The sequence below is a fragment of the Nitrospira sp. genome, from assembly GCA_024998565.1.
Taxonomy (GTDB): domain Bacteria; phylum Nitrospirota; class Nitrospiria; order Nitrospirales; family Nitrospiraceae; genus Nitrospira_A.
In genome coordinates this window covers 1-56,661 of record JACOEM010000016.1, presented here as the reverse complement: position 1 = coordinate 56,661, position 56,661 = coordinate 1, and the positions used below count along the sequence as shown (strand labels likewise).

Genomic DNA, 56,661 nt, shown 5'->3' with positions numbered 1-56,661 from the left:
ATTCGTCGGGCTGACGAGTTTTCTCCCGGTATTGTTGCACGATCAGTATGGGAGCGATCCGATCGTCGGTGGTTCCATCGCCGCGCTCTGCGGGTTCACAGGAAGTTTGATTCGTCCGGTCGGCGGATATGTGGCGGATCGATGGGGCGGGCTGCCGGTGCTGGTCGGGGTGTTTATTGCACTCGCTTCGATGACGGTGCTGGCGGGGTCGCTTCCGGCGTTACCCTGGGCCGTAGGATTGCTGGTGGTGACGATTGCCGTGATGGGGTTCGGGAACGGGGTGATTTTTCAAATCGTCTCCGAGTGGTTTCCAAAGGACATCGGTCTGGCGTCCGGCCTGGTGGGCGCGGCCGGCGGGATCGGCGGGTTCCTGGTGCCCATCGGGTTCGGGTTGCTGCGGGAAAGTACGGGCACGTTCCTGTTCGGGTTCGTGGGATTGGCGGTCGTGAGTGCCGCCGCAGCGATGACGGTGGCTCCGGCCCTGCGGTGGCGTCCGCAGGCCGTCGCGCAGGCCCCGAGCCCCGGTGGTTTTTCCCGTTGACAGGGGTGGTTTGAAAAGAGTTAGCTGGGCCACCGAAGCAGGCTGGCCTGCACCATCGAGGGATTATGGCGACACCGTTTAATTCGATCGAAGACGCGATCAAGGATATCAAGAAGGGGAAGTTCATCATCCTCGTCGATGACGAAGATCGTGAAAACGAGGGCGATCTTGTGATGGCGGCCGGCAAGGTCACGCCGCACGCCGTCAACTTCATGGCCAAACATGCCCGTGGCCTCATCTGTCTGGCGCTGACTCCGGAGCGTGTTGAGGAATTACAATTGACGCCGCAGGCGGCTGAGAACACGGCTACGTTCGGCACCGCGTTCACGGTTTCCATCGACGCTCGCAAAGGGATTACCACCGGGATTTCGGCGGCCGATCGTGCCACGACTATTCATGTGGCGATCGATCCCCGTTCTGCCCCGGCCGACCTTGCCCGTCCCGGTCATATTTTCCCGCTCAAGTCGCAAGTCGGCGGGGTGCTTCGGCGCGCGGGGCAGACGGAAGGGTCGGTGGACCTGGCGCGATTGGCCGGACTGTACCCCGCGGGCGTCATCTGCGAGATCATGAATGAAGACGGCACGATGGCGCGTGTGCCGGAACTGACCAAGTTTGCCAAGCGGCATAAGCTGAAAATGGTCACGATCAAGGCGTTGATCGAGTACCGCATGCATCGTGAGACGTTCGTGCGCCGAGCGGCCAGTGCCTTGCTCCCCACCACCTTCGGCGATTTTGAAGCGATTGCGTTCGAGAACGATATCGACGGCGCGACCCACATTGCGCTGGTGAAAGGCCGGGTGGATGCCGAGACGCCGATGCTGGTCCGAGTCCATTCCGGTTGTCTGACGGCGGATGTGCTGGGGTCGTTGCGGTGCGACTGTCGTGAGCAACTCCATCGGGCGATGGAGATCATTCAGAAGGACGGCCGGGGCGTGTTGCTCTATCTCAATCAAGAGGGGCGCGGGATCGGTCTGCTGAATAAGATCCGTGCCTATGGTCTGCAGGATTCCGGCAGCGATACCGTCGAAGCGAATCTCCAGCTCGGATTTAAGGCCGATCTGCGCGACTATGGCGTCGGCGCCCAGATCCTCGTGCAGCTTGGGTTGCATCGCATCCGCCTGATTACCAACAATCCCCGCAAGATCGTCGGCATCGAAGGCTACGGCCTGAAGGTGGTCGAACGGGTGCCGATTGAGATCGCGCCCCGCGCCGACAACGAAAAATATCTCCGCACCAAAAAAGCCAAGCTCGGCCACCTTTTGAAAAAGGTCTAGTGTCGCTCCAGCCGGTCTCAATCCTGAGTCATCCTCGTGTGGGAAAGATGCGTGCGCCGACGGCCTGAAACGTGTAGCCATTTGAGGGCGTTTCCAGGTATGATCCCCCTCCTTATTCGGCGCACACAGTCCATGAGACGTCTGACTCGTTATCTCATCCCATGAAGCTTCGCAAGGGTTCCCAAGACGCCACGGGGCTGACGTTCGGCATCGTGGCGAGCAAATTTAATAAGTTTGTCACCAGCCGGTTGCTAACGGAGTGCGTGAAGGCACTGACGAAGGCCGGCGTGACGGATGAGGCCATCGAGGTGGTACGGGTGCCGGGCGCGTTTGAAATTCCCCTCGTGGCCCGCCAGCTTGCCCGGTCCGGTCGATTCGATGCGGTGATTTGTCTCGGCGCAGTGATCCGTGGTGATACGCCGCATTTCGAGTACATCAGTGCCGAAGTCAGTCGAGGGATTCTACAAGCCTCGATGGATTCGAATATCCCGGTCATCTTCGGCGTCCTCACCACCGATACCGTGGCTCAGGCCATTGAGCGCGCCGACCCCGATAAGTTGAATCGCGGCGCCGATGCGGCGAAAACGGCGATCGAAATGGTCAATGTGATGCGATTGCTCAAAAAGGAAGGAAGCGGGGAGACGCCGCAGCCGGCTGCCCCGTCACGACGAGCCGGGCGATCGGCAGCGAGGCCGAAACGCTGACCGGCGTTGCACTATGGCCTCTCGACATCAAGCCCGTGAACGGGCGGTACAGATTCTCTTTCAATACGATATTCACGGCCAGGCGGGTCCCTGGCTGGACGATTTCTGGATTCAGTATCCCTTGGCTGAGGAGTTGCGTGTGTTCGCGGAGCGATTGGTATCCGGCGTCCGGGCCAACAAAAAGGAACTGGACGCGCTGATCGGGACCTATGCGACCAACTGGAAGGTCAGCCGGATGCCGATCATCGACCGCAATATTCTCCGCATGGGCTGTTTTGAATTGCTGCATGTGCCGGAGGTGCCGGCCAAGGTCACGCTGAATGAGGCGATCGAGCTGGCCAAGAGTTTCGGCGACGAAGAGGCCTCCAAATTCGTGAACGGCATTCTCGACAAGGTGCTCGGGTCGGATGCACGGTTGGAACGGAAGCGGGCGTTTCCCGAATTGCCGGTGGTGGGCAGCGACAGCAGCGTAAAGCGTGAAACGTGAAACGTTTTTCGAGGGACATCCCCTCTGGATTGCCTAAGCGAACGACGCGTCACGAGCGACGAACAACGAGGAAGAGATGATCGATCGATATACCCGTCCGCAGATGAGTGCCATCTGGGACCTTCAGCATAAATATGAAATCTGGCTGGAAGTGGAGTTACAGGCCTGCGCCGCGTTTGAGCGTGGCGGGCAGATTCCGCGCGGGACCAGCTCGAGAATTCGCAAGAAGGCCAAGATCGATGTGGCGCGCATCGCTGAGATCGAAAAGGTCACGAAACACGATGTGATCGCGTTCCTCGAATCACTGATGGATTCGGTCGGACCTGAGCACCGGTTCCTGCACATGGGGCTCACCTCATCGGACATCGTCGATACGTCGCTGGCCGTGCAGATGACCGAAGCGCTCGATCTGATTCTCGAGGATCTCAATGAGTTGATTGCTGTGCTGAAGAAACGGGCACTCGAGCATCGCCATACGGTGATGGTCGGCCGGTCGCACGGCATTCATGGCGAGCCGGTGTCGTTCGGGTTCAAGTTGGCGATTTGGTATGAGGAGGCCTGCCGGCACCGGACGCGCCTCGAAGCGGCACGCAAGGATATCGCCGTCGGCAAGCTCTCGGGCGCGATGGGCACCTTCGCGCATCAAGGCCCTGAAATTGAAGAGTATGTCTGCGCCAAGATGGGGCTCGCGTCGGATCCGGTGTCCAACCAGATTGTGCAGCGCGACCGGCATGCGGCCTATGCCTCCGCGCTGGCGCTGTTGGCCGCGACCATTGAAAAAATCGCCACCGAAATTCGTCATCTGCAGCGCACGGAGGTGCTGGAGGCGGAAGAATATTTCTCCGCCGGACAGAAGGGGTCATCGGCGATGCCCCACAAGCGCAATCCGATCGCGTCGGAAAATCTGTGCGGTCTGGCGCGCCTGGTACGCGGCAATAGCCTGGCCGCGCTGGAGAACGTGGCCCTGTGGCATGAGCGTGATATCAGCCACTCCTCGGTGGAGCGGGTGATCATGCCGGACAGCACCATTCTGGTTGATTACATGTTGGCCCGCGTGACCGACCTGGTGAAGAATCTGATCGTGTATCCCGAGCGGATGCAACGCAACCTCGATCTGACCGGAGGCCTGGTCTATTCGCAGCGACTGCTGCTGGCCTTGATCGATAAGGGCGCCCAGCGCAAAGAGTCCTACGAAGCCGTCCAGCGCAATGCGATGACGGCTTGGAAAGGCGGGGTCGGGTTTCAAGAACTGGTCGCTCGCGATCCGTTCATCACGACTCACTTGAAGCCGCACGAAATCACGGCCTGTTTCGATCCGGCCTATTACTTGCGGCATCTCGACCAAGTCTTCCGCCGGGTGTTTGGGGCGAGCGGTGCTTCGTCCGCCAGACGACGGAGGAAACGGGCATGAGCCTGCGGTCGACAGCACGAATCGGGCTCTTGGCCGGTCTGTTGGTGCTGGCCGCGGTTTGGCCTGCTCCCGCAGCCGATCGCGAGAAGCTTCTCACAGAGCCTGGGGTATACGGCACATTTGCGACCTTCCAGATGGACCATGATTGGTGGGACCTCCCGGGCGAGTCGCGCGTCATTTCGGTGGCGGAGGTTAAGGGATTAGTCGAGCAGTGGTCCGGCAAGATTTTGGTCGAGTCCTATCTGCTCCGGGGGCTATCCGACCATGCCGATCTCATGTTCCGGATACATGCCCGGACCTTGTCCGACACCCAACAGTTTCTGTCAGCCTTCATGGGGACGCGATTGGGGCGACATCTCACCACAGGCGGATTGCTGCATGGCCTGAGCAAGAAGCCGACCTACGTTGCCGGCTTCCCTGAATCCATGAAGACAGAGTTACAGGTGAACGGCGAATCCGGTTCCAGGCCGTACGCAATTGTGATTCCCATCAAAAAGGACGCGGAATGGTGGGGGTTGGACCAGGAGTCACGGACCGCCCTGATGCAGGAGCATACGCAGGCGGCGCTTCCCTATCTCAAGACGGTGAAACGGAAACTGTATCACTCAACGGGTTTCGACGACGTCGATTTCATCACCTATTTTGAGACCGAAAAGTTGGAGGACTTTCACAATCTGGTGCGGGCGCTGCAGCAGGTGAAGGAATTCCGCCACAATCGACGCTTCGGACATCCGACCCTGTTGGGCACGATGAGTCCGCTGGATGAGATCCTGGAAAAGTTCGCACAGTAGTCGAAGGAGAGAGGGATGACCGTCGAACCAGCAGGCACGATGATTTATGAGGGCAAGGCTAAGAAGATTTTCACGACTGAACGGCCGGATCAGGTATTGCAGTATTTCAAGGACGACGCCACGGCCTTCAATGCGCAGAAGCGCGGGACCATCGTCGATAAAGGGGTGGTCAACAACAAGGTCTCGGAGCGGCTGTTCCAGCTTCTCGAACAGCAGGGGATCTCGACGCATTTCATCGAACGCGTCAGCGACCGTGAGATGCTCACCAAGCGAGTGACGATTGTGCCGGTCGAAGTGGTGGTGCGGAACGTCATCGCGGGGAGCCTTGCGAAGCGGCTGGGTCTCAAAGAAGGCGCGGCCATCGACCCGGCGATCATCGAGTTTTATTACAAAGACGATGCCTTGGGCGATCCGCTCGTGAACGACGATCACTTGCGCCTATTGAATGTGGCGACTCCGGCCGTGCTGCGGGAGATGCGTGAGCTTGGCCACAAAATCAATGCCGTGTTGTTGCCGTTCTTCAGAGAACGCCGGATGATGCTCGTCGATTTCAAGCTGGAGTTCGGTGTGTTTCATAACCGACTCATCCTCGCCGACGAAATTTCTCCCGATACCTGCCGGTTCTGGGACCAGACGACCAAAGAGTCGATGGACAAGGACCGGTTTCGGAAGGATTTGGGGAAAATCGAAGAGGCCTATCAGGAAGTGTTGAAGCGGGTGTGCGAATAAAGGCGGCATGAACCGGTTTCTCCAGTTGTTTTTGAACTATGGTCTGGTGGCGGCGATTCTGGTGTGGGCGGCCACGGTGGCGTTGATGGCCTATCACCTCAAGGAATCGCCCTGGCGCTGGGCGTTTGTCTTGATGTCGCTGGCAGGGCTCGGGACCATCGGCGTGATCTTTTGGATCCGGAGGTACGTGCAGAAGGTCGGCAAAGCACAGCAGGAAGTGGGAAAAGCACAATGAAAGCCAAGATTCATGTGACGCTGAAGCAGGGAATTCTCGACCCGCAGGGGAAGGCGATCGAACATGCGCTGGACTCCCTCGGGTTTAAGAATGCGGGAAACGTGCGAGTCGGCAAGTACATGGAAGTGGACGTGAACGAACCGGACCTCGCCAAGGCGGATGCCCAGGTGAAGCAGATGTGTGAAAAATTGCTGGCGAATACGGTGATCGAGGATTATCAGTACGAGTTGCAGTGAGGCAGCGCGACGGCAGGACCTGCTTTGTGCTCGCGCAACGCGCGCAGTAAAACCAGATCCTACCATCGCACTGCGATAGGTGAGGGTGAGTGAAATGAAAATCGGCGTGGTGGTATTTCCCGGCAGTAATTGCGATCACGACTGCCAGTATATCTTCAAGGATGTGCTCGGCCAGTATGTGGAGATGATCTGGCATAAGGAAACTCTGCTCGCGGGGCTCGATGCGATCGTGCTGCCGGGCGGGTTTTCCTACGGGGATTATTTGCGGACCGGCGCCATCGCGCGGTTTTCTCCGGTGATGGGAGCCGTGAAGGCCTTTGCGAATAAGGGTGGCCTGGTCATCGGCATCTGCAATGGGTTCCAGATTTTGCTGGAGGCTGGTCTCCTGCCAGGTGTGATGTTGCGCAACACCTCGCTCAATTTTATCTGCAAAGACGTCTACGTGAAGGTGGAAAACGCGGCGACACGGTTTACGAATCAATGCGAGTCCGGCCAGGTGCTGAAGATTCCCATCGCGCATGCCGACGGCAACTATTACACTGATCCGGTCACGCTCGGCGGCATTAAAGCCAATGCACAAGTGCTCTTTCGCTACTGCACGGCAGACGGCAAGGTAACGCCCGATGCGAACCCGAACGGGTCGCTGGACAACATCGCCGGGATCATGAATGCGGACGGAAATGTGCTGGGCATGATGCCGCATCCCGAACGCAGTGCGGAATCGATATTGGGCAATGAAGATGGTCGGCTGATCTTTCAGTCGATGTTGAGCTCGTTCGGCAAGCCTGAATTGCAATCCAAGTTGATCGGAGTATGACGGCCGGTTCGCGTGAGCAGCCGTGCCGGAACTGTCGGTAACCCCCTACGATCGAGAATGTGTCATTCATGAACGCACTGGTCATTACCAAAGCCATCCTCGAACAGCATAAGCTGAGCGATGACGAATATAAGAAGATCCTGGAGATCTTGGGGCGAGAACCCAACTGGACCGAACTGGGCATGTTCTCGGCCATGTGGAGCGAACATTGCTCGTACAAGAGCTCCCGCATCCACCTGAAGAAGTTGCCGACGACGGGGCCGCGCGTGGTTCAGGGGCCAGGCGAAAATGCTGGCGCGGTCGATATTGGAGATGGTCTGTGCGCGGTGTTCAAGATGGAGTCTCACAACCATCCCTCTTTCATTGAGCCCTACCAGGGGGCGGCGACGGGGGTGGGCGGAATTCTACGCGATATTTTTACGATGGGCGCCAGGCCGATTGCGTTGTTGAACTCGCTGCGATTCGGTGGATTGGATAATGCGAATACCCGCCTTCTGCTTAAGGGTGTTGTGTCGGGTATTGCCGGTTACGGCAACTGCATGGGGGTGCCCACCGTCGGCGGAGAAGTCGTCTTCAACGACATTTATGCCCTGAATCCTCTGGTGAATGTGTTCTGCCTGGGCATTGCGAAGAAGGACAAGATTTTTCTGGGTAAGGCGGCCGGCGTCGGGAACCCGGTGATCTATTTCGGTTCGAAGACCGGGCGTGACGGGATTCACGGCGCGACGATGGCCTCGGACTCGTTCGATGAACAAGCCGCTCAGAAGCGTCCGACGGTACAGGTCGGTGACCCGTTTACTGAGAAGCTGTTGCTCGAAGCCTGTTTGGAACTGATGGCCGGTGATTGCCTGGTCGGCATTCAAGACATGGGCGCTGCCGGTTTGACGAGTTCGGCCTGCGAAATGGCCTCGCGAGAAGGTACGGGCGTGGAGTTGGAATTGGCAGATGTGCCGCGTCGTGAACCGGGGATGACGCCCTACGAGATCATGCTCTCGGAATCCCAGGAACGGATGTTGATGGTGGCGAAGGCCGGCCGTGAAGACGAGGTGATCGAGATCTGCCGCAAGTGGGATCTGGATGTGGCGGTGATCGGCCGGGTGACGGATACGGGCAAGGTCGTCCTCAAAGAGAATGGCCAAGTGGTTGCAGAGATTCCAGCCAAGGCTTTGGCCGACGAGGGGCCCCGGTATGATCGGCCGAGTTCGCCGCCTGCCTATCAAGAGATGCTGCAGGCGCTGAATCACGATGCCCTGCCCGACGTCAAAGACGCCAATGCTGCATTGCTCGCACTCCTGGATTCGCCGACCATTGCCAGTAAACGGTGGGTCTACGAGCAGTATGACCACATGGTGCGAACAAATACGATGGTGCGTCCGGGGTCGGATGCGGCCGTGTTGCGGGTGAAAGGGACGAATAAGGCGCTGGCGTTGTCCGTTGATTGCAACGGGCGCTATTGTCTCTTGAATCCTTATGAGGGCGCCAAGATTGCCATTGCGGAATGCGCGCGAAACCTGGCCTGCTCGGGAGCTGAGCCGATCGGCGTGACCGATTGCCTGAATTTCGGCAATCCGCAGCGGCCCGAGGTCATGTGGCAGTTCGTACTTGCGATTGAAGGACTGAAGGATGCGTGCGAGGCGTTGAATGTGCCCATCGTGAGCGGCAACGTGAGTCTGTACAATGAGACGAATGACCTGTCGATTTACCCCACCCCGATGATCGGAATGGTCGGGTTGATCGAAGAGGCCGATCGTGCCGTGACGCAGTGGTTCAAGGAAACCGGCGATGCGATCATTCTCCTGGGCCAGACCCGTGAAGATCTTGGTGGAACGGAATATCTGAAGGTCTTGCACCATCGGGAGCAGGGTTCGCCGCCTATGCTGAGTCTGGATACCGAAAGGGCCGTCCAGGCTTGCACCATTCGACTCATCCGCGAGGGGTGGGTGCAGTCGGCCCATGACTGTTCCGATGGCGGATTGGCGGTGGCGCTCACGGAGTGTTGCATCTCGGGTTCAGCTCAACGATTGGGGGCTGTGGTACAATTGCCGCTTGACGGTCTTCGTCGAGACGCGTTGCTTTTTGGGGAAAGCCAATCACGAATTCTGCTCTCCGTGAAAGCGGAACTAGCCGAGCGGGTCTTAAACGCGGCCTGGGATGCCGGTGTTCATGCCGCTCGGATCGGTACAGTCGGAGGTGACCGGTTAGTGATTCAAGTAGACGGTGACCAGCGGACGGCTGGCTGCAAAATCGATCTCGAATTGACGGCACTGTATGACCGTTGGGGATTGGCAATCCCTCGTGCATTAGGTCAGAACTAGGATACGGACGTCATGGCCAACGAACTCCCGCTGATTTCTCCCGATAAGTTCCACGACGAATGTGCCGTGTTCGGTATCTACGGCCATAAAGAAGCCGCGAACCTCGCCTACCTCGGTCTCTATGCGCTGCAACATCGCGGACAGGAAGCGTCCGGCATTGTCTCCAATGACGGCGAACAGTTTTATGTCGAAAAGGGCCAAGGCCTCGTCGCGGACATTTTCTCTCAACAGGCGCTAGCACGTCTGCCCGGCACGATGGCGATCGGGCACAACCGTTATTCCACTGCGGGCGGGGCAGGCCTCAAGAATGTGCAACCTTTGAGCGTCAATTTTGCCTTCGGTAACCTGGCCGTGGCGCACAACGGGAATTTGATCAATGCCACCATGCTTCGTAGTGAACTGGAAGCCTATGGCGCTATTTTTCAATCGACGTCCGACACGGAAGTCATTATCCATCTCATCGCCCATTCACGGGCGGATACGCTGCTGGACCGAGTCATCGATTCGCTTACACAGGTTCGCGGCGCATTTTCAGTGGTTCTGATGACCGATCAGGGTATTGTCGCCGCGCGCGATCCCCATGGATTCCGCCCCCTGTGCCTGGGACGGTTTCGTGACGCCTGGATCGTGGCCTCCGAAAGTTGCGCGTTCGATCTGTTGGATGCCGAATATGTAAGGGAGATCGAACCGGGAGAGTTGGTGGTGCTGGATCATCAGGGCGTCACCAGTTATAAGCCATTCGCTCAAACCAAGCCGGCCATGTGTGTGTTTGAATATGTCTACTTTGCCCGTCCTGACAGCCGCATTTTTGGAGGCAAAGCCGTCTATTCCATCCGGAAAGCATTCGGACGGCAATTGGCGAAAGAATCGCGGGTTGATGCGGACATCGTGATTCCCGTGCCGGATTCAGGGGTGCCGGCGGCGTTGGGGTATTCGGAAGGGTCTGGGTTTCCTTTTGAAACCGGACTGATACGGAATCACTATGTGGGTCGCACTTTCATCGAGCCGGAGCAGTCAATTCGTCACTTCGGGGTGAAGGTGAAGCTCAATGCCGTTCCCGAAGTCCTCGAAGGGAAACGCGTCGTCGTGGTAGACGATTCGTTGGTTCGGGGAACGACGAGCCGAAAAATCGTCAAGATGCTGCGTCATGCCGGAGCGAAAGAAGTGCATATGCGGATTAGTTCTCCGCCGATCGTGTCACCCTGTTTTTATGGCATTGATACCCCGACCAAGAAGGAATTGATCGCGTCCAGTCACACCACCGAAGAGATTCGCAAATACATCACCGCGGATAGCCTCGCCTACTTGAGCCTGGACGGCATGGTGAAGGCGGCTCCCGGCACGCCGGGGCAGTACTGCGATGCCTGCTTTACCGAACAATATCCGATCTCCTTTACCCGGGCGGAAGAACTCCAACTCGGGCTCTTTGAAGCTCCACGCTGACCTCCTCGTCATCGCCGTTTCATAGGATCGTCTGGACTTCCTCGTCTGCCTTGCTAGACTGAGTGGCATGTCCCTGGTCCGGAAATATCGAATAATCGTTGCCACTGGTGTTGTGGTTGTTGGGGTCCGCATCGCGTCCCGCCTGACGAGTCTCAGGCGATTGCTCGGCTGGTTATTGTGCGAGCGTTCAGCCGATCCGGATGAGCAAGTGTTGAAAGATGTGGCCTATTTTGTGGATCGGTGGCTCGCGCTGTTTCCATACAATCCGAGGGGAAATTGTTTTCCGCGAGCGTTAGCACTGTTTTTTTTCGCCCGCCGTGCCGGCCTTCCCGTTCAATTCAAATGTGGGGTGCTGAAGCTTAATCAGCAGCTGGAGGGACACGCCTGGCTGGTGCTGGATGGTCATGTGTTTCTTGAGTCGTCCTCCTACTGGCAATCGTTTACGGTGACGGTTACCTTCCCGCAATCTCCGGTTTCTTCAAGTACTCAATCATCTCGCATCTCCTGAGACCTCCTCTGCACGTTACCGTTCTTTTGGTATCGGCTGAACCTGGCGGGCCTGGGCGAATTTTGAGACCCATCAGCGCCTCCAGCCCTAGGCCTTTTTCATCCGGTTTCGATGAAAACACAATCCATCTCCCCCAAAGGGAGGTGGAGTCCAATCTCACTGGGGATGGCGAAACGAGCGTGATGACGATAGTTTCGCCCTTGTCTTTCAGTGGTGTGACGGTTTGCTTGTGGGGAGACCAAGACTTCGCGGAACAATCGGTTGTGGAGCGGATGATGGTATCGGAGCAGTCACATGTTTCCAGTAATTTGAACCAGGAGTATCCCTATGCCTGCCACTGTGCATCTGTGGAGTGAGCGTCAGCTCGAATTGTCAGAACTGTTTCCCAGGCAGGATGAACAGGTCCACAGCGCGGTTCTTGATGGTGAAAGTGTGCTGTTGAATCTGAGCTCCGGCCGCTACTACACGCTTAATGTTGTCGGATCAACCATCTGGGATTTGTGCAAAGGGGAGCAGTCGCTACGGCAGATTCACTCAACAATCTGTGCCATGTTTGACGTGTCTGAACAGCAGGCTCAGGACGATATGTTGGAGTTGTTCGTGCTTTTGGAGCAGGAAGGATTACTTCACACAGAAAGGAGGTGAGCGAGAATGGAGCGACAGATAAAACCCGAATACGTCAAGCCGGCGCTCGTGAAACATGAGTTGCTGCGCGACGTGACGGCCATTCAGTTGTCCCGCGTGCTGGATCGAACACCCGTATAACATGCCAGACTCTCCAGGGAGAGCCATGGAGCTGGCCGGTTAAGTAGACCGGCCAGCTCGCCCTATACCTGTATGGTCGCGACGACAGGCAGAAGGCTGAAAGGAGAAGCGGTAATGTTCATGGCGTCGTCAATGAAGGAACTTCTACTCTCCGTGCATGGCATAGAGATGACATTCACCACCAATTCGTCCGAGCTGGCACACTCGGTTGAGGCGTTACTCCATCACTTTCACTGCGACACCGTTGCGGCTCACCCGATGCGGATGGAGTTCGACGCGATCGCGCGGCGTGAGGATGTTCCGGTCCGGATTTCCGGTTCAGCGCAATTGTTGCATGGCGGTTCTGGTCTCGTAATCGGTCCCGATCGGCAGACGACATGGTCCTGCGACATATATTCAAACAACGGCCTATTGATTGCCGATTTTCATGAAGACGGGTTGGTCGTCCTCGATGGGGTCTCGCAATCTGCCCATGGGTATCTGGTGAGGCCGGAGGCAATGGCGCCGGATATCCGGGTGAGTTTTGTCCATTTTGCCATGACGGAACTTCTGAAGCGGCGCGGATTGTATACGTTTCATGCCACTGCCCTGGAGCACAAGGGGCAGGGGGTGCTGATTCCTGGTTTCAGTGGGCGGGGCAAAACCACCTCGTTCCTATCCCTGCTGCGAGCAGGGTATCGTTACCTCTCCGACGATCACCCGTTCTTTCGGGTCAACGGCACGCGTGTTGAAATCCTCCCGTATCCGCTCAAGATCAATGTGACCGATCACACCGTCTCGTTCTTTCCTGAACTGCGAGAGGCTCCGCCATCTGTGCTTCATGCAGGTGTTCCCAAGCGCTATTTCCATGCTGAGGATCTATATCCGGGGCCATTAGGCCAGCCTTGCGAGCCAAGCGTGATCCTCTTTCCCGAGGTACTCGATTCTTCGCACAGTTGTCTGGAGCCCTTGTCCAAAAAGGTGGCATTAGAAATGATTCTTCCGCATTCGTTGCTCGTGTATGACGCTGAGGTGGCGCGTCGGGAGTTTCAAGCACTTGTTCGTCTGGTCGAGCAAACGGACTGTTATCGACTCCACTTCGGACGCGACGTCCTGGAGTTGCCATGGCTGGTAACGCCTCTTCTGGAGAAGCGGCAAGCAAGGAGAGAGAACTGACATGGGACAGCGTCCTAGGTCCACCGTCGCACAATGGAACTCTTCTCGTCTGGGAGGTATTTCGCGTAAGGGGATGACGCCGGCGCCAGGTTTGGCCCTCATGCATGCAGAGGGACGACTACTTGCACTCTGTGCGCGAACGACGGTGAATGAGTTTATTCGAGTCGAAGTCGCAGATTTGGCCTGTGATGGAATTGATTGGGAGCTGGTCTGGAAGCTGTCCAGAACCCATGGCGTGGCGCCGCTAGTGCATCGCAATCTTGTCACGATTTGTCCGGCTGCCGTGCCTTCTTCCATTCACGAAGCGTTTCGTCGGCACAATCAAGCGAACGCTCTTTTGAATAGCTTGTTGGCTAAAGAACTCGTGACCTTACTGGATGCGTTGGCGGCTAAGGGGGTGACGGCGATTCCCTTTAAGGGCGTCACGCTTGCACAGACGGCGTATGGCGATCTCGGTTTACGGGAATGTGCGGATATTGATTTGATTGTTGAGCAGGGAGCGATTCCTCAAGCTCGGAAAGTCTTATGGTCTCAGGGGTATCAACTGACCAGCCAGGACATGGGGAGCGGGGAGGAGTCAGGGGAGCCGTACCACTTTTTTCAGAGGCGAAACGGCATTGTTGCGGTCGATCTTCAGTGGGTGATGGCTCGCCGGCATTTCGGATTCCGGCTTGATCGGAGCGTGTTTTGGGGAAGACTGAAACCTGTTCACTTACCAACCAAATCGGTGATGGGCCTCTGCCCTGAGGATCTGTTGATTCTTCTTTGCGTGCATGGGTCAAAACATGCCTGGGAGCAGTTGAAGTGGGTCTGCGATGTGGCGGAGCTCGTGCGTCGGCGGCCAGCGTTAGATTGGAGTCGTGTGCTGTTTCAAGCAGACGAGTGGAGATGTCGACGGTTGGTCCTGCTCGGCCTGGCGATGGCTCACAGCCTCTTCGATACCGCCGTCCCACGGACGATACTTCAGGAGATAGAGGCAGATGCAGACATCCCCATCCTCGTTCGAAAGATGCCTAGGCAACTGCTGAAGAATCCTCGTCATGGGATTGATGAAGATTCTGCAGAGGCTCTCTACATGACCCTCAAAGATTCCTGGTCTGAGCGGTGGAGATTGGGGGCTGCGCTCTGTCGTGCGGAAGCGGAGGTGCTCACCTGTTCGTTGCCATGGTTCCGGTTTCAACGACGACTTCGTATGCTGGCCACTTGTTTGAAACCGTTGCATCGGATTGTCGCTAAATGGCTTCTTTCTGTCCGGATGCGTGAAGCAGTCGTGCGATGGTTGCAGCGCTCCGGCTGATCGTAGGCTTCCCGCCATGAAACGTTTCCCCTTCGTCAATAGATAAATGCCTTGCTCCCTAAGTGGTTGCTCCCGAAAAAAAACGCATGCTAGGATACCTGCATCACCAGCAGTGATTGTTGCCTGCTGCGAACCAGCCAGAGGGAGTATTGGCTTCCATCATTGGCTTGGTTTCAGGAAGGAGGCTCTGATGAAGCGAGTTCTCATAGCGGTTGCGATCGTATTGGTGCATCTGTGGGCTGCTCACCATGTAGTCGCCGCCGGGTTTTTTAAAGTCGGAGAGCCGGCGCCGGCCTTCTCGTTGACGTCCGTAACAGGCGATGCGGTTTCGCTTGAGCAGTTAAAGGGGAAAGTGGTTGTCCTCGGGCTGTTTCATATTTGTGACCCCTGTATGACCCAAGGAACCAATCTGCAAAAGGTCCATGAGGCGATGGCTGGGAAAAATGTGGCCGTCGTCGGGGTCAATTCGTCGGGGGATTCCAAACGAGGCGTAGGCGAATTCTTGAGTGCCTTTCCCGTGAAGGTCACCTACCCCTATTTGCTCGATCCGAATAAGACCACCGACAAACTGTATGGAGGCGGGAAGTTCATTCCCAATGTGTATGTCATCGATCAGCGCGGTGTGATCAGGTGGCAGCGGGTGGGCAATATGGAATTGGCAGGTGCCGAGGTCATCATCCAAGAAGTGGACAAGCTGTTGGCAGCTTCGACTCCAGCCGGCGCAGGAGCCATGTAGCAGGAAAAGAGGATCAGTCATGGACGAATGGGAAGAGGGTAAGCAGAAGTTTCTGGAAGTCGTGCGGGGTATTGATCAGACCGTTCAGGTGGTGATTCCGACGAAGCCCACAAACAGCATGTTCCTTATTTCCCTCACGAAGGGGCCGAATCGGAAGTTCATTACCCTCTCGGAAGACGATATCATCGATCTTCCCAGCGAAGCCGGCATCTGTGCGAAGGTTACGAAGACCCTCCAGGATGCGGTGGCAGCGTTGTAATCCCATCCACGTGAGGCGATATCTGTGAAACAACTCCTTCCCGGCATTTGGCAATGGTGCTGGTTTTCAGAAGACAAGCAGCTCGATTTTAACGGGCTATTTCTCAATGTGGGGGAACATAAGATTCTGGTTGATCCGCCGCCGATGACGGCCGAGGCCCACACATTTGTTCGACGCCAGGGCGCCCTGGATTACATCATTGTCACTAACCGTGATCATGTCCGTGAGGCGGCGTCGTACCAGGCCGATTTTCGTTGCCAGCTACAGGTGCCTGAGGCCGATGTCGCGCAGATGGATGTAAAGCCGTCCAAGACATTCAAGGACGGCGAGTTGTTGCCCGGCGGTATTTGGGTCATTCATCTGAGTGATCAAAAATCTCCGGGTGAGTCGGCATTGTACATTCAGCAGGGGAAGGGCGTGTTGATCGTCGGCGATGCGTTAATTGGCAAACCGGCGGGAAGCTTGAGCCTCCTGGCTCCGGAAAAGTATGGCGATATCACAAAGGCGCGGGACGGGCTTCGGCGTTTGTTGAAATATAACTTCGACTCGATTCTTGTGGGCGATGGCGCTAGCATCGTATTCGGCGCCAAACAGGCTGTTGAACAGGCGCTTCAGACGTAGGAAAGAATGGCCCTTCGAAACGGACTCTCAGAGGAACTCAATCGTCAGGGTAATGAGCATTTTGCGCGCGGGCACTATACGGATGCCTACGCCTGTTATGCAAAGGCCCTGGAATGTGATCGATTGACCGGTGATCATCGCGCCTTGAGCGCGACGTTGGGCAATCTTGGCAATATTTGCGCGGTTAGTGGTCGCCGTGAGTCGGCTCAGAGCTACTATCAGGAAGTGCTGGAGTTGCAGAAGGTTTTGGGTGACGAGAAGGGTATTGGGACGACCCTGGCCAATCTGGGGAATCTTCGTGCCGATGCCGGGGAGTGGGATCGAGCGAGAGCCTATTACCTTGAGGCGCTCGATATCATGACGCGAGTACATGACGAGCTGGGAAAGGCAGTGCTGTTTTCCGATCTCGGCCTGGTGGCGCGTGAAACGGGCCAGTTCGAAGAGGCGCTCCGATACTATGAGCAATCTCTGGTGCTGATGCGCCGTCTCAACAATCAAGGAGGCGTCGCCGATGCCTGGCGGATGATGGGGCGGACCTTTGCCATCCAAAAGCGCTATGATGATGCCATTGCTTGTTGTCATACCAGTCAATCAATCGCGGAGCGCAGTCGAGATGAACTGCGTACAGGCGGTGCCCGTTACGTTCTCGCCCAATGCTACGAAGATTTGGGCCAACTGCAGATGGCTGTTCAGTTACTGGAGCAGGTGGTGCGTATGGACCGTAAGTACGATCTCCCTAAATTAGCTGAGAATGTGACTCGCCTCGAACGGCTTCGCGCTCGTTTAGACGCCGAAGACCCGACGCCCCAGCCTCGGGAGTCACGCGCATGAATACCGTCGCGCTGCCATCATGGGAGAAGGCTCGAGCACGGCTGGTGAGCACGGTTCCACAATTTTATGAGCTGGAGCCCGGTGGAGCCTTGACGCTCGATCTGGGGGATGACGGGTGGCTGTTGGAAGTGCGGTCGGACGGACAACTCTTCTGTCAGCACGGCATCGCCATGGACGATGTGAAGAGTCTGATGTGCGATGGGACAACCGAAGACCTGGGTACCGATGAAGTGGCGAAACAGGCCAAATATTTTCTGGGTCCTGCGGTGTCTAAGAAGCGTCCTGCTCTCCTGAAGGCGGGTTTCGCCGAACAGACCGATATGAATGACGAATATGTCGCCATTGTGTTCCACAAGACAGTCGACTTTGATCGGTTTGATGAGGTTCTGGCTGCCGTGCGCTGGTGCCAGAATCTATTCAAGATTCAGCCATAGCACGAGACAATTCAGCCGAGTTACCTCGTGATACGCCTCCTATCACCAGCAGTCGCGTCATGGCTTCCACCGATTGCCGCGTGCGATTGTCACCGCCTGAGCTGAAGCTCTTTACCGCCATGGGGGCAGGGAACTGACCTATTCCGAAGCTCGCTCAGGCTTTCAATTATGCCAAGCGCTGTTTCGGCGATTATATTCTGCAATATCCCCGGCGGCCGACTGATCATTCAGGATTCATTTCTTCACGACCGAGAAGGCTCCTATCCCGAAGAAGCCAGCCTATTCGCCGAGAGCATGCTGCCGCTCACGTCTGCTCGAAATACCTATTCATTCAGTGGAACAGCCGAGCGGATTCGAGCTGTGGGGTTCGTAAAGACCAGACCGATTAGGATGAAGAGGGGAACTGAAGATTGGGATGGGGGGCAGCTGGAGGCCTTTCGTCCGGCCGGAGTGAAAGTGCGCAACGGCCTCCGAAGATCATGATGAGGAAGTTGAGGAGGCTGCTACCAAGTGTGAGTGCCAGGATGAGCGGGCGAGGGGACGCCTGACTTGCTTCCTGGACGATGGTTGCGAGATCGAGCGCCAAGGCAATAGTACTGTATATGACGGCTGCCATAACGACCCAGTGCTTACGGATTGTGAGAAGCCCGCCGACCAACAGCATCGGAAAACCGAAAAGGAACCCTAATAACACTCCGTCACGGATAGTTGAAAGCGAAGCGGTTGATCCCGCCATATAGAGAATATCTTCCAATGCGATCAGAGCGACGAGAAGGGCGATGACCGGACGAAAGGTTTTCATAGCGGCACTATAGCTGCCGTATTTGCCCACCGCAAGTTCCCCTGGCCCCTCTCCTGTTCCACTGGAGACTATCTCCGCCGGTTCCATAAGCAGGAATCTTCTTGTTCTTGCAAGGCCAAGATCATCGGAGATGCCGCCGTGTACCCAACCATCGAGGGGGCGGCCTAGGCCGCTGTGTGATTTACGGCGCGCAGGTATTCGCGTGAGAATCCGCCTCTCAACAGGGAGGCACACGTGGCCCTACATACATTCCGAAAAATCATCGCGGGCTGGATTGTTGGAACGCGATTAGGTGGAAGATCGAGAGGGTTTAACCGTGGAGCAAGAGAGCGACGATTGGCAGTGATATTGTGGTCGACGGGTGCCCTTCTGCTATTTTCTACACTTTCCTCGGCTGCCCCATCTTATTTTTCCGCCGGCAGCGAGGGTACTTCTGGATTTAGCGGGAAGGTCGTGGCCCAAGCGCCTGCCGATCATTCAGACGTGTTGGCAGCCGGGTTTGGGTTTCAGGCGGCCGGGCTCTCAATGATTACGGTTCGGACGTACGATGCGCTGTCAGGCGCCATCCTGTCGGAGGATTCGTTCGATGTGAACGTGAAGGAAGAGGGCGCCGCCGAACATGATGGGAATAGAGGGCGCATTTTTGCCGGCGGCATTGGAACTGACTCCAAAGGGAAATCAGCCTTCATGTTGAGAGTGTATGACGCAGAAACGGGAAGGTTTCTCTGGGAAGGGCAGTTGAATTTGCTGAAAGTGGGGGAAGGTGGCCCGACGAGAGCCAGCGCGACGATCATCCCGAGCCGTACATCGGTGCTAAAGGTATCGGTCTCCAGCACCACTAAGCTTCAGACCCTCTTCTCGGTTCGCGCCGTCAATCCTTTTACAGGTGGACTTGTCTGGCAGGATCAGTTCGCTCCAGGGGTTCGGAAGCGCGCTCGGATCGAAGGGGTGTTATTCGGTGGGCTGTTCGTCAGGCCGGTCGGTGATCCGATCGGACATATTTTTGATTTGGTTGTACGGACCTACGATCGCACATCCGGAACGCTCTTGTGGGAGGATTCGTTCGAGCAAGTGGATCGCATTGGGGAGCCCTCGACCGAGCCTGAGCTTCGTGCGCATCCTCAGGCCATTCCATCTTGGAATCCTAGCGCCTCGCCGGGGCGTGAGGCCTATCAGACGAAGCTGCGATAGCCTTTAGGATTTTGGCGGAACCACTGTGGAGCCCAGGCTGTCCGCCCATTGCTGCTGGAAGTGATCGTAGGACAGCAGTAGCCTATCCTGCATGGCGGCGGCAATTGTCTGTCGGGCCTTCAGGTGGAGCAACACTTCGTGAACCTTGTGCATGCCGAACCGTTCGATGAGATAGTGCGTGGCGGCATGGGCTTCCCTATAAGCGAGACCGACCTTCTCCGCAGGGAGACTTTCCCAACTCCCCTCAAGCGTTGTTAAAGGAACCAGGTTGTGCTCACCGGGCGTGACGCCGCTCACCTCTTGCCAGGGATCACCGGCCAGTTGCATTGCCAGACCTTCATTCAGCCAGGTTGGAATCATTCCGCCGGTTGCTCCCAATTCCTCATGAATCAGGGCATGCACAAATTCGTGACGAAGCACTCGAGTCAGCCAAGCCCGATCGGTTGCAGCGCCTTGGGTTGGGATTTGAATGCGCCCAAGGACGGGATCGAACAGGCCATCCGCCCAACTGGGGCTTCCCGTGGCGCCTTGAAACTGATTCTTTGTGTGCAGGACCACGATGATCGGCTTTGACGGGAAAAAATTGAATTTCTGACCGATTTCCCGATAGGCCTCTTCAAGAATATCCAGCACGGTGGTCCACGTGTCCGGGTCGTCACCCCCATCGTATTTGACGGTGAAGTGAACGCTGCTGTGCGTCGAGAATTTATCTTCAACTTTCTCGACGCGATGTACTTTCGTCGTGACTGCCTTCAGGTAAGACTGAAGACCAGGGTCTTTCTTAATTCGCTCTTTGGCCTGTGCGAGGTGTTTGCCGGCCTCGGGGAGGTGATCCTTCTCCTGTAGCAGGTCTGCCAAGGCAACATGGGGGAATGGCTCATCCGGCGACAGTGCCACGACTTTCCGGAGGAAGTCTTCCGTGAGTGCGGGGTCCCGCAACCCCCAGTAAGCATGGGCGAGATTGAGGTGGGCAATCGGATTTTGAGGGTCGAGCGCGACCGCCTTCTTAAATGCCTTCACGGAAACTTCGGTCCCTCCACTTCTCTCCTGGAGGATTCCGAGGTTATTCCACAGGATGGCAACATGCCGCTTGGTAGCGGATTCCGTCAAGATCGATGACGGCAGTTCCTCCAGTTTCGTCTCTGCTAAGGCAATATTGTGTTTTTCGAGTTCCTCATGAATGGTTCCGAGCAGTTCGGAATGCCTTGGAACTGGAATGCTAACGGGATCGATGGTCCTCGACCGTTTGATCTCCGGCACGGTACGTTCCTGCGATGGGGCAACAGGAGCGTTCGACGCAGGGGCGGTCTCCTCGATGATGACCTGCGGGGGGGGCGCAGGTGTATCGTGGAAATAGTGAGGCTTCAGCCATGTTTGATAGAAAATAAAGATACCGATCAACACGGCGAGAGGCCCAAGGATATGTTTGATATTGCGTCGATACATAGGTGTCCTTCCGTGAATCCTACGCGAATTCACTGTACCACCGAGCCGAGAGTGGACAAAGGAAAGTTGAAAAAGCAGCCCGGGTCTGTCCGGCTGACTATGGTTCGGCAAAAGTCCCCTCGTTGAGCCGTCCAGGTAGCTGTGGTACGATCCCGCTTCAGGATGCCACGTCCTGAATCCGCTGACTCTCACGATCCGTTCCAAGCCTTCCTGCATCGCGTAAGCAGACCGATTGAATTTGCTTGTCGCGATGCCTATGCCCATCTCCCGACGGTCAGAAATCTTGACCGTTTTGTGTCGGAACAGGTGATTGGCACTCTTGGCGAGCGGGTCTATCCGCGAGCGCTGGAGACGGAACTGCTCTCGCTGCGCAACCTGTTTGTCGATTTCCACACACGACTCACCCCCCTCGAACAACAGGATCGGCTCACGAAAGCGCTGGCGCTGCTCACTCGCTTACAAGGGGACGCACGATCGGTGAGTCAACCAGCGAGGTCTCCGAGGGAGAGCCTAGTGCAACTTGCCCCGGTTCAGTCCAGTCCTGCCCGGCCACTGTGGGAGCTGTCGATTCAATATGCAAAAGGAGTTGGTCCCAAGCGAACCCTCTTGCTGGAGCGGCTGGGCGCGCACACTGTTGAGCAGGCCTTGTGGACGTTACCATGGCGGTATGAAGATCGTTCGGTCATCACGCCGGTGGCCGAGCTTGTGCCGGGGGCTACACGGAGCGTTTGCGGCGTGATCACTCGGGCAGAGGCAACGCGTGCGCGCGTTCGCCGGCTGTCGATTCTCGATGTGGCGGTTCAGGACACGACGGGGACTGTGCATGCGGTGTTTTTTAATCAACCATACCTGGAAGATGTGTTGAAGGAAGGACTGCGGGTCATGATGTCCGGGCGGGTGGCGGCCGGTCGGGGTGGGTGGACCGATGTGCGGTTGGAAGCGACGCAATTTGAGGTCCTGAGCGGCGGCGAGGATGAGTTACTCCATGTGGGGCGCATCGTTCCAATCTACCATGAAACGAAGGGATGGACCTCGCGCCAGATGCGAGTCTTGATGCAGGGGTTACTCGCGGAGTATGGGGCTGACATGGAGGAGGTACTGCCGCTGTCTGTCCGTGCACGCCATCGGCTACCGCCTATTGGCGAGGCGATTCAGCAGGTGCATTTTCCTCTGCCGAAGACGGATCTGGCCGCTCTGGATCAGGGGGTGACGTCTGCCCACCGACGGTTGGCATTCGAAGAACTGTTGCTGTTGCAGGCAGCCATAGTGCTTCGCCAGCGGGAGATGAAGGAAGAGCCCAAAGCAATTCGGTTCAATCCTCACGTGCCGCAGCTGAAGCAATTGGCGAAGGCTCTGCCCTTTACGCTGACTTCCGCGCAGGAACGCGTGTTTCGCGAGATTCAAGCTGATATGGTGAGTTCCCGGCCGATGAATCGCCTGGTGCAGGGGGATGTCGGGTCCGGGAAAACCGTGGTGGCGCTGCATGCCCTGGTGATGGCGTGTGGATCGGGCTGCCAGACGGCGTTGATGGTCCCTACCGAAATTCTGGCCGAACAGCACTATCTGAATCTCGCCCCCTTGCTGGAGGCCGTGGGATTGAAGGCAGTGCTTCTGACCAGCGGCGGTAAGGCAAAAGACCGAAACGAGACGCTGAAGCAGTTGGAGTCCGGCGTTGCGCAGGTCGCGATCGGCACCCATGCATTGATTCAAAAGAAGGTGCGGTTCGCGAAGCTTGGCCTGGCGATTGTCGATGAACAGCACAAGTTCGGCGTCCTGCAAAGGAAGACGTTGCTGGAGAAAGGGTATCGACCGGACGTGCTGGTGATGACGGCGACGCCGATTCCGAGAACCCTGGCCATGACCGTTTATGGAGACTTGGATGTATCGGTGATCGATATGTTGCCGCCGGGCCGCAAACCGGTGCGAACCTTGCTCTATACCGACGGGCAACGTCACAAGACCTGGCAGCTGGTGGGAGATGAGTTGAAGGCCGGGCGTCAGGTGTATATCGTCTATCCGCTGGTCGAGGAATCCGAGAAGGTGGATCTCAAGGCGGCCATTCAGGGTGCGGAACATCTGCAGCGCGAGATCTTTCCTCAGGCGCGGGTCGGCTTGTTGCACGGCCGGCTTCCGACCGCGGAAAAAGAGCGTACCATGGCGGCGTTCAAGGCCGGGGCAATTCAGGTCCTCGTGGCCACAACCGTGATTGAGGTCGGGGTGGACGTGCCGAACGCGACAGTGATGGTCATCGAGCATGCCGAACGATTCGGATTAGCGCAGTTACATCAATTGCGAGGGCGTGTCGGTCGTGGAGCGCAACAATCGCTCTGTATTCTGATGGCGACGTATCTTGCGCGAGAGGCCAGGGCGCGAGTCAGTCGTCACGGTCGGCCGGAGGAGAATGCCTCCGGTGCGCAACAACGGCTGGCTGCGCTTGTGAATTCGAACGATGGATTTGTCATCGCCGAAGAAGACCTCCGCATAAGAGGCCCGGGTGAATTTCTGGGGTTGCGTCAGTGGGGGGTGCCGGAGTTTCGGGCTGCGAATCTGATGCGGGACGCGCAATTGTTGGAGCAGGCCAGGCAGGAAGCCGTGACATTGCTGGAGCAGGATCCGGGCCTGACGTTACCCCAGCACCAGGCATTCAAAGCCGCCATGCTTCGACGCTGGCGAGGCAAGCTGGCCTTAGGAGATGTCAGTTAGCGGCATAGCTGCTGCCGGTTTAGCGGAGGGGTGATCGATGGGAATGTTGCAGCGCTTGAGTCACGATTTGCGGGCCGGCTGGGTGACATTGCGGCACGGCACGGCCAAAGCCGCCACTCGTGCATTGGAAGAGGGCGAGTTACTTCGCTATCGCCTGGAATTGCGAAAGGTGGATCAGCAGCTTGACGATCTCCACGGGGACATCGGCGAACGGACGATTGCGTTGCACGATCGTGGTGAATCGGCAGACCGTATCCTGTCCGATTCTGAAATCACCCGCCTGATGCAACAGGTGCGGACGCTGCAGGATGAACGCACCAAGTTGCTCCTGGAAATGAATGACATCACGCTCGAAGGACCGTGAACCTCAGCCGATGACCAACCAGACAACGGCCTCTCCTCGAATTTTTGCCGGTATCGATATCGGGACACTCACCTGCCGTTTGCTCATAGCAGAACTGACCTCTGCCGGAGAGTTGCGGGAACTCCAATCGGACCGGCGCATTCTCCGGCTCGGCCAAGGGGTAGATCGGGATCGCGTGCTGCGTCCCGATGCCATGGCACGGGTGGTGGCCACGTTGAAGGAATGGCGTCAGGTCATCGAGAGCTATCATGTTGACGCGGCAACGGCCGTGGCGACCAGCGCCGTGCGCGACGCCGGGAATCGTGAAGAATTCCTAGGCTTGGTTCGACGGGAAGCCGGGTTCGAAATTGAAATCATTTCCGGCGAAGAGGAGGCCCGCCGAACGATGCTTGGCATCCGTTCCGGCCTGCCCCCTGGCGTGACGGATCTGCTGGCGTTGGATATCGGAGGAGGGAGCACCGAGTTTATCCTGGACCGGCCCGGCCAGGCGACGCTGGCGAGATCCATCGATATCGGTGTCGTGCGGTTGTGCGAACGCATCTTGCACAGTGATCCACCGACCTTAACCGAGGTGCAGGAAGCGCGAGACTGGGTGCGCCGGGAAACCACCACTGCAATAGCAGCGATGCCATGGTTGCCAGGAGTTACGTTCGTCGGCACCGCTGGAACTATCACTGCGATGGCTGCAATGGCTCAGCAGTTGCCTGCCTATGAACCGGCAAGGATTCACAACTACACGCTCACGCTGGATAGGGTGAAGCAGTTGGAGTTGCAGCTACTCAGTTGTTCGAAGGCGCAACGGGAAGGCCTGCCTGGGCTTGAACACGGCCGGGAAGACGTCATTGCCGCGGGTGCGGTGATCCTGTGTACGGTGATGGAGACATTGGGGATGCCGAGTCTGCTGGTCAGCGATTTGGGGTTGCGCGAGGGTGTGCTGATACATCTTGCCTGTGGTCGGTAGGTCCATATCGTTCGAGCGATTGTTGATCAATGTCAATCAAGGAATTGTCTGAACCTTATCGCTGCGAATACCAGCGGAGGCCGCTCTTCTGTTCGGTGAAGGTCGGTTGGGGGATGCCGCCCGGCTTTTCGAGCAGCAGCACCTTGAAGTCGATAAGGCCGAACCAGGCCGGGTCGGCGATGTCGTGGTAATGACACCCCTGGAGCTTGGGAAGGATGTCGCCCAAGGTCTTGGTGAGCTCACTTTCCGTGTAGGCCCGCACAGAAAAGTTCTGCCCCAGTCCCTGACAGAATCGTTGAATCGTATAGGCCGCGCCGGTGCAGAGGACTTTCGTGTCCGGTTTGATCTGCAAAAACTGCGGGAGTGACAGGTACCGCTCCTGAAAGCCAAGCCAACGTACCGCTTGTCGCAGGTGGTTGTACTGCACCTCGTATTCCGTGTGGTGGGGGAGCTTCACGGCGGCGGGCCAACCTTCTTCGACGCCAAACTCCGTGAGAAATGCCCGACCGCCCGGCTTGAGTACCCGCCAGACTTCGGCCACGAACCGCATCGGTCCCAGATTGAAGATCACTTCTTCGGGCAATTCCTTCTCAAGCGGCAACCTCAGCCGCCTGATCCAATCTAGCGCTTCTTGATGTTGTGCGGTCTCGCCTATGCCTTCCGTGAGCTCCTTACGGCTGAGCTTCACCGGTGTCATGTCGGCCATGTTTTCGTTGTCGATGATGAGGTCGACGGAATTATCTTTGAAGGGTAGACATTCGCCGTTGGCATGGGTGCCAGCGCCGGTCCAACCGCCCGCTCTCGCGCGTTTGGCCTGGAGCTGCAGGAACGGGCGTGTGACATCCAGCGAAACGTATTGGATGCCCTGTTTCTCGAACGGCAGTAGTTCCTGTCCTAGTTCGCGGGCGACATAACCCAATCCGCCACCGATCTCGACAATGACTTTGGGTTTCGGTTTGAACCAGCCAAGCCGGCGCATCTGGCGCATGAGCAGGCGACCATAGGTCGTGCCACCCAGTGCTTCGCAGGGTTCCCGAAAAAGGTGGGACACGGTGGTTTCGATCAGATCGAAGTGCCCGTCCTCCAAGTCGCTTTCCTTCAACTCGTGGACATGGAAGTCTTCGAGGTGTTCCTCACCTTCGAACTCCTGCTGCCCCGACCAGCCTTCCCGGATTTGTTGCAAGAGCAGGTCCCATTTGGCTTTGTGGCGATGGCCTCCGGGCGGCTCCGTGCCGAAGTAGCAGAGCGAATAATTAGGCGTGGACCAGCGTGCCAGGTGCCAGGTCCCTGGCTGGCCGTCCGGGCCGCAGATCTTATTACCGTACTTCTCCAGGAGTGCGCCCACCGTAATGTGGCCGTTCATGGAGGTGAGCATTTCAATTCCGACGGCATTGAGCCGGACGAGCGGAAAATCGTCGTCGAGCGGAGCCAGCCACCATTCGTCGAAGGCATGCTGGTAGGCCACGAGGTCGGGAATACGCCAGGCAATCAGGCTCAGGGTGTCGCCGCTCAGGGTGAGGGGCTCTTGGATGGCTGCCGCAGCTTTCATCTGGTTAGGTCCTGCGCACGAAAAGCCGCAGCCTACACGAGCGCAGCGCCGACGCGCAAGAACTTCGATGAGGAGGACTGGCTACGTCTGCGAGGGAAGCAGCGGCGACTCCGTCACGATGATCATGCCGCGCATAATGGGATGAATACGGCATTGGTAGGGATAACGGCCGGGCGGGAGGCTAGGGATCGTATAAACTCCCCCCGGCTCCACAGCACCGGAATCGAAGGCGCAGCGGCCGCTGTCTTCAAAACAGGCATCATGGGTCACGGTATGGTGGGTGGGCGTTGGATTTTCCCAGCGGATGGCGCCGCCGGCGGTGACGGTCACCGCTGCAGGCACATAATAGGGTGATCCGCTGTCCATCAGGACTTGCGTTGCCGGCGGGGTCGCAGAAGTCGGCCAGGCTATCAGAGTACTTGTTGCCAATACGAGGAGGATCATTCGCCAGCTCATCGCGTTATCATTCCCCTGGATAAAGATACTTCTATTATACATAGAGACAGGTTCCCGACGGAAGGATTCAGTCGGCCTACGGGCGGCGCCGGTGTCACGAATGTGAACGATTGGAGGGGCGCGACAGCGTTGCAGTTTGGCACAGTCTGCCACGCGTACCGGATGGTTGCAAGAACCTGGTTGTTCATGCTAGATGGAGGCCGCTTTACCACCGACGTGCCATGCTGAAGACCTGAGAGGAGGACGTGGAATGGCGAAGAAAATCGTGAAAAAGAAACGCGTTGCTGCCAAAGCCTCGCGGCCGAAAAAAGTCGCGGGGAAAAAGGCGGCGAAGCCGAAGAAAGCCGTGGCAGCTAAGAAGCCTGTGAAGGCCAAGAAGGCGGTAGCGGTAAAGGGGAAACCTGCCGCCAAGAAAGCCGTCAAGCCGGCAAAAAAAGTGACCAAAAAGCCGGCCGCAGCGGCTAAGCGTCCTTCTAAGGCCAAGCCCGTCTCCAAAGCGGTGAAGCCGGCGTCGAAAGCCGTCAAGCCTGCCGTGAAGCCCAAACCCAAGCCCAAGCCTGTGCCTCCCAAGGTCAAGTCTCCAGTCGAGCCAGCTGCCGTGGTTCCTGAGTCGAAACCTGTGAAGCCTTCGGTGCCGGAGGTCAGCAAGGTGGCGAAGGTGGAACCCGAGCCTCAACCGCTGGACCTCGACGACGAAGAAGAGATGGCTGAAGACCTTGAGGATGTGTCGGAAGAAATCGAGGAAGAGATCGAAGAAGAGCTCGGACTCGATGGTGAAGACGACGATGTGGACTATCTGGAAAAGTCGGAAGATCTCCTCGACGACGCAGACGAATATCGAAACAATTAGCCCACGTTGGTGTCGTGGCTTACCGGGTTGTGCTCGGGTGATGCCTCTCCGTGTCACGTACTCCCTAGCCAGTGAAGGCGCCACTGAACAAGCCTGATGGTGTCCTCTGCCCCGACAGGCCTGGGACTGTCTCGGGGAGAGTCCTTGAGCCAGTCGCTGTGGCGTTAGGTTGGTCGCGGCTTCTGGCCATCATCCTGATCCTATAGATTTCATGAGCCATTTTTTGTTTATCGCCGGCGCCCTTCGTGAACGGACTTCCCAGGAGAGTGCCGAGCTGCAGTTTGGCGCCGGGATTTGGGGCCTCTGCACGGCCTTGATTCGCGACAATCTCCAGAAGTTTTTGGCGCCTGACTCCCATGGACTGGTGTATGTGCTGAAGGAAGGTATTCGAGCGGAATTTGCGATTACTTCACCTGTCCAGCCGTTTCAAGCCCTGGATGAATTGCTCAAGGACGAGGTGCGAACAGAAGCCCGATATGGATTCGTTCGGATCACGCCGCTCCGGCGTTGGCAGGTTCATGCGCCGGACTGTCAGGCCCTGCTTCAGCGTGTGTTGGGGATCGAGGATCAGGCAGAATTAACTCGGCGGCTTAGTCTCGGCATGCATCGTCTCACGGACGCGGAGTTTCGGGCGATCGTCGAAGGGTTAGGGGTGGAAGCGTAGCCGGCGAGGTCCACTGACCGCGGGACTCTTATTCGAGTGTGCCTCCGGTCATGAGACGGTAGGCCTCCTCGACTGTGGCGACCTCTGTGACTTCAACGTTGAGCTCCCAGGCGAGCCGGTTGAGGTTCCAGCGCGGATCGTCCCGCTGGCCTTGGGGGATCAGAATCGTGCGATAACCCTCGCGGGCTGCCGCACGAATCTTGTCTGGGATGCCGCCCACGGGGCCGATGGTGCCATCCTTGGCAATCGTACCGGTTAAGGCGATTCCTCGCCGGATATGATCTCCTTTCAATAGCGCCGCAAATCCGACCGTCATCACTGCGCCGGCGCTCGGGCCGTCTGTCCCGGTTGCGGCGTACGCGATGCCCATGGCACTGACCGTGCCCGCATGATCGATCTGCGGGGTGTGGTCGATCGCATATTGAAACGCAAGGACCATGGAACTGAGGTTTGTCTGTCCGGGCCGGATGTTGCCGCCTTGCCATTGCAGTTCCATGGGGGAAGGGCTTGAAAGGCGATCCCAACGTAGCAGAAGCACTTCGAACACACCGCGGTTATTCGCTTGGATCGCTGCGAGCATCGGGACTTCGACCACCGATTCTGCGCAGGCAAGCCGGATACTTGCGAGTAGCATAGCGGTGCAGACAAAGACCGCGCATAGGAAGCGCTGGCCTCTGCTGGTGCGAACCTCGGGCGCAATGGCGGACATATGAGTCGAAGTGTAGCAAAGGTATTGGGGGAGTAAAGTGTTCGGACGTTTACCCGTCTGTCGTTTGGTTCGGAGAGGTTTTGTGAATTCATCGAACCGACCCGCTGGATCATGTCGATTTCCCATCTGGGCCGCAATAGCGGTGCTGTGTGGATGGTTGCTGCTCCCCGGGATGCTGCGCGCGGAATGTGTCGCGGAGAGGGGCGTGAAAAACGCAGCGGCTGTGTTCACCCTGCATTTACCGAATACCTGTACCGAGGCTGAGCGGGAGGCACGTGCCGTATCCGCGCAAGAATTGCTGCGGGCGCTGGCGGCGGGAAAGGGGCTGGACCTGTCGGGGGTTGTGATTCAGGGCGACCTGGTGCTCGATGAGCTGCCGGCTCAGAAGGTGAGTATGGTGGGCGACCTGGCACCCGAGGACCGTCGAGTGCTTGAGGGGCTGAATGACGAGGAGGTGCATGTCATTCGCGGGCCATTCGTGATCAAGCAGTCGAGGGTGAAAGGACGGATCGTCAACCGGCTCAAGAGCGGGTTTCTGTTGATCACCGGGCCGGTGGTGTTGGCGCACACGGATTTCGCCGGATTCGTCGACCTCTCGCGCACCCTGTTTCTCGGTCTGGTCGATGGATCGAATGCGACCTTCCAACAGGAGAGTTATTTTGTCCAAAACCGATTTACGCAGGGAGCCATGTTTTCGGACACGCATTTCGGTCCGCACGCTCGATTTCACCGCTCGATGTTCTCCGGCCCGGCGATATTTCGCGAGGCGACCTTTCAGGGGTTGACTGAGTTTCTGGAAGTGGTGTTTGAACAGGATGCAAATTTTTCACGCGCGGCATTTCACCTCGGCACCGGATTCTCCGGCGCGCATTGCCGTGCGAAGTGCGACTTCTCTTCGTCTCAGTTCGATCGGGAGGCCTTTTTTCTGTTCGCCATCTTCGACCGTCCGGCTACTTTTGCCTCCGCGCGGTTCGGATCGCAGGCCGACTTTTCGGATGCCGCATTTAAACAGGCCGATGATCTCGCACAGGCGACCTTCGCGCGCACACCGCTGTTGACCAGAACCGCTCGTGTCAGCACAACGGTGCCGGGTCCTTCGGCTTCCGCCTCGGCTCCATTTTCCCAGGCCGTCACGATCGTCCTATTTGTGATGGCGCTGGGGCTGTTGGTCTATATCATTAGGGCCAAGTAGCCCTGGCTGAACCCACAACATATAGTTTTAGTCTTGCCCGGTCCCCCCATAAATTGGTATAAGATTGAAAATTTGGCCAAGGGAGCCTCTCGTACCTGATGGACCAACCTGAACTGCCCTACCAAGTCAAGATCGAGAATTTCGAGGGTCCTCTCGATCTCCTCTTGCACCTCATCAAGAAAAACGAAATCAACATCTACGATATTCCGATTGCGCTGATCGCTCAGCAGTATTTGGACTATCTGTCGGTGATGAAGGAATTGAACCTGGCTGTGGCCGGTGAATTCCTCGTGATGGCGGCGACGTTACTGCATATCAAGTCACGGATGTTGTTGCCGGTCGACGAGGTGGCGGTGGACGAGGAGGATGGCCCCGATCCGCGCGAGGAACTCGTCCGGCGACTACTCGAATATAAGCAATTCAAAGAGGCCGCTTCGCAGTTGGACTACAAAGAACGTTTGTGGCGGGATGTGTTTTCGCGCGAGCCCGGTCCGCCGGTCGAGGTCACCAAAGACGAGAGTCTGCTCGATGAGATTTCCCTCTTTGACCTGGTCGATGCGTTGCAGGGGGTGCTGTCTCGCCATCCAGGCAAGCGACTTGTTGAAATTATTCCGGACAACCTCACGGTTCGCACCCGTATGAGCGCCATTATCGAGGCGCTGGAACTGCATGAATCCATGGCCTTTACGGCGCTGTTCGAGGAGTCGAGTCATCGGCTTGTGGTGATCGTGACGTTCCTGGCCCTGCTCGAATTGATTCGAATCAGGGTCGTGCGCGTGTTTCAGAGCGAAACTTTCGGGGCGATTCTTGTCTCGCGTGCCTTCTCAGCGGTTGCGGAAGGGGAGCTAGTGGAGGAGTCTGAATGGAAGAACCTATGAGTCCCGGCGTGGAGGAGGCAATCGAAGAATCGGTGGAGGTGCGGGACCCGGTTGACGAGCCGACTGCATCACTCGATGCGGTTGAGGTGGTGCCGGAGTCGGGCCAGGGCGTTGTCCACGACATGGCGGCCCCGGCGGCCGATTCTGCGCTGTCCGACATGCGCGCACTGAAGGGAATCCTCGAGGCCTTGCTCTTTGTGACGGCCGAGCCTATTCCGGTCACGCGGTTCTTGGCATTGCTCGGAGCGGTTACGAAGCAGGATGTCGATCAGGCGCTCGCGAGCCTTGCTCAGGACTATGAGCAGGAAGGCCGCGGGCTGCAGTTGGCAGAAGTGGCCGGCGGTTACCGGATCGTCACCAAGGCCGAATTCGCCCCGTGGCTCAAACGGTTGGAGAAGGTAAAGTCTCCCTCAAAACTCTCGCGTTCGGCCTTGGAATCCCTGGCGATCATTGCCTACAAGCAGCCGATCGTTCGCGCGGAGGTCGAGCAGATTCGAGGGGTCGAAACATCAGGAGTTATTCGGACGCTGCTGGAGCGAAAACTCGTGCGCATCGTCGGCCGCAAGGAAGAGCCGGGCCGCCCGATTATGTATGGGACGACCAAGTTTTTCCTCGAACATTTTGGGTTGCGCGATTTATCTCAGCTGCCGCCGCTTCGTGAGTTCAAAGAGTTGGGCGAATCCGAGCAGGCGATGTTGCCGATTGATGAGGTCGTGGCAGTGGATGGAGAGCCTGTGACCCAGTCTACCGAGGCGGTCGTCGAAGGGCTGTCCGAAGACATGGATGCGCCTGTGGCGCTTCTTGAGCCGGGAGATGACGCGGTGCAGTCTTCCGAGGCCCCGGTTCCGGAGAACGAGGCCGGGGTGGACCTTGTCGTCGCCGATATTGCGGAGGAGTCTTAACCTCTCCCTACCATCCTTGCTGAGAGATTCCTGAAAATTCGTTCCTGCATTTCCGGTGGATTTCCTTCATCGTTGTGCACAAAAGGCCTTCGAGAGACTCCTGTGAAAGGACTCTCCCGAAGGCCTTTTGTGCATGACGATCAGCAGTAGTGCTGCTGCGAGTGCCTAATGACACCCGATTGGAACGAAACCCGCGCCGAAGATCTGTGACAGGGTGACGTAGCGGGCGTTGTCATAGAAGGAGTAACTCGGGGTGTACCAGTTACGGGCCGTTGGATTACTGCCGTACGACGGATCGGTGCCAAAGAAGTGGCCGCCGCGGCTGTTCTGATTCAGATGAATCCATTCCATATACATACTGCAAACTTCGCCCTGCACCGATCCGCCGCTGGCATTACCCGCATACCAGTCGCGTCCAGATTCTGGTATCTGAGAAAGATTGCGCAAGGCGCCGATGGGAGTGTCGTATGAAAAATCTTTCGGTTTCGTGGTCGGCTGATAGGTTGAACCGCTGGGAGGTGCTAGCGGCAGGTCGGGTAGAGAGGGCACAACGGAGAGCGCTTTGAGGACCTTGGCCTGGCAATCGGGCCGTTCTTTATTGGTGTAGAGGATCGTTCCCTCTGGCCCCGGGCATTCCCACATTTCTGCAGGAGATGACTCGACCGCATGCACGCTGGGAACAAGGAGCAGATTCGCGGCGAGGGTTGCGAGCACAAGTCGTGTTGGCCACATGGTTCACCTCCGATTTGGTTCATCTTACCGGGCGACGTGTGTTGTTATCCAACGTCGAGAATGCAGAGCCTATGACATTCGAAAGAAATGCGTCCATCCAGCTTTGGGGGGATGGATGCCTACCTGCCCTTCCTCCGCGCGCGGCTTCATCCGCCCTCGTCGACGCGATGACTCCGTAACCGAGGCGTCGGCGAAAGAGCCTCCAGCGCGCCCCAAGCCATGCTGGTCTTGCCTTGACTCCCTTCTTTTCGCTTTGTTAGACTGCCCGATCTAAGTTATTGAAACATCCGCCAATCTTCACCAATCTCGTACCACGAGGAACACCATGATCAAGGCTTGGCTGCTCGACGAAATGTTTCGGTTTGACCGGCGGTATCTCACGGCGGAGGGAAGTCAAAGCGAATGGGGCGCCGGGGACTCCGTTGCTGAGGAGGAAGATCTGCCTCCTGCACCGACCGGAGTGGCCGCCAAAGCTGGAAACGGCCGGGTGATGATTACCTGGGACGCTGTGCCGGAGGCCATGTATTACAACCTGTATTTCATGACCACCAAGGGCGTGCAGATCAAGTTCTCCGAACTTACCCGTCCCATCGCCAGCGCGGACGATTTCAAGACCGTCATCGGTGTGACCAAGGAAAAGGGGACATGTATCGAGGGTGCGCAGTCGCCCTTCATGCACGACGATTTGGCAAACGGAACGTGCTACCACTATGTCGTGACGGTGGTGACGCAGAAGGGGGAGAGCCCAGAATCTCAAGAAGTCATGGCGATTCCGGCTCCCTACCTCATTGCCAAGATCATCGGGCAGGAGGGCGTGGAGGACGGCGAGTTCAGTTCTCCGACCGGCATTGCGGTGGACAAGGACGGCAATATCTATGTTGCCGATACCGACAATCACTCCATTCAGAAATTCGACAAAGACGGAAAATTCCTCGGTCGCTGGGGCGGCGAAGCCGGCAGTGCAGAAGGTGGTTATTACTATCCGCGCGGACTCACCACGAATTCGGACGGACAGGTGTACGTCGCCGATACCGGCAATAACCGGGTGCAGCGGCTCGATACCGACGGTAATCCCATGAAGGCCTGGGGTAAGTTCGGGTTTGCCTGGCGCGGGGCCGACATGAATAAGTTCGATGCTCCCTGGGGCGTGACCACCGATCAGGACGGCAATATCTACGTGACCGATACCAACAACGCCCGCATTCAAAAGTTCAAGGGCGATGGAACTCCATTGTTGAAGTGGGGGCGGGATGGAAGTTTCGACGGAGCCTTTTTCTTCCCGCGCGGGGTGGCCGTGGACTTCGTGGGGAATACGTATGTGGCTGATGAAGGGAATAATCGCATTCAGAAGTTCGATACCCGCGGAAGCTTTTTGACCAAGTGGGGCCGTGAAGGCAGCGGTCCCGGCCAGTTCAAAGCCCCCTGGGGCGTGACCTGCGATGCGCTGGGCAATGTGTACGTCGTCGATCAGGGCAATCACCGCATTCAAAAGTTCGACGGAAACGGGACCTTCCTCTGTGCATGGGGAAATCGTGGAAAGACCGAGGGCCAGTTGAACTTTCCCTCCGGCGTGGCCGTGGACAAGGAAGGGGCGGTGTACGTCGTCGACAGCGGTAACCATCGGGTCATCAAATACGTGCCGACCGATGAAGAGTTGGACCGTGGCAAGGCGGAACGAGAACGCGCGCAAGCCGTCAGCGAGTACCCGATTCCCCGCAATCTGGCGATCAAGCCCGGAGATACCGAAACCTTCTTGAGCTGGATGGATGTGCCGGGGGCTGTCTCCTACAATCTCTACTTCCATACCTCGGCCAGTCTAACGCAGGAAGGCGGCACCAAGATCGAGGGCGTCACCAGCCCGTACAATCACTCGGGATTGACCAACGACCAGGCCTACTATTACGCGCTGACGGCGGTCTATGAGGACGGCACCGAGAGCGGATTGTCGGAAGAAGTCTCTGCTACGCCGGTGCTGATCGATATTACGGCTCCGCAGACGCCGTATGCGGTGATCAACCACGGCGCGTTTATGACGAACTCGCCTGAAATTGTCGTCACGATTTCCGCCACCGACCTCGACACCGGCGTGGCGGCCTACTACATCTCAGAGAACCCGATGACCCCGATGGCGGGAACACCAGGCTGGGTCGAAGTGCCGCCGGCGATCAAGTTCGGCGCGACCATCCCCTTCATTCTGTCTCCTGGGGACGGGCAGAAGACCGTCATCGTCTGGTTCAAAGACCTCGGAAACAATATCTCCACGCCGGCGAGCGCGACGATTCTCGTCAACACCTCCGGCTATCTGTGTGTTTCCAAGTGGGGCAAGCCCGGTCGCGGCGCGTCGTTGTTGCACGGCGGCGAATTCATGGCGCCGATGTACGGCCTGGCCATCGATCAACAGGGATCGATCTTTGTCGTGGACAACGGGAACAACCGTATCCAGAAATTCGATCGCACGGGGAATTTCATCATTCTCTGGGGGAATTTCGGCGCCGCCAATGCAAACTTCCATAACCCGACGGGTATTGCCTGCGACGCCAAGGGCGATGTCTACGTGGTGGATACCAACAATCACCGCGTGCAGAAGTTCGACGGGAAGCTGGGCGGCTATTTGATGAAGTTCGGATCGCGGGGGAACGGCGAAGGCCAGTTCAATGCCCCATGGGGTATCGCGATCGATCGGGTGCGCGGGTACATCTATGTCGTGGATAGCGCCAACTTCAGAGTGCAGAAGTTCGACATGAGCGGAGAGTTCATCATGTCATGGGGCAGTTTCGGCAACGGCGACGGTCAATTTTATTTCCCTCGCGGGATCGCCGTAGATCAGGCCGACGGCACGGTGTATGTCGTCGATATGGGCAATCACCGCGTGCAGAAGTTCGATACCAGCACCAACGTGTTGCCGCAGTTGCTCACCAAGTGGGGCGGCAGTTCCGAGGCCGGCCATGCCAGCAGCCCGTTGGCGCAGGAAGCCGGACAGTTGCGCTCTCCTTGGGGTGTTGCCGTCGATGGTCAGGGCGATGTGTACGTCACGGATACCGGCAACCATCGTGTCGAGAAGTTCGACCGTGAGGGCAACTTTATCGCCCAGTGGGGCGGATTCGGCGGTGGTGACGGACAATTCAACTTCCCGTACGGCATCGTGGTGGATTCCCGGGGAAGTGTGTTCGCCGTTGATAGCGGAAACACCCGGGTGCAGCAATTCATGCCGGCGGATGAAGGCAGCGAGCGGTTGCAGGAAGAGGCGGAGGCCGCCGCAGAGTTGGGACAGGTCGATAAAACCACGAGAGTGTAGGGGCAACGGGCGAAAGGCCCGGGAGAGGGTGGCGACTGATGTTAGAGAAGGAGATTCGGCTCGGGCTCACCTATGACGACGTCGTCTTGGTACCGGCTAAATCACAGGTCCTCCCCAGCGAGGTCGACACCCGTACTCGCCTGTCTCGAAACATTCAGCTGAATATTCCTATCGTCAGCGCGGCCATGGACACCGTGACCGAGGCGCGACTGGCCATTGCGATGGCGCAAGAGGGTGGAATCGGCATCGTGCACCGTGTGCTTTCTCCTACCGATCAGGCGGCTGAAATCGATAAGGTGAAGAAATCCGAGAGCGGAATGATCCTGGATCCTATTACGATCTCGCCGGATCAAACGATTCGTGATGCGCACGATCTCATGGCCAGATACCGGATTTCCGGTATCCCTGTAACCAAGGCAGGCAAGCTGGTCGGGATCCTCACGAATCGAGACCTGCGTTTCGAGACGCGGATGGAACTGAAGGTGTCGCAGGTGATGAAGCGCGATAAGCTCATCACCGCCCCGGAGGGAACCAGCCTCGAAAAGGCCCGTGAGATTCTGCATGAGCATCGAATTGAGAAACTGCCTGTGGTCAATAAACAGTTCGAGCTCAAAGGCCTGATTACGATTAAGGACATTGAGAAACGCATCAAGTATCCCAATGCCTGCAAAGATGCCCACGGCCGTTTACGGGTCGGGGCGGCATTGGGTGTGGGCCCCGATACCGCAGACCGGGTGGCGTTGCTGGTGAAGGCGGGTGTGGACGTGGTGGTGGTGGATACGGCGCATGGGCATTCGCAGGCTGTGTTGGATACGGTGAAGATGGTGAGAAAAGCCTACCCCAAGCTGGACATCATTGCCGGCAACATCGCGACGGCTCAGGCGGCCAAGGATTTGGTGAAGGCCGGTGTGGATGCGGTGAAAGTCGGTGTAGGACCTGGTTCGATCTGCACGACACGGATGGTGTCCGGCGCCGGCATGCCGCAGTTGACGGCGATTGCAGACTGCGCCAGAGCATTGGCCGGATCGGGTGTTCCGGTCATCGCCGACGGCGGAATCAAGTATTCGGGCGATATTACGAAAGCCCTGGCTGCCGGTGCCTCGGTGGTTATGTTGGGTAGCCTGCTGGCAGGAACGGAAGAGGCCCCCGGTGAAACGGTGCTATTCCAGGCACGCACCTACAAGGTCTATCGAGGAATGGGATCTATCGGCGCTATGGAGCGCGGCGGCGGCGATCGATACGGTCAGGGCGGACGACCGACACCAAAGCTCGTTCCTGAAGGCATTGAAGGCCGGGTGCCCTACAAAGGCACGCTTGCTCCGCATATCTATCAGATGGTGGGCGGCGTGAAGTCCGGCATGGGGTACTGCGGATGTAAGACCATCCCGGATTTGCAGCAGAAGGCGACGTTCATCCGTCAGACAGTGGCCGGACTCCGCGAGGGGCACGTGCACGACGTCATCATCACCAAAGAAGCTCCCAACTATCGCACCGATTGGGAATAACGGCAGCGATTACGCTTGAGCCCTCAGCGGTCAGCGAAAAGGCACTCGACCTGCCTCACATTGAGCACTCGTCTCCTCCACGCGGTTCTCTGTTCCTGTCGTCTGCGAACAGCGACCCGCTGAAAGCATATATCCATGGAACTCTGGCACGATAGAATTCTCGTCCTCGATTTCGGATCCCAGTACACGCAGTTGATCGCGCGGCGCATCCGCGAAGCGCAGGTCTATTCGCAGATCCTGCCCTGCACCGTGTCTCTTGCAACGGTATTGGCCTACCGTCCGAAAGGCATCGTGTTGTCCGGCGGACCGTCGAGCGTGTACGACAAGAAGGCTCCTTCGGTCTCCAAGCAACTCTTCGAACAGGGCATTCCCATTCTCGGGATCTGCTACGGAATGCAGCTGGTGACGCATCTGCAGGGCGGCGAAGTGGAGAAGGCTCCGCATCGCGAGTTCGGCCGGGCTGAACTGACCCTCGATGATCGATCGGATCTGTTCAAGAGAATAGGGAAGCGTGGCTCTACCGTCGTGTGGATGTCGCACGGGGATCGTATCGAACGGATGCCGCCAGGATTCCGCTCCATCGCACACACCGACAATTCTCCCATCGCCGCGATGAAACGGCACGATGCCAAGCAGCGCATCTACTGTCTTCAATTTCACCCGGAAGTGGCGCACACCGCCGAGGGCGCCACGATTCTCAAGAACTTCGTCTACGATATCTGCGGCTGCAAGCCGACCTGGACCATGCACTCCTACGTGGAAACGGCCGTGGAGCAGATCAGGCAACAGGTCGGGACAGAGCGGGTAATCTGCGCCTTGAGCGGCGGGGTGGATTCCTCTGTGGCGGCCGCGCTGACGCACCGCGCGGTCGGCGATCAACTGACCTGCATTTTCGTCGACAACGGGGTGTTGCGCGCCGGTGAACGTGACCAGGTTGAAAAAACCTTCGCGTCGCAGATGCATCTGAACATGCGCATCCTCGATCGTACCAGTCAGTTTCTCACCGGCCTGAAGAACGTGACCGACCCCGAGCGGAAGCGAAAGATTATCGGCCGTCTCTTCATCAAGAATTTTGAGGCTGAGTCCAAAAAGTTGAAGGGCATCAAATACCTCGTGCAAGGCACGTTGTATCCCGATGTCATCGAAAGCGTCAGCTTCAAAGGTCCCTCGGCGACGATTAAGACTCATCACAACGTCGGAGGGTTGCCGACCAGAATGAAACTGAAGCTGGTCGAGCCCCTGCGTGAATTGTTCAAAGACGAAGTGCGGGTCTTGGGCCAGGAGCTCGGCCTGCCGGATGAGATTATCTGGCGACAACCCTTTCCCGGTCCCGGCTTGGCTATCCGTGTGCTCGGCGCAGTGACTAAGGAACGGCTGGCCATTCTGCGCGGGGCGGAAACCATCGTCGATCAGGAAATTCGAGCCGCCGGCCTGTATCGGGAGATCTGGCAGGCGTTCGCCGTCCTGCTGCCGATCCGGACCGTTGGTGTCATGGGCGACCAGCGGACGTATGAATATGTCATTGCCATCCGTGCGGTCACGAGCCTCGATGGCATGACCGCCGATTGGGCCAAAATCCCGAACGACGTGCTCGGGAAAATGTCGAGCCGAATCATCAACGAAGTGAAGGGCGTGAATCGAGTCGTCTACGACATCAGTTCCAAGCCGCCTTCCACGATCGAGTGGGAATAACGCAGTCGTGAATTGTCGCTCGTGAGGCGCGGGATGGAGATGGATCCAATCGGATTGCGCGGATGACGAGAGACGGTTTACAGAAAGTGTGAATGGAAGTCAGATTACAAAAGCTCATCGCCGGTACCGGACTGGCTTCTCGACGTAAAGCCGAGGAATTGATCACGTCCGGGCGCGTGACCATCAACGGCAGCGTGGTGAAGGAACTCGGCACCAAGGTCGATCCCGCTCGCGACCACGTCAAAGTCGACGGCAAGCATCTGCGGGCTGCGCAGCCCTATGTGTATTTGATCCTCAACAAGCCCAAGAACGTCATGTCCACGCTGGACGATCCCGAGGGACGTCCCACGGTCAAGGATCTCCTGCATGGGGTCAGCGTGCGCGTGTTTCCTGTCGGCCGCCTGGATTTCGACAGCGAAGGACTGATGTTGCTCACGAATCATGGCGACCTGGCCCAGGCGCTACTCCATCCTCGCTACCATGTTCCCAAAACCTATCTGATCAAGGTCAAGGGTGTGCTCGACGATGCGAAAATCGAAGCCCTTGAGCGAGGCGTCAAACTAGAAGATGGCTTCACGGCGCCGGCGAAGGTGAATAAAGTCAGCCGGGCGGAGAGCAATTCGTGGCTTGAGGTCACGATTCACGAAGGACGGAAACATCAAGTGAAGCGGATGGTCGAGGCGGTGGGCCATTCGGTCATCAAGCTTGTGCGTGTGCGGATGGGACCGTTACTCTTGGGAGATTTGGCGCCGCGGGAATATCGATTCCTGACCGACCGTGAAGCGAATCGGTTGCGGGAGCTGGTGGAAGATCGGGTGGCCAGAGCGGAACGTCCGGAATTAGATGCGTCCGGAAAGCCGACTCGCTGGATGCCGCCGACGGAACCGGCTCCGCCACGTCCTCCCAAGCCAGAACGTTCAGGGCGTGGACCCAAATCCCAGCGTTCCGATCGTGGGCCCCGTTCGCAGCGGTCCCTGGCCGGTGCGAAACCTTCACGCGTAGGTCGTGGAACCACGCGGCGGCCTATGAGTCCCGGTGCCAAATTTCGTCGTCCGGCCAAAGGCGCTGGATTTCAACGCTCTCAGGCTGGTCCGATCCCGCAGGGGCTGGACCGTGCCCCTGGCTCGCGTCCTTCCGGGCCTGAGCAACAGCCGCCGCGCACTCAACCAGGAGCAGGATTTCAGCGGCCTCGGTCCGGTGCGAAACCTCAAGGCCTCGGTCGTGGTATGAGGGTTCGGCGACCCGGTTCTGGTCAGAACTTTCAACAGAAGCGGCGTGGCGGATCATCAGGGTCGCGCCCGGGATCACGAGGCCCTGCTGGAAAGTCGCGGCCCTCAACGCGGAGAAGAGCATGAAGATCAGGACCCATCGGTGTGGGGAATTGACCAAGGCACAAGTCGGTCAGCAGGTGGTATTGAATGGATGGGTGCAACGTCGCCGGGATCACGGTATGGTGCTGTTCATCGATCTGCGCGATCGAACGGGATTGACGCAAGTCGTGTTCAATGCCGAGCGGAATGCGGCGGTCCATCAGGCGGCGCATACCCTACGGAGCGAATGTGTCGTGTCCGTGACAGGTCAGGTGATGGCCAGGCCGGATGAGTCCAAGAATCCGAACCTTCCCACCGGTGAGATCGAAGTGTTCGTGGATGCCGTCGAGATTCTGAACGAAGCCAAGACGCCGCCCTTCATGATCGAGGACGACATCGAGATCACCGAGTCTCTTCGATTGAAGTACCGCTATCTGGATCTCAGGCGCCCGAGGATGCAGCGGTTGCTGGGATTGCGTCACGGGATCATGCAGGCGGTGCGGGCCTTCTTGAATGCGGAGCAGTTTCTGGAAGTGGAAACGCCCGTGCTGACCAAAAGTACGCCGGAAGGCGCTCGTGATTATCTGGTGCCCAGCCGCGTGAATCCGGGGATGTTTTATGCGCTGCCCCAGTCGCCGCAGTTGTTCAAGCAGGTGTTGATGGTGAGCGGTGTGGATCGGTATTACCAGATCGCCCGTTGCTTCCGCGACGAAGACCTTCGTAACGATCGCCAGCCTGAATTTACCCAGATTGACCTCGAAATGTCGTTCGTGGATCGTGAGCAGGTCATGACGCTCATGGAGCACATGATCGTCTCTGTCTTCAAGGATGCCGGCGGGGTACCGTTGCCCGCGCCCTTTCCCCGGATGACCTATGCCGACGCCATGGGGCGCTACGGGTCGGACAAGCCGGACCTTCGCTTCGACATGCCGTTGCATGATGTCACGGCGTTTGCGGCGAAGAGCGAATTCAAAGTATTCAAAGACGCGGCGACCAAGGGCGGACTCGTCAAGGCGCTGATCGTGTCCGGAGGGGCCTCCATTGCGCGGAGTCGTATCGACGCGCTCGGTGAAACGGCGAAAAGTTTTGGCGCGAAAGGCCTGGCCTGGTTGAAAGTCACTGCGGACGGCCAGTTAGAATCGGTGATCGCCAAATTTCTCGATGCCAAGGCCTTTGCCGAGGCCTTGCCGGAAGCGAAGCCCGGCGATCTGGTGCTCTTCGGCGCGGATAAACCGGCCATCGTGCACGATGTCTTGGGGCGAATCCGACTGCTGCTTGGTGAGGAACTGAATCTCATCGACAAAACAGCCTGGAAGCCCTTGTGGGTGACGGAGTTCCCGCTGTTGGACTATTCGCCGGAAGAGAAACGCTATATCTTCATGCACAATCCCTTCGCCGCGCCGATGGATGAAGACCTGCCGTTCCTCGACACGGAGCCGTTGAAGGCCAGGGCCAAGGCCTACGACATGGTGCTCAACGGGAGCGAAATCGGCGGTGGTAGCATTCGCAATCATCGTAGCGACATCCAGTTGCGGATTCTGGATCTGTTGGGGATCGGCAAGGAACAGGCGCAAGCCAAGTTTGGTTTTCTGCTCGAAGCGCTGGAATACGGCGCGCCTCCGCACGGCGGCATTGCGTTCGGCCTCGACCGGTTGATTATGTTGCTGGGTGGCGCCGATTCGATTCGCGATGTCATCGCGTTTCCCAAGACGCAACGCGCGCAATGCCCGCTGACCGAAGCGCCTTCCGGCGTGAGTGCCGAGCAATTGAAGGAGTTGCGCATCAAGTTGGATCTCGTCGAGTAGGTAGGAGTCATCCAACCCATGGCCGGCAATACGTTGGGCCGAGTCTTCACTGTCACCTCGTTCGGCGAAAGCCACGGACCGGCGATCGGCTGTGTGGTGGACGGGTGTCCGCCGGGCCTTGCGCTGTCCGCCGAAGACATTCAGCGAGATCTCGACCGGCGCAAGCCGGGTACCTCACGCCACGTGACGCAGCGGCAGGAGTCCGATACCGTTGAAATCCTTTCCGGAGTGTTCGAGGGTAAGACGACAGGGACCCCGATCGGCCTCTTGATCCGGAACGAAGACCAGCGCAGCCGTGATTACGGCAACCTCATTGACACCTTTCGACCGGGCCACGCCGACTACACCTACTGGCAGAAGTATGGGATCCGCGATCACCGCGGCGGGGGGCGCTCCTCGGCGCGCGAAACGGCCGTGCGTGTGGCGGCGGCAGCGATTGCCAGGAAGTGGTTGCAGGAAAAGCACGGGATTGTCATTCGTGGTTACCTCAGTCAACTCGGGCCGATCGACCTCCCCTTTCAGAGCTGGGAAACCGTGGACACTAATCCATTCTTTTCGGCGAACGCCGAGGTAGTGGGGAAGCTTGAAGCGTTCATGGACGAGTTGCGGAAGGCCGGCGATTCCGTGGGCGCAAAGATTACCGCCGTGGCTGAGCATGTGCCGGTCGGGTGGGGTGCTCCGGTCTATGCCAAGCTGGATGCCGACCTGGCCGGCGCCATGATGAGCATCAATGCAGTCAAAGCAGTAGAGATCGGGACAGGGTTCGCCTCGGTCGCGCAGCGGGGTTCGGAGCACGGCGATGAACTCACGCCTGAAGGGTTTGTGACGAATCATGCCGGCGGCATTCTCGGCGGTATTTCCACCGGGCAGGATGTGGTCGTGACTATCGCGATCAAGCCGACCTCAAGCATTCGTATCCCGCGCCGTTCCATCGACAAGCAGGGGAACCCGGTGACCATCGAAACCAATGGGCGTCACGATCCTTGCGTCGGTATCCGGGCCACGCCGATTGCCGAGGCCATGATGGCCCTGGTGCTGATGGATCATGCACTGTTGCATCGTGCGCAAAACGCCGATGTACAGACGGCGACGCCCAAGATTCCGGGTTCTTTCACGAATGGTGCTGTTCCGGTCAGTAAGAAACCAACCGCATAGATCAAGGTTGATTCTGCGACGCCGAGTCGGCTTCGGTCTGACTCGTGTGTGTGATCGGGGGGAAGGTGCTTCTTGAGCGACAGGCGACCGGTCGGTCATAGTACCTGATGATGAACAGAAAAGGACTCTGAGCCAATGATCGAAATTTATACCGACGGGGCCTGCAGCGGTAACCCAGGACCCGGCGGGTGGGGTGTGTTGCTGCGTATCGACAATGCCGAGACGGAATTGTGCGGCGGAGATCCGGCCACGACGAACAACCGCATGGAACTGCTCGCCGTCATTGAGGCGTTGCAGTCGCTCACGCAGCCGGTGGAGGCGTGTGTCTACACCGATTCGCAGTATGTGCAAAAGGGTATCAGCGAGTGGATTCATAGCTGGAAGCGACGCGGGTGGAAAACCGCCGGCAAGGAGCCGGTGAAGAATGAAGATTTGTGGCGTCGGCTTGATACGCTTGCGTCCGGACACAAGCTGGAATGGCACTGGGTGCGGGGCCACAACGGTCATCCGGAGAACGAACGGGTGGACGCATTGGCACGTGCCGGGCTCGAACAGTCTCGCCGGGCCGGGAAGACGATCGGCGGTACGCGGCAGGGCCTGTTTTAGTGAAGACGCACTAGTTTACGCAGTCAGCACCAACCCGCTGTATGGCGATCCCTTTCCCGATCCTCGACATTCAACATGCCACGGTGTACCGGGGCGAGACCCGCGTCTTTTCCGATTTCTCCTTTCGGCTCAATGCGGGCGAACATGCGGCCATTCTCGGCCCCAACGGGGCAGGCAAGTCTACGCTCCTCAAGTTGTTATCCGGTGAAGTTCATCCTCTTGCCTTAGAGGAGACGCGCGCGCGGCTCTTCGGTGACGAACGCTGGAGTGTCTGGGATGTGCGCAAGAAACTGGGCATCGTCTCTTACGATCTGCAGCGGGATTATTTAATCTGCGCCGAGGGGCGCAATGTCATCCTCTCAGGCTTTTACGCCAGTAACGACACCTACGACCATCAGGCGTTTACGCGAGACCAGGTAAGCCGGGCCGATGCGGTGATGCGGGAGCTCGGCATCGAATCGTTCGCCATGCGCGTCTTCGGGCATCTCTCGACAGGGGAGCAGCGGCGATTTCTGCTTGGCCGAGCTTTGGTCCACGATCCGCCGGTCCTGGTGCTGGACGAGCCGACCAGCGGGCTCGATCTCAAATCCTGCTTTCAGTACTTGGACCTGGTGCGCGCACAGATCCACAAGGGCAAGACCATTGTGCTCGTCACGCACCATCTGCACGAAATTCCGCCTGAAATCGATCGCGTGATCTTTCTGAAGGGGGGAAAGGTGATGGCCGACGGCCCGAAAGCAGGTCTGTTGACCAACGACCACATCAGCACCCTCTTCGACCGCCCTATCGTGCTCGCCCAGGCCAACGGTTGGTATCAAGCCCTGCCTGGCCTGTCGTGACAGGTCGGATCATCCCCCTGCCAGCGTCACCGTAAAGGTCAGATTGGTATCGATTCGGCGGACCTTGACGCTGACCTGTTGCCCGGGCTTGGTTCGTTCGATCAGATAGTTCTTCAAATGTGCCGCATCCTGAATATCGGTGTCATCGACGGCAATGATGATGTCGTGTTTCTCAATGCCCGCGGACTTGGCCGGTTCCATCACGTCTTTCACCGCCATGCGCCACCTGGTGCCGTCTTTCACGGCGACCATGTGAATGCCCATTTTCGAGAAGGCCATGGGCTTGCCGTCCAGAGCGGCGGTGACGATCCGTTCAGCCAGCATTGCGGGAATGGCAAAGGCCATCCGGCTGCAGTGTGCGGTCGAGTCGTCCCGTTCGGTCTGAATGATGGCGTGCATGATGCCGACTACTTCCCCCTTGTCGTTGAAGAGGCCGCCGCCGGAATTGCCGCTGCAGGCGGCCACGTCGGCTTGAATCAACCTGGTGTCCACGGTCTGGAGAAAGGTGTTCGTATTGCCAAGGTGTCCGAACGACATAGTCGGGCCCCAGCCCATGGGGTAGCCCACGGTGAAGACTTCTTGCCCCGGTTGCACGTCGCCGGAGGCAAACGGGACCGTTGCGCGCAACTTGGCGCGATGGACTTCAGCGACGCGATAGACCACGACGTCCATGAACGCGCTGTCGCCGACAAGATCGGCGGGGATTTCATGGAGATCGGTGGTCAGGACGTGGATCTGTTTTTGGATGACGGTGCCGGTCGTGACATCTTGTTTCTCCGCTGCGTGGCGGGCGGTGACGATGTAGCCGTCGCGCAAGTGAAAGCCGGTGCCGCGCACCAGAATCTTGCCCGGTTTATCCGGTGTGCGTTGGTCTTGCGTGTCCTCCAGGACACCGATGGTGGCCAGTTTGGCGCGCTCCAGCATCGTGCCCTCAATGGCTGCCGCCTCGTTCGTGAAGATGCCTGTGGCCAGACTCACGGCGGCCATCATGCCGATCGAACCACGCACCATCTGTTTGACGTAATCGATTGCCGAACGCGACATAGGAAACCGTTCCTTTCGTGAGGATGTCGTCAGGGCTGCAGTATAGCCTAGAGGCGGGAGCGGATGAAATGCGGCCGTGCGTCAATGGCGATGAACGGGCGGCTGCGAAGAGATTCTCCCGTGGCATCCTCACGTCCGCATGGTTATACTGAACCCATGCTGCTACGTGCCAGACTGCATCTCGTGATCGGGCTGCTCGCTGTGACTGTCGGATGCGCGACGTCGGTCATTCCCGAATCGCTTGAGCCGCAGGTCGATAAGGCCGTGACGTTCAGTCAGGTCTTGGAATCACCCGATTCGTATCACGGGAGGGTCGTGGTGTGGGCCGGTGAAGTGCTCAAGGCGAAAGCCATGAGGGGCGGTACTCAACTGGAGGTGCTGCAGCTCCCGCTCGATGACGAGCAGGGGCCGGTGACCGACCGTATGGAGTCGAAAGGGCGGTTTCTGGCGCTCCAGCATGAGTTTCTGGATCCGGCCACGATGACGGACGGTACCAGGGTGACGATTGTCGGAGAAATTACAGGTGCGTCGGTCGAAAAAATAGACGAGGCGGACTATCGTTTCCCCACGCTGGACGTGAAGCATCTCCATCGCTGGGATTTCAGGCGAGTGGATGATCGTCGAGCGCCCGGACCTTGGTGGAACGTGTTCGGCGGGGTCGGTTTCGGGGGCGGAAGCAGGTCGGGTGGCGGGATCAGTATCGGGTTTTAGCGTCCCACCGGTTATTTCCTCCTGAATCCCAACAACACGTCGTTCCCGGCGGGGCCGGCTGACAGTACATAGCCGGTCCGGAACTTGTATTGTTCATGAAGCCTGGCTGAACTAGGTGCGTCCGCCGGAGAACGTATCACAGGTGTTGGGATCGCCGGTCTGCAGCCCTCGCCGCAACCAGATCATGCGTTGCTCTGATGATCCGTGGGTCCAACTCTCTGGCTGTACCTGGCCTTGCCCCATCTTCTGAAGCCGGTCATCACCGATTGCCGCGGCAGCTCGCAGCCCTTCCTCGAAATCGCCCGGTTCGATCAAATTGCGGTTGTGCCGGGCATGGTAGCCCCACACACCGGCAAAACAATCGGCCTGCAATTCCATGCGCACGGAGAGCGCGTTGCGCTCCACGGTCGAAGCAGGTTGCTGGAGCCTGGTGACTTTCTCGGCGATACCAAGCAAGTTTTGGACATGGTGCCCGATCTCGTGTGCGATGACATAGGCTTGCGCGAAGTCGCCGGGTGCGCCGAGCCGCCGGGCCATGTCGTTGAAAAAGGAGAGATCTAAATAGACCTTCTGATCGCCGGGACAGTAGAACGGACCCACGGCGGACGAGGCGGTGCCGCAGGCCGAGCGCACGGCGCCGGTGAAGAGCACCATGTGAGGATTCTCATACGTGCGGCCCAATCGGGGAAGGAGGGTTCGCCAGGTGTCTTCGGTGTCGGCCAACACCACGGAGGCAAATTTGCCGAGGCTGTCGCGCGGTGCGCCCTTCGGTCCAGAACGCTCCGGTTCCACCGGCGCGGTGATCTCCTGAACGTCGTTCAGCATGTTGAGGAGCGTCAGAGGATTCGTCCCGGTCAAGAAACTCACGGCGAGGACGAGCACGATGCCGCCCAATCCAAGCCCGATGCCGGGCCTGGCCGCACTCATTCCACGACGATCCTCGATATTTCCACTCTCGCGTTGACCTTCCCATCGCATGGCAGGACTCCTTGTTCTACACCCGGGTTCGCGATTTCATCGATGAGGAGTATGAAGGGCTGCTCGATGGAACCACATTTGGCCTGGTTGAGCAAGCTCGGGGAGTCCCTGGCACGCTGGACTCACCTGTGTTTCCGGCACCTTCGGCCTGATGGGGCCTGTGGGGGATGGACCTGTGCCTGTGGCTTCCGTGAGGAAAGGCAGTCGGACTGTGTCTATGTGACGCACCACGTCGGTGGCCCTGGACTGCCTGCATAATCCGACTAGACAGGCTGGTCGTGGCTTCGCTAGACTCATCACATGCTCTTCATGACCAGCCAGATGTATCGACAGGATCCAACGCGGGCGCGTGTCATCGTTCTGGCGCTGGCGGGGCTTCTCGGCTTCTCCGGTTGTCAGTCACCGGGAACGCCGCTCCCTCCGACCTTGAAGCCGAGCCTGGCTTGGCCGGAATGTCCCAAGATCGGCGGGACCTATGAGCTTCAGGGAGAACCTCTCCCCGGCACGATGAATTTTTACCGGAATCGGGACCACAAGCTCACCTTGAATGCCATGCTGGGCGTGGCGGTGCCTGCGGATCTTGCGCAGGAGGCCGTGCGCGTGGAATTGGTGCATGAGGACACCCTGGAACTGGTCAACCGGTTCGATGGCGCCATCACGGCCCATCAACTGGATCTACAGCCGGAGGATCGAGTGACCTGCGATCGCAATCAGATCCGGATCCATCGGACACGTTCGGAAGGTGGTGTGGCCGAGGAGCCGCTCCGCAACATTTCCGATATCTCGCAGGAATTGACCCTGGAAGGGGACGGGAGCCTGCTCGTCAAAACCCGCATCATGAATCAGAGTAAATCCGCCTTCTTCAGTACACCGGTTCCCCATGAGGAATACTCCGCGCGCTTCCGGCGACTCGATTAGTCGCGATGTCGCGATACGTCCTTCGTTACTGGTCATTCCTCCCAGGTATCCCCTCATGGTGTTGCGTTCCTGCCTGGCCACTCCTGTGATGAGGAGGAGGACTGCAGCGATAGGGGGAGTTCCGTTCTGATGGCGGTTCACCGCGCTGCCCGCACGCTGGTGTTCAACAAGCCCTACGATGTGCTGCCCTGCTTTACCGATCCGGAGGGGCGTCCGACCCTTGGCGACTACATCGATGTGCCTGGCGTCTATGCTGCCGGTCGATTGGATCGGGATAGCGAAGGTCTCTTGTTGCTGACTTCGGACGGGGCGTTGGCCCATCGCGTTACCGATCCCGAGCATTATCTTCCCAAAGTCTATCTCGTGCAGGTTGAGCGTATTCCCGATGCGGCTGCCGTGGAGCGGCTGCAACAGGGGGTGGTGGTCGGCGGGAGACGCACGAAGCCTGCCCAGGCGCGTCTGTTGCTGGATGCGCCTCCGATTCCGGAGCGGCCGGTGCCCATTCGATTCCGAAAGCATGTGCCCACCGCATGGCTGGAACTTACGCTGCGCGAAGGCATGAATCGCCAGGTTCGACGGATGACCGCAGCGGTGGGCCATCCGACCTTGCGATTGGTAAGGGTTGCGATCGGCCCGATTACTTTGGGGGCGCTTCTGCCGGGGCAGTGGCGGGATCTTACCAAGGCAGAGACGGCTGAGATCTATGGTTATTCCTGAGAGAGAGCGTGCCTGATGGCAGGGCGTTCACCTGGATTATTCATGAATGCCGGCGAGAACTCCGAACGAGAACAGTGCCGCCGGGCGAGAGGTTCGAACGCCGGAGCAGGCATTCATGAATAGTCCGAGGTATGGAGGTCGCTCTCATGAATACTTGTGGCCGGATCATCGTCGGTCTGTGTAGTGTGCTGCTGGGACTGCTGATTCTTGTTTCCCAGACTCATGCCGACGGCACGCTTGTGACAAAGCGTAGTCACTATACGGTTGCTGAAACGATCGATCGAATCGAGCGGGCCGTCACCGACAAGGGACTGCTGCTGTTTGCTCGCATCAATCATGCGAACGAGGCGCGGAAGGTCGGGTTGGAAATGCCGCCTGCGGAGTTGCTGATCTTCGGTAATCCCAAAGGCGGCACACCGCTCATGTTGGCGGCTCCGACGGTGGCCATCGATTTGCCGATGAAGGCCTTGGCTTGGCAAGACCAGGCCGGCCGAGTCTGGCTCACGTACAATGCTTCTGCGCTCTTGGCAGTGCGGCACGGATTGGCAACAGAGTTGGCGGCCAGACTCGATCCGGTGGGAGCATGGCTGGAGCGCGCAGTGGAGTAACGACGGTAGGTGCACGCTGTGCGTTGGAAAAAAAACTGAAGAGGATTAAGATGGCGTGCATGACAGCGTTGTCATGTAGCCGTGCCCAGGTTCATGGAACGAGTCTGGTTGCTGAGGTCATCTGAGAACGTGAAGGAGTGAAACTGTTGAGTCGTCTTTGTCGAATGAGGGGAGTGAGGATGAGGTCACAGACAATCGCCGTAGGCAGGGTGTCCTTGTTGCTGGTGTTGTGTGGGATCGGTCTTCTGCCGACCGTATCTGCGCTGGGTGCCAATCCGGAGTCCGTGCCATTGTCCGATATGCGACATATTAAAAAGTTCGTGGCGGTCGAAGTGCAGACCCAGGGGACGGCTGAGAAGCTTGGCATCAACGGGGCTGAGTTGACCGATGTGACGAGGGCAACGCTGCTCAATAAGGTGCCGGGGATTGCGCTCGAATCGTCGAGCGGTCCTTCGTCCGACGCTCCCGAGCGGCTCAATCAGCTTGGATTTTTTACCTGTGAGGTCTGGACCGTCGGCGAACAATACATAGCCGCCTATCATGTGGACTGTAATGCGGGATCCTATACTGCACAAAAAACGCCTGGAAGCCTGTGGAATCAAGCGATTCTCGGGTACGGGCCGAGGGACGAAGTCTCCGAGGCCGTCCGAAAAGGGGTGCGTGCGATGGTGGAACTCTTCGCGAGCACCTTTGCCAATGCCCGCGTCGACGCCGGTCGGTAGCGCCGGTGAATTCAGGCACGCTACGGTCTGTTCCTTTGACGTGAACACCTGAGAATACTTCCTCTCTCGCTTCTGTCTCATGAACCTGACTGTTCCTCTCATAAGTTCAAACGCTTACCTTCTCATCCGAATTCCCGCACTGAACGCCTAAAGAATCTCTTTTTTCTTGTCTGCTCTCGGAGGCGACATAGAATAAGGGAGCTATGGCTGATGCCTCGTCAGGCCGGCGAATTTCCAACCCTATGGCTGGCTGCTGCTTGGGCTGCTCATCCTGTTCTTCTTCCGTGTGGCGGCACAGCTGATTCAAGCGTTTTCGCCGGTGACCGTGCTGCCACCTTTCGAGATCTGGCAGAGCGGAGCGCTTCCGTATCCAGTGCTCGTGTTGTTCCAATTGATTATTCTTGCCGCTTGCAGCCGTGTGGTGTGGAGTTTTCTGTCCTGGACCGTGGTCCCTTCAGGCAAGAAGGGGCGGCTCCTTCTGATCGTTGGTTGGATCTATTTCATCGTCATGGGGCTGCGGCTGTTGATCGGGATCACCGTGGCTCCGGATCACTTTTGGTTCGGCGCTATTGTGCCGACGTTATTTCATCTGGCGCTGGCTTGTTTTCTGCTCGTCAGTGGTTCCTTTCATACGGCAAGAGGAGCCTGTTCGATCGCACCGGTCCCGGGAGGTGCGGCGTGATCGGTCTGCTTCGATACGGGGCCTATCCCGCAATCCTGATGGCCTGCGTAACCGGCAATCTGGTGCTGTTTGAGCTAGGGGCGGGTGTGCTGGTGGCGACGTATGTGCCGGTCACGCTCGGGACCTTGCTGATCATGGCGTTCGAGGCTACGTTGCCCTATCGATCCGACTGGCGGCCATCGCGGGTAGAGGTCGTTCTGGATTCGACGTTTCTGGCACTCGTGCACGTCATTTTGCCGAAGGCCTTGGCGGCGGTGTCGGTCTTCATGATGTTCGATGTCCTCAACCGACGGGGTTGGATCATCGCTTCGTGGTGGGCGCATGACTGGCCGGTTCCGGTGCAGACCGTGTTGATGGTGTTGATCGTGGATGGCACGCGGTACTGGCTGCATCGCATCAGCCATGAGTGGGAGCCTCTCTGGCGCTTCCACGCGGTGCATCATGTGCCGCGACGCCTCTATACGCTCAATGTGGGGCGATTTCATCCGGTCGATAAGGGACTGCAATTTGGCCTTGATGCGCTGCCGTTTCTCGCGCTTGGCGTTCGGGAAGACGTGTTGAGCCTGTACTTCGTGGGGTACGCGGTGAACGGGTTCTTTCAGCATTCCAATGCGGACGTGCGACTGGGATGGCTGAACTATGTGGTCAGTGGACCGGAACTGCATCGGTGGCACCATTCCATGCAGAAGGAGGAGTCGAATCACAATTACGGGAATCATTTGATTGTCTGGGATGTTGTGTTCCGGTCCCGTTACCTGCCAGCTGATAGGTCGGTGGGTGCGCTAGGCTTGGTGAATCGGCAGTACCCGCGTGGTTTTGTGGATCAGATGGCTGCGCCAGTTATCCCCGGTCTGGATAAGCGGACAGTGTGAAAGCCGGGATGTCGAGATTTCTCCATGATCCTGCCTTGTCGTTGTCACTGACCGTCGCGAAGTATCGAGATTGGAATCCGTTCATTGCTCAGACCCATTGCTCGGAACTGGCTCAACAGGCTGTGCTTCGGGATATTCTGGCGCGACAAGCCGGCACGGCCTTTGGGCGCAAGCATCGGTTCGGGTCCTTGCGCAGGTACGAGGAGTTTGCCAGCGAGGTGCCGGTGTGTACGTACGAAGACCTGCGGCCTGCCATTGAGGTGCAGGAAAAGAGCAGGGAGCCGCTTCTTACCTCCGTCCAGCCCATCCTCTTTGCGCAAACTAGCGGGACGACGGGAGTGCCGAAGAACATCCCGATCCTCCCGCAAACGGTCGAAGCGATACGCCGTTATCAGGGCCTGTGTGCCTATGCGCAATGGCAGGGAGTGCCGGCGATCTACCAAGGTCGCGTGCTGGTGATCAGCGGGCAAACCATCGAGGGCCACTTGCCTGACGGCACTCCGTTCGGATCGATGTCGGGCTTGATGTTCGATTGTTTGCCGGCCGCCATCCGAAGGAAAAGTCTATTCCGGGGCGGTGAATCTACAGCGTCGGATTACCGGCAGCGCTATCTCACTATCGCAGTCCGAGCGCTGGCGGATCCCTCTCTTTCAGTGCTGGCCACTCCGAATCCATCCACGATTTTGAAAGTGTTGGAGGTGATTCGTACGGAGTACTCCCTTTTGCTGGATGCCTTGTCCGGTGAATCGCGAAGGGTCGGTCCGCCGTCATCGGGGAAGATTGCAGTCAGCCCCGTGAGATTGTCGCAGCTGCGTGCATTCATCGGACAGGAGGAATCGCTGGACTATGCGGCGCTTTGGCCGAACCTGCAGGCGGTGGTGACGTGGATGGGTGGAAATTGTGCGGTGCTGATATCCACATTACGGTCGCTGTTGCCGCAGCAGGCCAGGATCATTGAAATGGGCTATTTCTCGAGTGAATGTTTGGGGACGGTGAATGTGGATGTGCTCAATAATTCTTGTGTCCCGACTCTGGACGAGAACTTTTTTGAGTTTGTGGAGGGAGGGGAAGACAGGGCGGGGGCTGAACCGGTCCTGCTTCACCAGCTGGAGGCGGGCCGGAAATATGCGGTGATTGTGACGACCAGGAATGGTTTGTACCGGTATGCGATGAACGATCTCATCGAAGTGACCGGGCATTTCAACCGCACGCCCACGATCCGCTTTCTCCAAAAAGGAAAAGGTGTGACGAATATCACGGGGGAAAAGCTCTATGAGCATCAGGTCTCCGAGGCCGTGGAGGAGGTTCTGAGCGCGCGCGGGTTGAGCTCGGAATTTTTTGTCATGCTGGCTGATGTCGAGCATTCTCGCCGCACCCTGTGCGTGGAGCATATCTCGTCAACGCTGGACCTGGGAACGCTGCTGGAGGAACGCTCTCGTCGATGAACATCGAATGCAAAGCCAAGCGGGCCAGCGGGCGACTGCAGCCGATCCGTGTCCTCCGGTTACGTTGCGGCACCGGCGATGCCTATCGACAACATTGCGTCAGCCAGGGGCAGCGTGAGGCGCAGTTCAAGCTCATTCGCCTCCAATATTTCCATGAATGCACGTTTGATTTCGAGCGGCATGGGGAGGTGATGACGTGATGCGCTTGCATGGTTTGACCATGACATCCTTGGAGATCCCCTTCCGGCAGGCCTTTACGCATGCTTCGGCTACGCGGGCCAAGACCGAGGCGGTGCTGGTTCACGCCGAGTCGGCTCGTGGGTTGGTCGGGATGGGAGAAGGGTGTCCTCGGCATTACGTAACCGGAGAAACCGTGACTGGCGCCCAGGAGTTTTTCCGCAGCCACCGGGCCGAATGGATGACATGTGCATCGATGGATGATCTGCAGGCGTGGGGAACCGAGCATGTAGATCTGATCGATCGCAATCCGGCAGCCTGGTGCGCCGTTGAAACGGCCTGTCTGGATCTATTGGGAAAAGAGCTGGGCTAGCCGATCGAAGTGGTGCTTGGCGGCAGGCCGTTGTCCGGGCCATTTCAGTACTCGGCGGTACTAGGCGGGGAGAAGTTCTCCTCGTTCGAAAAACAGCTGCGACGGTATCTTGCCGCAGGGTTTATCGATTTCAAGCTGAAGGTCATGGGCGATCTGCAGGCCGATCGTGAGCGTGTAGCGGCGCTCACCGCTGCGGGTCCACCGGGCCTTCGCGTGCGGCTCGATGCCAACAATCGCTGGCACCGCGTGGATGAGGCCTGCGAGTATATTCAGAGCTTACATGGCTCGTTTACCGCACTGGAAGAGCCGTTGCAGGTGGGCGATTACGAGGGGTGTCGGGCACTCTCCCGGCACTGTGGCGTGCCGATTATTCTGGACGAGAGTTTTGTGAAAGTGGGTCAGTTTCCGTTAATCGAAGGCGAGCCTTCCTTGTGGATTGTAAATATTCGTGTATCCAAGATGGGCGGTCTGCTCAGATCGTGCGCGGTCGCCGCGCACGAGAAGGCGGCAGGTGTTCCGATCGTTGTGGGCGCGCAAGTAGGGGAGACAAGCATCCTGACCAGAGTGGCGCTGGCTGTGGCCGACAGGTATCGCGACATCGTGATCGCGCAGGAGGGGGCAGTGGGGACATATTTACTTGAATATGATCTGTGTGAGCCGCCGCTTATGTTCGGCAGAGGCGGCTGTCTTGTGGATACCGTCTTTTACGGCCGCTCTGGTCTTGGATTGTCGTTTGCGCGGTAAGATTGCCGATGTCGGAAATTGGACGTGGGTGTGAATGTAGAAATACGTACTTAAACGACTGCTCGGTTAGAGGCTCTCCACGTCCGCAATAATCGTATGCAGTCCACTCGACCCGGCCGGCTGCGGTCGAATAAGTTCGGCGATCTGAGGCTGCCCTTTACTATCGATAGCGCGCACGGCGACCTGGTATTTGCCGCGTTTCTGCGGCCGCCAGGTGTAATTCCAGATCACCCATGAATAGGGCGACATCGGTGTTTCAATCTCGCAAGAATCCCACGTTCTCGTAGCATCCAAGCTGATTTCCACTCTGCTGATTGAGTTCGGACCGCCGAATGCGATCCCGCGGAACCGCTGTTCAGGACCACGTAGTGTCTGATAGTGCCCGGGGGAGTCAATGCGTGAAAATGTCTTGATGGTGGCATCATCAGTCCACCCCTTCCGCTGCCAATAACCGCGATAGTCCCCAGCGTAGGCTTCGATTTCCACAATCCATTTCACGTTTTTGATGCCGTAGAGACCCGGGACGAGCAGGCGCAACGGAAAGCCATGTTCCTTCGGCAATTTCTCGCCGTTCATCAGGAACGCAAGCATCACATCGTCCTGCATGGCGCGTGTCAGCGGAATGCTATCGTCGTAGGCATCCGCTCCCCTGAACACAATGTCGCGCGTGGTTTCTTCATCAATTTCCGCCTCCTGTAGAAGTTTCTTGAGAGAAATCCCTCTCCAGCGTGCGTTCCCGAGGCTATCGCCTCCAGGTAATGTATCGATGCACATGAGCGTAGAGATCTGCTCGAAGTTATTGCGGTTTAATAGCTCTCGCCAGCCAAGAGACAGGGGCTTCTTCACTTCTCCCTTCACTGAGAGCCGCCATTCGTCCTGCCGAAGCTCGCGAGAGACGTTAAAAGGCGAATCTGAGTAGTTCACCACGTAGAATTTTTTGTTTTCTGTGAAGTAATTTGTCTCGCGCGGGGGCATGGCGAACATGCGACCGAATAAAGATCCGATCGCATCGCAACCGCCGGTGATGCCAGCGACGGCCGCGATTCCAGTGAGTTTTAAGAGATTCCGTCGCTTCAGGGAAAGCCAATTTTCCATAGAAATACTCTGCGACAATAAAAAGATCTTTTCAAGGCTTGACTCCAGAAACCCAGATTGGTATAAGGATGCACGTTTGATCCAGCCTAGTGGCCGATGCGGTTGTAAGACCTGCGACGGATTCTCAGGAACCCCAGATCAAAAAAATAAATCCTGGCCCTCTTGACAAGGTCAGGCGCGCATAGTAAAGTGCGCGGCTCGCGTGGGGGACGACAAAACGTTCCGAAGCGCGAAACGGTTCTTTGACAACTGAATAGAGCGAGAAATGAGTAAGGTAAGGTGTATTGAAGAGGTGGCCCTCAGGTCCAATTCAAGTAGAACCTTTATGAGAGTTTGATCCTGGCTCAGAACGAACGCTGGCGGCGCGCCTAATACATGCA

At 57.8% G+C, this 56,661-nt stretch carries 58 protein-coding genes and 1 rRNA gene (1 of these 59 only partly in view); 50 read left to right on the top strand and 9 right to left on the bottom strand.

What is annotated here, in order from left to right:
* The 21 genes from H8K11_19120 to H8K11_19020 all read left to right on the top strand — a co-directional run.
* Positions 1-541: the 3' portion of a NarK/NasA family nitrate transporter gene (locus H8K11_19120; GenBank protein ID MCS6265861.1), read on the top strand. 689 nt of this gene lie to the left of the window's left edge; only the last 541 of its 1,230 coding nucleotides appear in the window; the start codon falls outside the window, past its left edge; it ends in the stop codon at positions 539-541.
* A gap of 65 nt (positions 542-606) precedes the next feature.
* Positions 607-1,815, top strand: coding sequence for a bifunctional 3,4-dihydroxy-2-butanone-4-phosphate synthase/GTP cyclohydrolase II (locus H8K11_19115; protein MCS6265860.1), 1,209 nt, complete (start codon positions 607-609; stop codon positions 1,813-1,815).
* Positions 1,816-1,976: 161 nt separating this feature from the next.
* Positions 1,977-2,519, top strand: coding sequence for a 6,7-dimethyl-8-ribityllumazine synthase (locus tag H8K11_19110; GenBank protein MCS6265859.1), 543 nt, complete (start codon positions 1,977-1,979; stop codon positions 2,517-2,519).
* A gap of 13 nt (positions 2,520-2,532) precedes the next feature.
* Complete coding sequence (gene nusB, locus H8K11_19105) at positions 2,533-3,006, top strand: transcription antitermination factor NusB (protein ID MCS6265858.1); 474 nt, start codon at positions 2,533-2,535, stop codon at positions 3,004-3,006.
* A 76-nt stretch (positions 3,007-3,082) separates the two neighbouring features.
* A complete protein-coding gene (locus tag H8K11_19100; GenBank protein MCS6265857.1) occupies positions 3,083-4,417 on the top strand; it encodes an adenylosuccinate lyase in 1,335 nt (444 codons plus the stop codon).
* Positions 4,414-5,208 carry a chlorite dismutase family protein gene (locus tag H8K11_19095; GenBank protein ID MCS6265856.1) on the top strand — a complete coding sequence of 265 codons (795 nt, stop codon included), beginning with the start codon at positions 4,414-4,416 and terminating at the stop codon, positions 5,206-5,208. The genes H8K11_19100 and H8K11_19095 overlap by 4 nt, the downstream gene beginning before the upstream one ends.
* Positions 5,209-5,223: 15 nt before the next feature.
* The gene (locus tag H8K11_19090; protein MCS6265855.1) at positions 5,224-5,937 is read left to right on the top strand and encodes a phosphoribosylaminoimidazolesuccinocarboxamide synthase; all 714 of its coding nucleotides are present in this window, start codon (positions 5,224-5,226) and stop codon (positions 5,935-5,937) included.
* Positions 5,938-5,944: 7 nt separating this feature from the next.
* A complete protein-coding gene (locus H8K11_19085) occupies positions 5,945-6,172 on the top strand; it encodes a hypothetical protein (protein ID MCS6265854.1) in 228 nt (75 codons plus the stop codon).
* The gene (gene purS / locus H8K11_19080; protein MCS6265853.1) at positions 6,169-6,408 is read left to right on the top strand and encodes a phosphoribosylformylglycinamidine synthase subunit PurS; all 240 of its coding nucleotides are present in this window, start codon (positions 6,169-6,171) and stop codon (positions 6,406-6,408) included. The genes H8K11_19085 and purS overlap by 4 nt, the downstream gene beginning before the upstream one ends.
* 94 nt (positions 6,409-6,502) lie before the next feature.
* Positions 6,503-7,225, top strand: a complete 723-nt coding sequence (purQ, locus tag H8K11_19075; protein ID MCS6265852.1) for a phosphoribosylformylglycinamidine synthase subunit PurQ — start codon at positions 6,503-6,505, stop codon at positions 7,223-7,225.
* Between the two features lie 68 nt (positions 7,226-7,293).
* A complete protein-coding gene (purL, locus tag H8K11_19070) occupies positions 7,294-9,540 on the top strand; it encodes a phosphoribosylformylglycinamidine synthase subunit PurL (protein ID MCS6265851.1) in 2,247 nt (748 codons plus the stop codon).
* 12 nt (positions 9,541-9,552) lie between these two features.
* Positions 9,553-10,983: an amidophosphoribosyltransferase gene (locus tag H8K11_19065; protein ID MCS6265850.1), complete on the top strand. Its 1,431-nt coding sequence runs from the start codon at positions 9,553-9,555 to the stop codon at positions 10,981-10,983.
* 67 nt (positions 10,984-11,050) lie between these two features.
* Positions 11,051-11,491: a lasso peptide biosynthesis B2 protein gene (locus H8K11_19060; protein MCS6265849.1), complete on the top strand. Its 441-nt coding sequence runs from the start codon at positions 11,051-11,053 to the stop codon at positions 11,489-11,491.
* A gap of 327 nt (positions 11,492-11,818) precedes the next feature.
* Positions 11,819-12,136 (top strand): PqqD family peptide modification chaperone, encoded by a 318-nt coding sequence (locus H8K11_19055; protein ID MCS6265848.1) that lies wholly within the window; start codon positions 11,819-11,821, stop codon positions 12,134-12,136.
* 240 nt (positions 12,137-12,376) lie between these two features.
* Complete coding sequence (locus H8K11_19050; protein ID MCS6265847.1) at positions 12,377-13,411, top strand: hypothetical protein; 1,035 nt, start codon at positions 12,377-12,379, stop codon at positions 13,409-13,411.
* 100 nt (positions 13,412-13,511) lie between these two features.
* Positions 13,512-14,708, top strand: a complete 1,197-nt coding sequence (locus H8K11_19045) for a nucleotidyltransferase family protein (protein MCS6265846.1) — start codon at positions 13,512-13,514, stop codon at positions 14,706-14,708.
* 190 nt (positions 14,709-14,898) lie between these two features.
* Positions 14,899-15,444 (top strand): TlpA family protein disulfide reductase, encoded by a 546-nt coding sequence (locus tag H8K11_19040; GenBank protein MCS6265845.1) that lies wholly within the window; start codon positions 14,899-14,901, stop codon positions 15,442-15,444.
* 19 nt (positions 15,445-15,463) lie between these two features.
* Positions 15,464-15,703, top strand: coding sequence for a hypothetical protein (locus H8K11_19035; GenBank protein ID MCS6265844.1), 240 nt, complete (start codon positions 15,464-15,466; stop codon positions 15,701-15,703).
* A gap of 24 nt (positions 15,704-15,727) precedes the next feature.
* Positions 15,728-16,324, top strand: coding sequence for a hypothetical protein (locus H8K11_19030; GenBank protein ID MCS6265843.1), 597 nt, complete (start codon positions 15,728-15,730; stop codon positions 16,322-16,324).
* 6 nt (positions 16,325-16,330) lie between these two features.
* On the top strand, positions 16,331-17,155 hold the full coding sequence (locus H8K11_19025; GenBank protein MCS6265842.1) for a tetratricopeptide repeat protein: 825 nt from the start codon (positions 16,331-16,333) through the stop codon (positions 17,153-17,155).
* On the top strand, positions 17,152-17,589 hold the full coding sequence (locus H8K11_19020; GenBank protein MCS6265841.1) for a hypothetical protein: 438 nt from the start codon (positions 17,152-17,154) through the stop codon (positions 17,587-17,589). Before H8K11_19025 ends, H8K11_19020 begins: the two co-directional genes overlap by 4 nt.
* 385 nt (positions 17,590-17,974) lie before the next feature.
* Here H8K11_19020 and H8K11_19015 read toward each other — a convergent pair whose 3' ends face one another.
* Positions 17,975-18,478, bottom strand: coding sequence for a hypothetical protein (locus tag H8K11_19015; protein ID MCS6265840.1), 504 nt, complete (start codon positions 18,476-18,478; stop codon positions 17,975-17,977).
* Between the two features lie 366 nt (positions 18,479-18,844).
* On the opposite strand from H8K11_19015, the gene H8K11_19010 reads away from it, so the two are divergent.
* A complete protein-coding gene (locus tag H8K11_19010) occupies positions 18,845-19,582 on the top strand; it encodes a hypothetical protein (GenBank protein MCS6265839.1) in 738 nt (245 codons plus the stop codon).
* A gap of 3 nt (positions 19,583-19,585) precedes the next feature.
* Here H8K11_19010 and H8K11_19005 read toward each other — a convergent pair whose 3' ends face one another.
* Entirely contained in the window at positions 19,586-21,028 is a 1,443-nt protein-coding gene (locus tag H8K11_19005) for a tetratricopeptide repeat protein (protein MCS6265838.1), read from the bottom strand.
* 162 nt (positions 21,029-21,190) lie between these two features.
* On the opposite strand from H8K11_19005, the gene recG reads away from it, so the two are divergent.
* The 3 genes from recG to H8K11_18990 are packed head-to-tail and all read left to right on the top strand — an operon-like array spanning position 21,191 to position 25,056.
* Positions 21,191-23,731 carry an ATP-dependent DNA helicase RecG gene (gene recG, locus H8K11_19000; protein ID MCS6265837.1) on the top strand — a complete coding sequence of 847 codons (2,541 nt, stop codon included), beginning with the start codon at positions 21,191-21,193 and terminating at the stop codon, positions 23,729-23,731.
* Positions 23,732-23,768: 37 nt separating this feature from the next.
* Positions 23,769-24,095: a hypothetical protein gene (locus tag H8K11_18995; GenBank protein MCS6265836.1), complete on the top strand. Its 327-nt coding sequence runs from the start codon at positions 23,769-23,771 to the stop codon at positions 24,093-24,095.
* A 10-nt stretch (positions 24,096-24,105) separates the two neighbouring features.
* Positions 24,106-25,056: a Ppx/GppA family phosphatase gene (locus tag H8K11_18990; GenBank protein ID MCS6265835.1), complete on the top strand. Its 951-nt coding sequence runs from the start codon at positions 24,106-24,108 to the stop codon at positions 25,054-25,056.
* A 55-nt stretch (positions 25,057-25,111) separates the two neighbouring features.
* Here the strand turns inward: H8K11_18990 and H8K11_18985 are convergent, their stop codons facing one another.
* Together H8K11_18985 and H8K11_18980 are read right to left on the bottom strand one after the other, a co-directional pair.
* Positions 25,112-26,605, bottom strand: a complete 1,494-nt coding sequence (locus tag H8K11_18985; protein MCS6265834.1) for a methyltransferase domain-containing protein — start codon at positions 26,603-26,605, stop codon at positions 25,112-25,114.
* Between the two features lie 81 nt (positions 26,606-26,686).
* Positions 26,687-27,061: a cupredoxin domain-containing protein gene (locus tag H8K11_18980; protein ID MCS6265833.1), complete on the bottom strand. Its 375-nt coding sequence runs from the start codon at positions 27,059-27,061 to the stop codon at positions 26,687-26,689.
* Between the two features lie 250 nt (positions 27,062-27,311).
* Between H8K11_18980 and H8K11_18975 the strand changes: the two genes are divergently transcribed.
* Positions 27,312-27,911, top strand: a complete 600-nt coding sequence (locus H8K11_18975) for a hypothetical protein (GenBank protein MCS6265832.1) — start codon at positions 27,312-27,314, stop codon at positions 27,909-27,911.
* A 211-nt stretch (positions 27,912-28,122) separates the two neighbouring features.
* Positions 28,123-28,575, top strand: a complete 453-nt coding sequence (locus H8K11_18970) for a hypothetical protein (GenBank protein MCS6265831.1) — start codon at positions 28,123-28,125, stop codon at positions 28,573-28,575.
* Positions 28,576-28,603: 28 nt separating this feature from the next.
* On the opposite strand, the gene H8K11_18965 is transcribed toward H8K11_18970, so the two are convergent.
* Positions 28,604-29,155, bottom strand: coding sequence for a hypothetical protein (locus H8K11_18965; protein MCS6265830.1), 552 nt, complete (start codon positions 29,153-29,155; stop codon positions 28,604-28,606).
* A 334-nt stretch (positions 29,156-29,489) separates the two neighbouring features.
* Here H8K11_18965 and H8K11_18960 point away from each other — a divergent pair, with 334 nt between their 5' ends.
* From H8K11_18960 to scpB, 3 genes are all read left to right on the top strand, one after another.
* Positions 29,490-30,476 (top strand): pentapeptide repeat-containing protein, encoded by a 987-nt coding sequence (locus H8K11_18960; protein ID MCS6265829.1) that lies wholly within the window; start codon positions 29,490-29,492, stop codon positions 30,474-30,476.
* Between the two features lie 98 nt (positions 30,477-30,574).
* Positions 30,575-31,354: a segregation/condensation protein A gene (locus H8K11_18955; GenBank protein MCS6265828.1), complete on the top strand. Its 780-nt coding sequence runs from the start codon at positions 30,575-30,577 to the stop codon at positions 31,352-31,354.
* Positions 31,355-31,512: 158 nt separating this feature from the next.
* Positions 31,513-32,256 carry an SMC-Scp complex subunit ScpB gene (scpB, locus tag H8K11_18950; GenBank protein ID MCS6265827.1) on the top strand — a complete coding sequence of 248 codons (744 nt, stop codon included), beginning with the start codon at positions 31,513-31,515 and terminating at the stop codon, positions 32,254-32,256.
* 165 nt (positions 32,257-32,421) lie between these two features.
* Here the strand turns inward: scpB and H8K11_18945 are convergent, their stop codons facing one another.
* Positions 32,422-32,988, bottom strand: a complete 567-nt coding sequence (locus H8K11_18945; GenBank protein MCS6265826.1) for a hypothetical protein — start codon at positions 32,986-32,988, stop codon at positions 32,422-32,424.
* 325 nt (positions 32,989-33,313) lie between these two features.
* On the opposite strand from H8K11_18945, the gene H8K11_18940 reads away from it, so the two are divergent.
* The 8 genes from H8K11_18940 (at position 33,314) to H8K11_18905 (ending at position 45,195) form a co-directional block, all read left to right on the top strand.
* Positions 33,314-36,283 carry an SMP-30/gluconolactonase/LRE family protein gene (locus H8K11_18940; protein ID MCS6265825.1) on the top strand — a complete coding sequence of 990 codons (2,970 nt, stop codon included), beginning with the start codon at positions 33,314-33,316 and terminating at the stop codon, positions 36,281-36,283.
* A gap of 38 nt (positions 36,284-36,321) precedes the next feature.
* Positions 36,322-37,788, top strand: coding sequence for an IMP dehydrogenase (gene guaB, locus H8K11_18935; GenBank protein MCS6265824.1), 1,467 nt, complete (start codon positions 36,322-36,324; stop codon positions 37,786-37,788).
* Between the two features lie 135 nt (positions 37,789-37,923).
* Entirely contained in the window at positions 37,924-39,480 is a 1,557-nt protein-coding gene (guaA, locus tag H8K11_18930) for a glutamine-hydrolyzing GMP synthase (protein ID MCS6265823.1), read from the top strand.
* A 92-nt stretch (positions 39,481-39,572) separates the two neighbouring features.
* Complete coding sequence (locus tag H8K11_18925) at positions 39,573-40,835, top strand: pseudouridine synthase (GenBank protein MCS6265822.1); 1,263 nt, start codon at positions 39,573-39,575, stop codon at positions 40,833-40,835.
* The gene (gene aspS, locus H8K11_18920; GenBank protein ID MCS6265821.1) at positions 40,832-42,595 is read left to right on the top strand and encodes an aspartate--tRNA ligase; all 1,764 of its coding nucleotides are present in this window, start codon (positions 40,832-40,834) and stop codon (positions 42,593-42,595) included. The genes H8K11_18925 and aspS overlap by 4 nt, the downstream gene beginning before the upstream one ends.
* Before the next feature lie 18 nt (positions 42,596-42,613).
* Entirely contained in the window at positions 42,614-43,750 is a 1,137-nt protein-coding gene (aroC, locus tag H8K11_18915) for a chorismate synthase (protein MCS6265820.1), read from the top strand.
* Between the two features lie 135 nt (positions 43,751-43,885).
* Entirely contained in the window at positions 43,886-44,356 is a 471-nt protein-coding gene (gene rnhA / locus H8K11_18910) for a ribonuclease HI (GenBank protein MCS6265819.1), read from the top strand.
* 41 nt (positions 44,357-44,397) lie between these two features.
* On the top strand, positions 44,398-45,195 hold the full coding sequence (locus H8K11_18905; GenBank protein MCS6265818.1) for an ATP-binding cassette domain-containing protein: 798 nt from the start codon (positions 44,398-44,400) through the stop codon (positions 45,193-45,195).
* Between the two features lie 9 nt (positions 45,196-45,204).
* Here the strand turns inward: H8K11_18905 and H8K11_18900 are convergent, their stop codons facing one another.
* Entirely contained in the window at positions 45,205-46,239 is a 1,035-nt protein-coding gene (locus H8K11_18900; protein ID MCS6265817.1) for a trypsin-like peptidase domain-containing protein, read from the bottom strand.
* A gap of 120 nt (positions 46,240-46,359) precedes the next feature.
* Here H8K11_18900 and H8K11_18895 point away from each other — a divergent pair, with 120 nt between their 5' ends.
* Positions 46,360-46,950, top strand: coding sequence for a Slp family lipoprotein (locus H8K11_18895; GenBank protein ID MCS6265816.1), 591 nt, complete (start codon positions 46,360-46,362; stop codon positions 46,948-46,950).
* A 111-nt stretch (positions 46,951-47,061) separates the two neighbouring features.
* On the opposite strand, the gene H8K11_18890 is transcribed toward H8K11_18895, so the two are convergent.
* Positions 47,062-47,928 (bottom strand): zinc metallopeptidase, encoded by an 867-nt coding sequence (locus H8K11_18890; GenBank protein ID MCS6265815.1) that lies wholly within the window; start codon positions 47,926-47,928, stop codon positions 47,062-47,064.
* Between the two features lie 309 nt (positions 47,929-48,237).
* Here H8K11_18890 and H8K11_18885 point away from each other — a divergent pair, with 309 nt between their 5' ends.
* The 10 genes from H8K11_18885 (at position 48,238) to H8K11_18840 (ending at position 55,186) form a co-directional block, all read left to right on the top strand.
* Positions 48,238-48,846: a hypothetical protein gene (locus H8K11_18885; protein ID MCS6265814.1), complete on the top strand. Its 609-nt coding sequence runs from the start codon at positions 48,238-48,240 to the stop codon at positions 48,844-48,846.
* A 129-nt stretch (positions 48,847-48,975) separates the two neighbouring features.
* The gene (locus tag H8K11_18880) at positions 48,976-49,563 is read left to right on the top strand and encodes a pseudouridine synthase (protein ID MCS6265813.1); all 588 of its coding nucleotides are present in this window, start codon (positions 48,976-48,978) and stop codon (positions 49,561-49,563) included.
* 146 nt (positions 49,564-49,709) lie between these two features.
* On the top strand, positions 49,710-50,171 hold the full coding sequence (locus tag H8K11_18875) for a DUF302 domain-containing protein (protein MCS6265812.1): 462 nt from the start codon (positions 49,710-49,712) through the stop codon (positions 50,169-50,171).
* A gap of 179 nt (positions 50,172-50,350) precedes the next feature.
* Positions 50,351-50,893, top strand: a complete 543-nt coding sequence (locus H8K11_18870) for a hypothetical protein (GenBank protein ID MCS6265811.1) — start codon at positions 50,351-50,353, stop codon at positions 50,891-50,893.
* A 286-nt stretch (positions 50,894-51,179) separates the two neighbouring features.
* Positions 51,180-51,575, top strand: coding sequence for a hypothetical protein (locus H8K11_18865; protein MCS6265810.1), 396 nt, complete (start codon positions 51,180-51,182; stop codon positions 51,573-51,575).
* Positions 51,572-52,447, top strand: coding sequence for a sterol desaturase family protein (locus H8K11_18860; GenBank protein ID MCS6265809.1), 876 nt, complete (start codon positions 51,572-51,574; stop codon positions 52,445-52,447). Before H8K11_18865 ends, H8K11_18860 begins: the two co-directional genes overlap by 4 nt.
* Positions 52,448-52,455: 8 nt before the next feature.
* Positions 52,456-53,892, top strand: a complete 1,437-nt coding sequence (locus H8K11_18855; GenBank protein ID MCS6265808.1) for a GH3 auxin-responsive promoter family protein — start codon at positions 52,456-52,458, stop codon at positions 53,890-53,892.
* On the top strand, positions 53,889-54,092 hold the full coding sequence (locus H8K11_18850) for a hypothetical protein (protein ID MCS6265807.1): 204 nt from the start codon (positions 53,889-53,891) through the stop codon (positions 54,090-54,092). The genes H8K11_18855 and H8K11_18850 overlap by 4 nt, the downstream gene beginning before the upstream one ends.
* A complete protein-coding gene (locus H8K11_18845) occupies positions 54,089-54,442 on the top strand; it encodes a hypothetical protein (protein ID MCS6265806.1) in 354 nt (117 codons plus the stop codon). The genes H8K11_18850 and H8K11_18845 overlap by 4 nt, the downstream gene beginning before the upstream one ends.
* Positions 54,443-54,472: 30 nt before the next feature.
* On the top strand, positions 54,473-55,186 hold the full coding sequence (locus tag H8K11_18840; protein MCS6265805.1) for a hypothetical protein: 714 nt from the start codon (positions 54,473-54,475) through the stop codon (positions 55,184-55,186).
* Positions 55,187-55,252: 66 nt separating this feature from the next.
* On the opposite strand, the gene H8K11_18835 is transcribed toward H8K11_18840, so the two are convergent.
* A complete protein-coding gene (locus tag H8K11_18835) occupies positions 55,253-56,281 on the bottom strand; it encodes a molybdopterin-dependent oxidoreductase (GenBank protein MCS6265804.1) in 1,029 nt (342 codons plus the stop codon).
* Positions 56,282-56,603: 322 nt separating this feature from the next.
* On the opposite strand from H8K11_18835, the gene H8K11_18830 reads away from it, so the two are divergent.
* Positions 56,604-56,661, top strand: a 16S ribosomal RNA gene (locus H8K11_18830); the annotation flags it as partial.

Coding starts and splice junctions, on each gene's coding strand:
- H8K11_19115 (MCS6265860.1), top strand. CDS start 607: ATGGCGACACCGTTTAATTCGATCGAAGACGCGATCAAGGATATCAAG.
- H8K11_19110 (MCS6265859.1), top strand. CDS start 1,977: ATGAAGCTTCGCAAGGGTTCCCAAGACGCCACGGGGCTGACGTTCGGC.
- nusB (MCS6265858.1), top strand. CDS start 2,533: ATGGCCTCTCGACATCAAGCCCGTGAACGGGCGGTACAGATTCTCTTT.
- H8K11_19100 (MCS6265857.1), top strand. CDS start 3,083: ATGATCGATCGATATACCCGTCCGCAGATGAGTGCCATCTGGGACCTT.
- H8K11_19095 (MCS6265856.1), top strand. CDS start 4,414: ATGAGCCTGCGGTCGACAGCACGAATCGGGCTCTTGGCCGGTCTGTTG.
- H8K11_19090 (MCS6265855.1), top strand. CDS start 5,224: ATGACCGTCGAACCAGCAGGCACGATGATTTATGAGGGCAAGGCTAAG.
- H8K11_19085 (MCS6265854.1), top strand. CDS start 5,945: ATGAACCGGTTTCTCCAGTTGTTTTTGAACTATGGTCTGGTGGCGGCG.
- purS (MCS6265853.1), top strand. CDS start 6,169: ATGAAAGCCAAGATTCATGTGACGCTGAAGCAGGGAATTCTCGACCCG.
- purQ (MCS6265852.1), top strand. CDS start 6,503: ATGAAAATCGGCGTGGTGGTATTTCCCGGCAGTAATTGCGATCACGAC.
- purL (MCS6265851.1), top strand. CDS start 7,294: ATGAACGCACTGGTCATTACCAAAGCCATCCTCGAACAGCATAAGCTG.
- H8K11_19065 (MCS6265850.1), top strand. CDS start 9,553: ATGGCCAACGAACTCCCGCTGATTTCTCCCGATAAGTTCCACGACGAA.
- H8K11_19060 (MCS6265849.1), top strand. CDS start 11,051: ATGTCCCTGGTCCGGAAATATCGAATAATCGTTGCCACTGGTGTTGTG.
- H8K11_19055 (MCS6265848.1), top strand. CDS start 11,819: ATGCCTGCCACTGTGCATCTGTGGAGTGAGCGTCAGCTCGAATTGTCA.
- H8K11_19050 (MCS6265847.1), top strand. CDS start 12,377: ATGGCGTCGTCAATGAAGGAACTTCTACTCTCCGTGCATGGCATAGAG.
- H8K11_19045 (MCS6265846.1), top strand. CDS start 13,512: ATGCATGCAGAGGGACGACTACTTGCACTCTGTGCGCGAACGACGGTG.
- H8K11_19040 (MCS6265845.1), top strand. CDS start 14,899: ATGAAGCGAGTTCTCATAGCGGTTGCGATCGTATTGGTGCATCTGTGG.
- H8K11_19035 (MCS6265844.1), top strand. CDS start 15,464: ATGGACGAATGGGAAGAGGGTAAGCAGAAGTTTCTGGAAGTCGTGCGG.
- H8K11_19025 (MCS6265842.1), top strand. CDS start 16,331: ATGGCCCTTCGAAACGGACTCTCAGAGGAACTCAATCGTCAGGGTAAT.
- H8K11_19020 (MCS6265841.1), top strand. CDS start 17,152: ATGAATACCGTCGCGCTGCCATCATGGGAGAAGGCTCGAGCACGGCTG.
- H8K11_19015 (MCS6265840.1), bottom strand. CDS start 18,478: ATGGAACCGGCGGAGATAGTCTCCAGTGGAACAGGAGAGGGGCCAGGG.
- H8K11_19005 (MCS6265838.1), bottom strand. CDS start 21,028: ATGTATCGACGCAATATCAAACATATCCTTGGGCCTCTCGCCGTGTTG.
- recG (MCS6265837.1), top strand. CDS start 21,191: ATGCCACGTCCTGAATCCGCTGACTCTCACGATCCGTTCCAAGCCTTC.
- H8K11_18995 (MCS6265836.1), top strand. CDS start 23,769: ATGGGAATGTTGCAGCGCTTGAGTCACGATTTGCGGGCCGGCTGGGTG.
- H8K11_18990 (MCS6265835.1), top strand. CDS start 24,106: ATGACCAACCAGACAACGGCCTCTCCTCGAATTTTTGCCGGTATCGAT.
- H8K11_18985 (MCS6265834.1), bottom strand. CDS start 26,605: ATGAAAGCTGCGGCAGCCATCCAAGAGCCCCTCACCCTGAGCGGCGAC.
- H8K11_18980 (MCS6265833.1), bottom strand. CDS start 27,061: ATGAGCTGGCGAATGATCCTCCTCGTATTGGCAACAAGTACTCTGATA.
- H8K11_18975 (MCS6265832.1), top strand. CDS start 27,312: ATGGCGAAGAAAATCGTGAAAAAGAAACGCGTTGCTGCCAAAGCCTCG.
- H8K11_18970 (MCS6265831.1), top strand. CDS start 28,123: ATGAGCCATTTTTTGTTTATCGCCGGCGCCCTTCGTGAACGGACTTCC.
- H8K11_18965 (MCS6265830.1), bottom strand. CDS start 29,155: ATGCTCGCAGCGATCCAAGCGAATAACCGCGGTGTGTTCGAAGTGCTT.
- H8K11_18955 (MCS6265828.1), top strand. CDS start 30,575: ATGGACCAACCTGAACTGCCCTACCAAGTCAAGATCGAGAATTTCGAG.
- scpB (MCS6265827.1), top strand. CDS start 31,513: ATGCGCGCACTGAAGGGAATCCTCGAGGCCTTGCTCTTTGTGACGGCC.
- H8K11_18945 (MCS6265826.1), bottom strand. CDS start 32,988: ATGTGGCCAACACGACTTGTGCTCGCAACCCTCGCCGCGAATCTGCTC.
- H8K11_18940 (MCS6265825.1), top strand. CDS start 33,314: ATGATCAAGGCTTGGCTGCTCGACGAAATGTTTCGGTTTGACCGGCGG.
- guaB (MCS6265824.1), top strand. CDS start 36,322: ATGTTAGAGAAGGAGATTCGGCTCGGGCTCACCTATGACGACGTCGTC.
- guaA (MCS6265823.1), top strand. CDS start 37,924: ATGGAACTCTGGCACGATAGAATTCTCGTCCTCGATTTCGGATCCCAG.
- H8K11_18925 (MCS6265822.1), top strand. CDS start 39,573: ATGGAAGTCAGATTACAAAAGCTCATCGCCGGTACCGGACTGGCTTCT.
- aspS (MCS6265821.1), top strand. CDS start 40,832: ATGAAGATCAGGACCCATCGGTGTGGGGAATTGACCAAGGCACAAGTC.
- aroC (MCS6265820.1), top strand. CDS start 42,614: ATGGCCGGCAATACGTTGGGCCGAGTCTTCACTGTCACCTCGTTCGGC.
- rnhA (MCS6265819.1), top strand. CDS start 43,886: ATGATCGAAATTTATACCGACGGGGCCTGCAGCGGTAACCCAGGACCC.
- H8K11_18905 (MCS6265818.1), top strand. CDS start 44,398: ATGGCGATCCCTTTCCCGATCCTCGACATTCAACATGCCACGGTGTAC.
- H8K11_18900 (MCS6265817.1), bottom strand. CDS start 46,239: ATGTCGCGTTCGGCAATCGATTACGTCAAACAGATGGTGCGTGGTTCG.
- H8K11_18890 (MCS6265815.1), bottom strand. CDS start 47,928: ATGCGATGGGAAGGTCAACGCGAGAGTGGAAATATCGAGGATCGTCGT.
- H8K11_18885 (MCS6265814.1), top strand. CDS start 48,238: ATGACCAGCCAGATGTATCGACAGGATCCAACGCGGGCGCGTGTCATC.
- H8K11_18880 (MCS6265813.1), top strand. CDS start 48,976: ATGGCGGTTCACCGCGCTGCCCGCACGCTGGTGTTCAACAAGCCCTAC.
- H8K11_18875 (MCS6265812.1), top strand. CDS start 49,710: ATGAATACTTGTGGCCGGATCATCGTCGGTCTGTGTAGTGTGCTGCTG.
- H8K11_18870 (MCS6265811.1), top strand. CDS start 50,351: ATGAGGTCACAGACAATCGCCGTAGGCAGGGTGTCCTTGTTGCTGGTG.
- H8K11_18855 (MCS6265808.1), top strand. CDS start 52,456: ATGTCGAGATTTCTCCATGATCCTGCCTTGTCGTTGTCACTGACCGTC.
- H8K11_18850 (MCS6265807.1), top strand. CDS start 53,889: ATGAACATCGAATGCAAAGCCAAGCGGGCCAGCGGGCGACTGCAGCCG.
- H8K11_18835 (MCS6265804.1), bottom strand. CDS start 56,281: ATGGAAAATTGGCTTTCCCTGAAGCGACGGAATCTCTTAAAACTCACT.